Source organism: Nitrospiraceae bacterium (assembly GCA_019637075.1).
Lineage (GTDB): Bacteria > Nitrospirota > Nitrospiria > Nitrospirales > Nitrospiraceae > JAHBWI01.
In genome coordinates, this window is the sequence record JAHBWI010000001.1 from 692060 (window position 1) to 749730 (window position 57671).

Genomic DNA, 57671 nt, shown 5'->3' on the forward strand with positions numbered 1-57671 from the left:
CTTGAGCTGCTCCGTCAATTTGCGGGCTCGGCCCACGATATCGGCAGGCACGACCTTCAGAAGATCGGACAGTTCACGCACATCCGACTCCAGCCGTTTGAGAGATTCCAATGCGCCCCTTCCGGTAAGGCACTCGATCCGGCGCACGCCGGCAGCCACTCCGGACTCCGAGACGATGCGAAACACGCCGATCTCGCCGGTGCGCCGGCAATGCGTGCCGCCGCAGAGTTCCTTGCTGAAATCGTGGATCCGGACCACCCGAACCTTTTCCCCGTATTTGTCACCGAAAAATGCCAACGCGCCGCCGGCTACCGCGTCCTGCACCCCCATCACTTCGGTCTGCACGGACTCGTCGAGCCGAATCTGCTCGTTCACCATCCCTTCGATTTCATCGATATCCCGTGCGGTCAAGGGGCGAAAATGGGCGAAATCGAACCGCAAGCGATTGGGGCCGACCAGCGATCCATACTGTTTCACGTGCGGCCCCAACAGATCGCGCAATGCCGCATGGACGAGGTGAGTCGCCGTGTGGTTCCGGGCCGCATCCTGTCTGGATCCCTGGTTGACCGACAGTTGCAATCGGTCCCCTTCCCGAACCGAACCGGCGCGCACGACGCCCTTGTGCACGATCAAGGTCGGCACGGGCCGCGTCGTTTCCCGAATTTCGATGCGGCCGTCGGTGCCGATCAGTAGCCCTTGGTCTCCGACCTGGCCTCCGCCTTCGGCATAGAACGGCGTGACGTCCAGCACGATCTCGACATCATCACCTTCAACGGCTTGCTTGACGAGGCTGTCGCCTTTCAGCAGGGCCTGCACGACACCTTCGGTTTCCAACCGTTCGTACCCGACAAACTGCGTGGTGCCGACTCGGCCGGCCAGTTCGGCCAGGGCCGGGCGTGCCGCCTCCGTCTCAAATCCTCCGGTCTTGCGGGCTCGGTTCCGTTGTTCCTCGATGGCCGCGTCGAACCCGGCCTCGTCTACCTTCATCTGCTGTTCCCGGCAGGCCTCGGTAATCAGGTCCATCGGAAAGCCGTAGGTATCATAGAGCTTGAAGACGTCGGCGCCCGGCAGAACCGTTTGTCCCGCGGCACGCACGTTACCCAGCATGTCGTTCAAGATGGGCAAGCCCTGATCCAGCGTCGCGATGAACCGCTCTTCCTCTCCCCTCGTAGCTTCCGCCACGGTACCGGCCGCGGCGCGCAACTCGCTGTAGGCGCCCGACATCTCATTCACCACGGCAGCGGTCAACTCGTGCAGGAACGGCTCGGTGATTCCGAGGAGTCGTCCGTGCCGGGCCGCTCGGCGGAGAATGCGCCGAAGCACGTAGCCGCGGCCCTCGTTGGACGGCAAGACCCCGTCGGTCATCAAGAAGGTAATCGCCCGAAGGTGATCGGCGATGACGCGCATCGACCGGTCGCCCTCTTCCTTCTCACCGTACTGCACGCCGGCCCGCTTCCCGATGGCTGCGAGCAGCGGCGTAAACAGGTCGCTGTCGTAATTACTGAACCGGCCCTGCGCCACGGCCGCCAGCCGCTCCAACCCCATGCCCGTATCGATCGAGGGCTTGGGAAGAGGGTGCAACGTCCCGGCGCTGTCGCGATTGAACTGCATGAAGACAAGGTTCCAAATCTCGATGACCCGATCGCCCTCGCCGTTCGGCCGATCGTCCCCGGGAACCGACGGCCCTTGATCAAAGTGCAGCTCGGAGCAGGGCCCGCAGGGGCCGGTATCGGCCATCTGCCAGAAATTATCTTTTTCGCCGCAGCGCACGATACGATCCGGCGAGACGCCCATTTGTTTCCACAAGCGATCCGCCTCGTCGTCTTCCCGAAAAATCGTCACCCACATGCGGTCCTTGTTGAGTCCGACGACCGACGTGAGAAATTCCCAACCGAAGCGAATAGCGTCCTGCTTGAAGTAATCGCCGAAAGAGAAGTTGCCCAGCATTTCGAAAAACGTATGGTGGCGCCGGGTGTACCCGACGTTTTCCAGATCGTTGTGCTTCCCGCCCGCCCGCAAGCACTTCTGTACCGTCACCGCCCGATTGTAGGCGCGCGTCTCTTCACCCAAAAATACGCGTTTGAATTGATTCATCCCGGCGTTGGTGAACAGGAGGGTCGGATCCGCCTGCGGGATCAACGGAGAACTCGGCACGGCCCGATGCCCGTGCTGCTCGAAATACCGGATGAATGCCTGCCGTAGTTCCTTTGCGCTGTGGCTCATCATTCCTCTGATCCCGTGTCCAGGTTGATCTGCGTCACATCATGAATGGTGTCATCGTCGAATCCGCGCTGCCGAAGGAATCGGATCAACTGGTTCGGGGTTGACCGGACCCGCCCTTCCAAGGCGCGGCACGCCAATTCTTCTTCCGATCGCCCATGAAACGCTCGGCGGACGGCTCGATCTACGGTCGATTCATCGAAGCCTCGGTTGAGTAACTCCGCCGTCAGGCGCTGGGCCCCCATCGGTCGGCGTGAGAGCGCGCGCTCGGCCCAACGGACCGCGAAGGCCTCATCGTTCAGATACCCCCGCCGCTCCAACTCCCGCACGACCGCGCGGCATTGGGCTTCGGACGCGCCCTTTGCCTGCAACGCCCGCTCGATCTGCGCGACCGTCTTATCGCTTCGCGCTAGCGCCCGCACCGCAATGGCAAGATAGTCCCGGTCGGCTTCGCGTGAGTGCCCGGTCCTCCGAGGTCTCGCCATCCCCCGGCCTATGTCGTGGCTCTGGCACTATGCCCGCGCTTTTCGTCGTGCCGGCCTTCGGCCTTCCGCTCCACCTTTTCAGCCTTGGGCTCCGCCGCCTCGGCCTGCTTTTCCTGTTTGCGCCCGCCCAATCCCGCGGCTTCGCGGATCTTCCCTTCGATTTCCTTCGCGACCGCCGGATTCGTCTTCAAGAAATCGCGAACCGCTTCGCGTCCCTGTCCCAGCCGTTCTCCCTTATAGGAGTACCAGGCGCCGGCTTTTTCCATGATGCGCTTGTCGACACCCATGTCCACCAATTCCCCGGCCTTCGAGATCCCCTCCGCGAACATGATGTCGAACTCGGCCTGCTTGAAGGGCGGCGCCATCTTGTTCTTCACGACCTTGACCCGAACCCGGCTGCCGGTAACGTCCTGGCCTTCCTTGATGGACTCGATGCGGCGAATGTCCAACCGAACCGACGAGTAAAATTTCAGCGCATTGCCACCGGTGGTGGTTTCGGGATTCCCGAACATCACGCCCAGCTTCATGCGGATTTGATTGATGAAAATCACCGTCGTCAGGGACTTGGAGATCGCAGCCGTCAGCTTTCGCAAAGCCTGGGACATCAAGCGCGCCTGCAGCCCCATATGGGCGTCGCCCATTTCCCCTTCGATTTCAGCCCGCGGGACCAACGCCGCCACGGAGTCGACCACGATCAAATCGATCGCGCCGCTGCGAACGAGCGTCTCCGCGATCTCGAGCGCCTGCTCACCGGTATCCGGTTGCGACACCAGCAGATCGTCCGTCTGCACACCCAATTTTTTTGCGTATCCCAGGTCCAACGCATGCTCGGCATCGATGAACGCCGCCACCCCGCCGGCCTTTTGGGCCTCGGCAATTGCATGCAACGTCAACGTCGTCTTTCCAGACGATTCCGGACCGAAGATCTCGATCACCCGGCCTCGGGGAATCCCGCCCACACCCAGCGCAATGTCCAACCCCAACGACCCGGTAGAAATGGCAGGCACGTCCGCCGGACGGTCTTCGGTGCCCAACTTCATGACGGCACCCTTGCCGTACTGCTTTTCAATCTGGGCCAGCGCCAGGTCCAACGCGCGCTTTTTCTCGTCTTTCTCAGCCATTGAGTACTCCTTCCAGTATCGTAACTCGTGGTGTGCAGCGTGCCCTGTCCAACGCAGGCGTCAACGCACCGACGGGCGTCCAGTTGACCGAGCAGGCACCGGGTAGGGCCCACAGCGACCGGGACCGGGTAGGCGAATGGCGGATTATACCGGAGTCCTGATGGAGAAACCTAGTCTCGAACCCCGCAGAAACCCCGTAAGCCACCGAGGAATCGACCACGTAACTCCGCTGAACCCTTGAACGCTCGGCAGGCAGTCTTGACGGGACCGACCTCGCTGCTATCTTTGAATTCACGGAACCTTCTGAACAAGCCCTACCATGCACCAGCCGTTGCCCCTTCGCCCCCTTGAACCTCACGCCTTGGACACCGCGGCTTGGCGTTCCCTCCTGCGGGACGCATTTCTGCTCTATCTCCTGACGTTTGGAGGCGGCGTCGCACTTGGCTTGTTCGGCTTCGCCCCAACCTCATATAACCTCCTGCTTTTCATGTTCGTCTCGAACATACTGCTGGTGGTTGGCTTTACCGTCGCGGGCCTCGTCACACCCTACCCCCGCTGGCAGTACCTGCCAGCAGTCGGCATGCTGCTCTGGCTCATCTGTCTCATGAATATCCCGCTCGGATTCGAGAGCGTGGGGAGTTGGTTCGTAAGCTCGATCTCCTACCTGCTCACGGTGGCAATCGGGAGCGGGCTTTCCCAGTTGATCGCTAAAATCACGAAAATGGTGCCTGCGCAGCCGGACCATCGCCCAGCCTAAACCTCGCCGGCCTGTGAATCATCTCCTGCACCGGTAGTCGGTAACCGCACATCCCATAATCTCGTATAGACGGGCCCGCCGGGACGAAGGTCGCTCTTCATCAGCACGACCCCGTCGACAGGCAGGATGCCGAGGGACAACGGATGATCCAACACACCGGATCGCAGCAACGCTTGCCCGATCGACCGCTCACCTTCTTTCACGCGGGCTAACGTGAGGTGCGGCGCAAACGGCCTGGTCTCCCACTCGAAACCCAGCGCCTCGCAACGGGCCTCCACGAGTCGATGCAGCGACGCCAACTCAGCGGCCTCTGCCCCCTGCTCCCAGGATTCGGCCGGCCCGATCCAAAGTACTCGCGGTTGCATCGCGCGAGGAAACACACCGAGCCTGGTCAACGGAAGCGCAACCCTTCGCTGCCCCAGCAGCGACTCATCCAAATCGGCCTTCAGCTGATCAACGACCTGTTCGTCCGTCTCGCCGAGAAACTTCAGGGTCAGGTGCATCAAATCCGGCTGTACCCATCCCACACGACTTCCGCGCTCCGCGTTCCGTTCGAGTCGTCGCTTCAGCTCCTGTTGAAACGCTCCCACAGCCGCCTTGAGCTGAGCCGGCAACTCTATGGCGAGAAACAGTCGCATTATGAAGTGGTCCGGCCCTGCAGCCATCGACGCAATAAATCCAGGGCTGCTTGTGACGAACGTTGCTTGATCGTGTGGCGATCGCCATGAAACCGATATTCCCTGGTCATGACACTTCCCTCGCCCCCGTCCAAACCGATATAGACCAATCCCACGGGCTTAGTCGGAGTCGCCCCACCCGGTCCGGCGATACCCGTGACGCTCAAGCCGATGGATACGTGTCCACGTTCTCTGATCCCTCTGGCCATGGCCGCCGCAACTTCCTGGCTCACCGCGCCATGCTCGGCAATCAAGCTGGCCGGAACTCCCAGCATGTCCGTCTTGGCTCGGTTGCTGTAACAGACTACTCCTCGGTCCATATAGATCGAAGCTCCAGGCACTTGCGTCAGCCGATGCGCGATCAGGCCTCCCGTGCACGACTCTGCAAGTCCCAGCGTAAGACGACGATCCGCCAACAGACGCCCCACCACCTCTTCCATCGATTCGCCGCCTTCGGCATACAGCCATTCGCGAAGGCGCCCTCGCACCGCGTCGCTCAACTCCTCGATCCTGCTCCGGCCGGCCGCATGGCCGGGCTTGGTCGTGAGCGACACCAAGACTCCCAACGGAGAAGCGAGCATCCCCAGGTCAATCGGCACTCCGGCCGGCACGACTCCTTTTAGGGCTGCGTCGACGTCGGCTTCCGGCACCCCCACAGTATGGAAGACGCGGCGAACGAGCGGTGAGAGTCCGACCACTTTATGTCCAGCCAGCCATGCACCGACTTCAGGGAGAACGGTCTGCTTCACCATGGCCTCCATTTCGCGGGGTACCCCAGGCAAGGACGCGATGAAGGCCCCCTTCCACACCAACGAAAAGCCCGGCGCCGATCCCACTGGATTCGGCAACACTAACGCTTTCGCCGGAATGAGGGCCTGCCGCAATTGCGCTGTGCTCGGACTCCTCCCCCACTGTGCCAGCCGCGCCGTCATGCCCTCCAGGGCTTCCTTGCGGCGACCCAATCGGCAACCGGTCGCCTTCGCCACCGCATCTCTGGTGAGATCGTCCACCGTCGGTCCCAGACCTCCCGTCATCACCACGACCCTGGCCCGTCGCACCGCTGTCTGCAACACGGCCATGATGTCGGAGAGATCGTCTCCCACAACGGTTTTGTAGCGGAGCTCGATCCCGATGGAAGCCAATTGTTCGCCCAGGAACAGGCTGTTGGTATCCACTCGCCCGCCTTGCAAGAGCTCCGACCCAATCGCAATCGTCTCTCCATACCAAGCCACCGCCTTGCTCATCGCCACCTCGTTCGGACACACCTCGACCTATCCAACATCCAACACCTCGTCGGGATTTATTCGATTTGGGAAAAGTCGAGGTCAAAACTGACCTCACCGCCGGCGGAGGGAAACACCATCAACCGTGTTTTCGCCAGCGGATCCAATTCAGCATAGGAAAACTGCGCGATTACCTTGGCTCGATAGGCCGGCTGCTGGGGCCAAACCGAGGTGCGGTCGCCGCGGGCATCGAAACGCACGTTGACTGGTTTGATGCTCCGCCCTGCCTGTTCCAGCACGACATAACTGTCCAGAGCAAAGTTCATCCGCTCGCCGAAAATGACCACGTTGATCAGCAGATTCGGATTGGCCAGCACCTGTTCGATGTCTTGCTCCGTCGGCTCCAGGGCGCGCAGGGAGAGATGGCTGGCCATGACCAGCAGACTGCCGAGCTTGGTCATGATGAATCCGCGCGGCTTCAGATCCTCGGCAGCCCCGAACGTACTGTGCAGTTGATCCGGCGAGACCCGCTGCTCCGCGGCGGCCTTGCCGCGATCGATGACCGCATGAATCTGCTCGGGCGTCGGCGACAATTCGATTGCGCCGACCGGCGAAGCGAAACTCAGCAGACTGCCGCCCAACAACAGCAGGCTCCTCGCCGAAGCATGGACCCGTCGTGGGATCAACTTGTCCATCCGACCTCCGTTCTCCGCAGTAACAGATCGGTTTTCACGTGTCAATCTGCGGCGACGGTGCGTGGCGATGTGTTGACAGGCCTCAAGTTGAAATGCTAAACAGGACAGCTCATATTCTTTTACTTTTTCAAGAAGTTGCCTGGAGGACCGCCATGTCCAGCCCCGAACAAACACCCCGTCGCCAATTCGTGAATTTTGCCTTCTACAGAATCGATCCCGCCTGGCGCCGCCTCTCGGAAGACGAGCGCACGCGCGGCAAGCAGGAATTTCTCCGGGCCGTCGAGGAGTACGCCGGTAAAGTCTTGGTCATCGCTTACACCACGGTCGGTATCCGGGGTGATTGCGATTTGATGCTCTGGCGCATCAGCTACGAGTTGGAACTTTTCCAAGAAATGACGACCAAGATCCTGACATCCGGGCTCGGCAAGTATTTGACCACGCCCTATTCGTACCTTGCCATGACCAAGCGCTCGATCTATGTGGACAACCACACGCATGAGAATCAGGAAAGCAAGCGGCTGACCGTGGTTCCGGGCAAGGCCAAGTACATCTTCGTCTATCCGTTCGTGAAGACCCGCGAATGGTTCCTGCTGACGAAGGCCGCTCGCCAGGGCATGATGGACGAGCACATTGAAGTCGGTCACCGGTTCCCGTCGGTGAAGCTGAACACCACCTACTCGTTCGGTTTGGACGACCAGGAATGGGTAGTCGCGTTCGAGAGCGACAAGCCGGAAGACTTCTTGGACCTCGTGATGGCCTTGCGCGAAACGGAAGGGAGCCGCTACACGCTCCGTGACACGCCGATCTTCACCTGTATTCGGAAGAGCCTGAAGGAATCATTGGACACGCTGGGGGGCTGAACCTCGCATCCATAGAACCTGACACGGCCTTCGGTCCCTGACCGAAGGCCGTGTCGTTTCGGGCCCACGCGCCAAACCGACCGACAGAACGATCCCGACCTCATCCCATGTCCCATCCTTCTCCTCCCGCAACAGACCGACGCGCGGCTCTGCTCTCAGCCCTCATTCCTGGGCTCGGACAACTGATGCAAGGACGGATACGGTGGGGCCTCGTCTGCTGTGTCGCCACGATCGTGCTGATTCTTATCAGTGGCGCACTGGGCCGAATCTCGGGACGCGCAGCGGAGGTCTTCTTCTTCATGCTGCTGGCACTCCCATGGTGGGCCTTTCAAAGTTATGATGCGGCACTGGGACCGTCCGAAACCGGGCTCGGTGCCGCCAGGAGCTGGCACAGGGTATGGAGCGAGGGGCACGACCTGCGCTTTCTGGGCCTGTTGTTCCTGATCAGCGCCGTCAACGACACCATCATCATCGCCAAGAACCCGGATTACCTCCTTCCATTTTTTTGCACCAAACTGGATGGCCTCGCAGGCACGGTGACGAAAGCCATCTCTCCAATTTTGCACACCTTGGTCGGCTACGGATTCCTCTATCTTTATCGCTGGTCCCTGCTGGTCTATTTGATCTATGCCGCCTATGGCACGACCAATTCGCTCGTCAACCTCACCTGTTTCGGCCCTGGCCGAGTCCGCAATACCATGCTGGCGAGTCTCATCCTTTTTACCGCTTATATCCTGTGGCGGCGTAAGGTGTTCCGTCGATAACGATGGCATCGGCGGCTGCTTTGACACCCGCTTGAACGGTGTGTTACCTGTACATGTTGCACGCCCCGACTCTTCAAATGGAGCATTGAGTATGGCTGATACCACTGCCCTCTATGCGATTCGCTTCCCGGACGGCTCGGTCAGCTTGTATATCGACGAGGAATACGCGACGGAACGCGGGGTCGACCCGGCGAAGCTGGTCCGCGTCGAGATTCCCCGCGAGTTGTTCATCAGCGGGACGATTGAGCAGGTCCGCGAGTATGTCGCGGTCTACCTCGAAAACAGTCCCCAAGGCACAGCCTAGCGCCGGTTCTGGCACGTTACAGGAAAGGTCTTCACGATGCCGTCCCTCCTGACAGAATCACACATCAACTCGGTCCTCGACAGCTTTCCAATTCAAGGCCGTATCATGCTGAAGCTGTTGCTGCTGCAGCATTATGACTTGACCGAGGAAGACATCAATTACATCGCGCTTGATCGACCGGACCCGCGCTGCGTCTCCGGGACCAAACCGACCAATCTGGTGATCACGCAGGATACGCTCAATGGTGTCCACAGCCGCCGCGATGAATATCGCCGCCGCGTTCGCCTGCGACGGGAGCGACTGTGGCTTCAGATGGAGTGCCTGAAGCGGATGTCGGCCTTGGCCGACGGTATGGTGGCAGCCGCTATCCACTTGCTGCAGACTAAGTTCCAAGCCACGCCGGAATCAATCGCGGCCCTCAAGCAGCAGGCCCGGACTGCCGTGCCCAAACCTATGATCCGTATGCTGGAGCGCCGCTGGGAAGAGAATGACATCACGGCGGAGGCCTATCAGGAAGCCAGGCTCGGCATTGAACTCCAGACGCAACTCCGCCTGGTCGAGAAGTATCGGAAGCGCTTCGAGCTCTCGGAACGCGAATGGAAGACCGTGAACGCCTCTCCCTTGCAGGACCACGAGATCGGCCACATTTGGGGTATTCCGGCCGGCAGTTTGGCCGCAAGGAAGGTAAAGTATCTTCACCAATACATGCAGGCCCTACAAAAGGCACTGCAGGCGACCGCTCCGGCCGCTACTCCCGGGAGCGCTCCGCTCGATTTGTGGAAAGAAACGCTGGCCGTGCTCGGCGAACGCCCGGTGGAACGTTCGATCGCATCGTATGACGGATTGGAGCGCACTGAAGAAGCGCTGCTCGAGAAGCTGCAGGCTTTTGCGTGGGGGACGCTGACGGAAGACCTCGAAGCCAAATTCTGGCTCTCGCTGGTCCATGGTGCGAGTTCGAACGCCGTCCACTCGGAACCGACCCGATCCGTATTCGGACTCCAACGGTTGTTGGCTGTCCTCTCCGACATTGATACCAGCCAAGAGGCGATTCAACAGGAAATGCTCGTCAGGACGACTCCGGCCTCGAAGGACGATCCTGCACTACTCGAAGGGCAGGCGCAGGCGGCACCGGTCATCTCCGAACTCCAACAGCATATCCTCAACAGCTTCCACGGCGAAGACCGCGGCGATCGCTAGCCAAGTCCCTGCAGTCTCGAACAAAAATGTTCGAGACCGCAACATTGGCGGCTGGTTTTTTTCCCGCTGCGACTTCTCACAGTCATGTCGATTCGGTATAATTTCACCATCCTGTTTCCTCCACGCTCAAGGAGGCTGCCCATGGGAACCAGACCGGCATTGTCCCTACTCGTGCTCGCCACCGTCGCCATCTTATGCGGATCGCCGCTGGTCCTTTCAGCTGCGTCCATGGTGGAAGTGACGGAGTTGCTCGCCCACCCCGACCACTATGACCACCAAGTCGTTACGGTCAGCGGCAAGGTCAGCAATTTTCAACTGGCGACGAATCGGGATGGTCGACCGGCCTTCGGATTCCTTCTGCAGGATCCCGCCGGTACGGTGAAAGTCGTGGGGCTCGGCAAGGCGGAAGTTCGCGAGGGCGATTACGTGGTCGTCGAAGGGATCTTCAGCCGACTCCGGCAAGCAGGCCGGGCAATCGTCTATAACGAAATCAAGGCGAGTTCGGTCCAGTCCATGACGCAGGTGAACCCGGACTTGGTCGGCTAAACCGCCGCACCCCGGGCCGCCTCCTCTGCGCTTCGGATATCCACGACCGTCACCTCGAAGTAGAGGGTTTTTCCTGCCAATGGATGGTTGAGATCCAGCACGATCGTATCGGATTTGATCTCAGCCACGTAGGGAAACACAGCTCGACCGTCCGGTGCTTTGGCCTCAAGCTTCGCTCCCACGCGGCGGGCGTCCTCAGGCACTCGTGCCTTCTGGACTTCGAAGAATCCTTCCGGATGACTCTCACCGTATCCTTCCGATGGTGATACGACGATGACGCGCGTGGCCCCCTTCGCCATGCCGTCCAATCCCGCCTCAAGCCCGCGCAGAATTTCGTCCTGCCCATGCGTATACATCAGTGGGGTCTCACCGACCGTGCTGTCGACGACCCGTTCGTCCTCCAACCGCAACGTATAGTCGACTGACACGACGGCACCTTTCGAGACAATCATCTGCGACCTCCTTGAAGCTCAGGCGTGCTGGCAGACCGTGCCGCGGAATCGCTACGAAGCATGATCCGCCGGGAGCTGCGCACCTCCGTCACCGTACCATAGGGTCTCCATGTGGTCATGGAAATAGCAACAACCCGCGACGCATCGCACGGAAATACGAAACACAGCTTGCGAAGCATGATGGGCTGAGAGACCAGAGGAGGCGAGCGTGGCGAAGACGCTCGCCTTCACCAGTAGCGGAAGGGACCGGAGTCAAGATGCACGAATCGACCGCGCGGATAATAACCGACGCCCCCGCAGCCGAGGCGCATCGCCGCATCGCGAACCATCCGCAGCGGCACTCCGGGAATTTGCAGATCCACGGCCTGTCCAAGAACATGGTAACTGTTCCGCACCGCCTTGGTGCCCCTGCGAATCAGTTCTTCGTTATACGCGGGCGACCGATAGCCTGAGACGATCAGCAGCTCGCGTGAACGGCCCACGCGTTTCTGCACCAGGTTCATGAACTCGATCACCTGCACGTCCATCATCATGGATTCATTCGTGTGATGACAACGCAACAGGTAGTTGAGATCATTGAGGGCCTCCTGATCATACGTCCCTGTATCGGTTCGATAGGTCACCGACAGCCGCTCGTCGGTGTGCAGGTTGTAGAGATTCAGCCGTCCTTCCGGCAACGCGCGCGCGGAAGCGATGGAGGGAAACACCAAGCGGCTCAGCCATAAAGCAAAACCGGCTCCGGCCGTCTGCAACACACGGCGTCTGGTCCATGCGGACTGTTCGTCGAATACCACCGTTGCTCCTGTGGGGAATTCGTTGGGACGTATGCGGTTGGACTCTGCAGTTCTTAGCAAATGCCGAGCACGCGGTCAATCCTTTCCGGGAATTTTCTTCTTGTCCTCCGATTCTTGCTTCTCTCACCCCGTGTCGGCATGAGAGCCGAAGCAGATGACAACGAAGCCCTGCGAGTTTCCTCGCAGGGCTTCAATCCGATAGAAACCGGGGCGCTACGTATGTCAGTGATCCGACATCACGGCCTGCTCGGGCCCGGCAGGCATCCGCAAAGAGTCCGGTGTACGATCCATGCCGTATTGCCGCAAGCGTCGGTAGAGTGTGGATCGGCTGATGCCCAACTCTTGCGCCGCGCGGCTCAAATTTCCATGCGACAGCGTAAACGCCTTCACGATCAGTTCGGTTTCAATGCGTTGTTGATTGACCTTGAGCGAGATCGACTCGTAATCCGACGACGGCGACTCGACCGGTAACGCCAAGTCCGCCGGTGTCAGTTGCGAACCTTCCGCCATCAGCACGCCACGCCAGACGCTGTTCGAGAGTTCCCGCACATTGCCGGGCCAGCTGTACGCGCGCAAGGCCTCCACGGCTTCCTGGGTGAACCCCAGCACGCGCTTCTGGTGGTGCGCGGCCGCTTGCCGGAGAAATACCGTCGCCAGCAACATGATATCGCCCCCACGCTCACGCAAGGGCGGCAGATTGATGTGTACGACGGCAAGACTGTAATAGAGATCCTCGCGAAACGCCCCCTGCTCGATCGACTCCTTCAGATCACCTTTCGTCGCGGCAATGATCCGCACATCGAGCTCGATACGGCGATGTCCCGCCGCACGTTCAAAAGCGCGCTCCTGCAAAAAGCGCAGCAGCTTGATCTGCAAAGCCACAGGCAGCTCTCCGACTTCATCCAGGAACAGCGTGCCTCCCTGAGCCTGATCGAACTTCCCCGCCTGTTCGATCGACAGGCCCCCCGGCACCCCACGTTCGATGCCGAACAGTTCCGCTTCGAGCAGGTTTTCGGGAATGGCGCTGCAGTCGATGGCGACGAAGGGGCCTGCCGCCCGGCGGCTACGGGCATGAATCGCACGAGCCGTGAGTTCCTTCCCTGTTCCGTTCTCTCCACTGATCAGCAGGGGAACATCGGACGAAGAAACCTTCCGGATCGCGTCAAAAATCTTGTTGATGTTCTGGCTAGCCCCGACCATGCCTGGGATATCCTCACACATGGGAGCGACGGCGGCCTGGGCGGATTCCTGCTCCAGCCCCGACATCCAGAGCGCACGCCTCAATACGGCCCGAAGCAATTCCGGGTCGAACGGCTTCATGATGACATCGAACGCCCCGGTGCGGGCGGCACTGGCCGCCACCTGCCGGTCGGATGGACCGACGCACACCACGGTCTTCACGGTCTCATCGAGTTGCCGAATTTCCTGCAGGAGCCGAAGCGCTTCATCCTGGTCCGCCTGGGTCGTGCGATCGAGGTTGAGCACGACAACCGAGGGCGCGTGGGCTTGCAGAGACTCCGGTACCGCAGTGCTCCGATCGGCCGTCATGACCTCACACGACTCTCCGACCGCCGTACGAATGATCTGCGCAATAGGCGCGCGGTCTTCAATGAGCAAGAGTTTCGTTTTCGGCACGATGAGCCTCCCTTCGGCTTCAGGTGAGAATCAGATCCATTCGCGCGGCACGCGAGTCACGAACGCGCGAAGCTTCGGGTCGCCTGGTTCGCCGCTACGAAGGTGCGGCGTCCGGTTCGAGGGACCGGCACATGAACACGTCGGCCCCGAAGGCGCGGGCGAGCACGGAAAGGTCGGGCTCTATCGCATACCCCGTCGTGGCGCTGACCATCGCGATGATGGGGACCTCGGGGCAGACGAGACGAAGATGTGGGAGCGCAGGGGGAACGGTCGGTGTCTCGGGCGGCAGACCAAGCACGATCACATCGGGGCGAAGTTCCCGCAGTTCCTCCTCTACCAACCGATCGGCTGACGTCACCGCTGCCTGGTACCCGCGCAACGCAAACCAATCGGCGCATCGATATCCCTCGGTCAAATCATCATGGACCACCGCCACCGTTTGGCGGCGGCTGAACGTGATCGGTGGGCGAATTGACCGTGGCTGCATCAGAGACTCTGTTTAGGAACCGGATCGTGGATCGGACTGCTCCACCGTCAGGCGCTTCAATTGCTCTTCCATATGCGCACCCCACCAGCCAAAGTCTTGCAGCATGGCCGCCTCGAACACTGTCAGGCGGGCTACCGCAATGGGCCAGCGGCGAGAATACGCCATCGACCGTGATGGCGGCATCGTGGAATCGGTGACAGCGCGACCATGGGAGACTTGGAAGACCTCGAGCAACGACGAGGCGCTCGAAGGCCAAAGCATATGCTGCATATTGGAAACGTACTGACTATGAGGGGGGATAGCTATCGGAAGAGGTTGGATTCTACTGTCGCAATTTACTACAGCCGGTTGTCATCGTTTTAGCGACGACAACCGGCTGAGACGCCGGCATCTACACAACTAACCCATGCTGCATGGCATAGCGGGTCAGTTCGGCATTGTTCTTGAGATTCATCTTGTCGAGGATTCTCGCCCGATAGGTGCTGATCGTCGTCACGCTCAGATGGACCTCCTCCGCAATATCGCTCACGGTCTTCCCGGAGGCGATCAAACACAGCACCTCGTACTCGCGGTCAGAGAGCCGCTCGTGCGGCATCTTATCGACGCCGGTCCGCACGGTCATGGCCAGCGCCTCGCCGACCGACGCGCTGACATACTGCCCCCCTGCCATCACTTTCTTCGCAGCCTGCACCAATTCTTCCGGTGCACTGGCTTTGGTCAAGTACCCCGCCGCCCCGGCCTTGAACATTCGAATCGCATATTGATCCTCCGGATGCATGCTGAGAATCAGGACCGGCAACGCCGGCGCCAACTGCTTCAACTCCTTCAGCACCTCAGGCCCGCTGCGCCCCGGCATGCTGATATCCATCACGACCAAGTCGTACTTCGCCTCGCGGACATGGTCGAGCATTTCCTGCGCATTGCCGCATTCCGCCATCCTCGCGCCTTCGAAGCCTTCTTCAAGAATATCTTTCACCCCGCGACGAAACGAGGGATGATCATCTACCACCAAAATCCGGACTGCGGCGGTCGATCCCATTGTTGCGGACATATGTTCGCCTCCCTTCTCTACCGTGGTAATCGGAGCGCGATCGTCGTCCCCTCGCCTTCGCGGGAATCGATGTGGACGTCGCCTCCGAGGAGACTCGCCCGTTCGCGCATCCCCAACAGCCCGAACGATTTGGTATCCACGAGCCGGTCAGGCGGAATCCCGCGTCCGTTGTCCTGCACCTGCAGCAGAACCGACGTGCCGAGATCTTCCAGACGCACGTCAACCGCCGTAGCCTGCGCATGCCGGGCGACGTTGGTCATTGCTTCCTGACAAATCCTAAATACCGCCGTCGCGTGTTCCGGGTCAACCCGCAAGTCCTCATGGCTCACCATACATCGGCACGTGATGCCGGTCCTCCGTTGGAAATCTCGGCACTGCCACTCAATCGCCGCCACAAGCCCCAGATCGTCCAACACGCCTGGACGCAGCTCGGCGACGATTCGCTGGACCGACGCAATCGTGGCATCCACTTGCTCCTTCATGCCTTTGATTCGCTCATCCACTTTGCCCCGTTCGGCCGCTCCGAGACGTTCCCCCAGCAGACCGCCAAGGCGAGAAATATCGATTTTCAGACAAGTCAGGCCGACGCCCAATTCATCATGCAATTCACGTGCGATCCGCCCTCGCTCCTCCTCGCGAATCCCTTCCAAGCGCCGCGAGAGCTTTCGCAGCCGACGAAGCGAATCTTGGAGCTGGGCTTCCGCACGTTTTCGTTCAGTCGTGTCCTTGAACACCACCACCGCTCCAACGATCTCGCCGCGTTCCCGGATGGGAGCGCTCACATATTCAACCGGGAAATTTGTGCCGTCCTTGCGCCAGAACACGTCGTCTTCGTTGTACCGAGTCTGCCCTGTCTCGGTTGTTTCACGGATGAGACACAAAGCCTGCGGAACCGGCATCCCGGCCTGGTCCGTGTGGTGCACCAGCGCATGCATGGGCTTGCCGATGAGTTCGTCCGGCTCGAAACCGAACATTTTGGCGGCGGCAGGGTTGACGAACGTCGTGCGTCCTTCGCGATCCACGCCGTAAATTCCTTCGCCGGCTGAATTCAGCACGACTTGATGATGACGGTGCAGACGATCCAACTCCTCTTCCGCCAAACGCCGTTCGGTGATATCGCGGATGATCACCGTGAAAAACAGATCGGCTTTGCCCTTCCATGCGGCCAGGCTCAACTCCAGCGGAAATTCGATTCCGTCTTTCCGTCGTCCGACCAATTCCAAAGTGCTGCTCGTCATAATGAGCCGCTCGACCAGCCTCGCGCGCTGCACGTTCCACTCGAGCACCTCGTGGTAGCGCTCCGGGATGATCGTCATGACCGGTTGACCGATCATCTCCTCGGCGGAATACCCGAAGGTCGCCTCGGCGCCCTTGTTCCAGAACGCCACCTTCATGAGGGCATTGACGAGGACGATCGCATCCTTGGTGGACTGCACGATCGATCGCAGTCGCTCCTCACTGTCACGCAGCGCATCCTCGATGCGACGCCGCTCGGTCACGTCTCGAAGAATCCCCAACACCCCGACGACCCGCCCCTGCTGCACCTGCGGGGACCCGACGAATTCTCCGGTGACGTAGCCGCCCTGTTTCATGCTGACCTGCATCGAACAGGTGAGCGGGACGCCACGTTCGAGAATCGCCTGCAGAACGTCCTGACAAAAGCCGACGTCGTCGGGATGCAGCAGCGAGGCCAGCGGTTCCCCGACCCACTGCGAACGGGACCAGTTCGTCACGGTTTCAAAAGCCGGATTGAGCGAGGTCAGCACCCCGTCAGACGAGACAGTGAAAATGATGTCTCTGGCGCCCTCGACGAGGCTGCGGAATCGATGCTCGGATTCATATAGGGCGTCTTGTGCACGCTTGAGCCAGGTGATGTCATGGAAGACCGCCACGTTGCCGCGGAGGACGCCGTCGTCACCTTTGATCGGCCTGGTGGTCACGCTGACCCAGCGGCCGCGGGGGTCATCCGTCCGCCGGAGATAAATCTCCGCCCAGTCGACCTTGTCGCCCCGCATGGGGCGCGAGAGCGGCCACGTCTGCGGAGATAGAGGGGTGACCGTGTCGGCTTGAAGAAACCCATAGCGTTCCGGCCACTCCGACGGAGGTACCGCGCCGGGCGGTCCGCCGAGGATACTTTCGAGCGCCGGGTTGGCCAACACGAATCGGCCTTCTTCATCCGTCACAACCACGCCGTCGCCCATACTCCGCAGAATCGAATTGACGATGCGCGTCTGCTCACGCAATGCCCCTTCCGCTCGTTCGAGCGCGTGGGCCCGGTCTCGTAAGGCTTCCTGCGCCTGCGCCATCCCGACCGACTGCATGCGCACTGCATCTTCGTAAACCGTCAGCAGTTGCTCCGCCACAACCGTTCGCGACTGATGCCGCGCCGCGTCGCGGAGCAGCCCGGTCGCGCCTTCTCCGACACCCCGAGCTAATTCCGAGTCCGGCGGACCGGTCTCATCGAAGGCGAGAAAGGATGACTTGGCGCTCAGCGCCAGCGAACGGAAGAGTTTGGCCGTTTCGCGAGGAATCGGGATTCGCGAAAACAAGATCACGGCGAACAGGTCACGCGAGGGGAGCAGCCCTCCGAAGCATAGGACTGACTTGACTCCATACTTATGAACAAACCCCTCTTGCACGGGCACATAGGGACTGCCCACCGCATCGGGAACATAAAATACGTTGTAGGACTTTTCCGCAAGATCGACCAGCCACCCGCCCTGTGCATCGACGGAGGAATCGAGCGACACCCCGAATTGCTGCAGCAGCTGCGAAAACATCGGAAACTGCTTCACGAACTCAGCGCTCACCATCGGAATGGCCCGATAGCGAGACGAGGCCTCGACGCGATTCCAATCCGGCTCCTGGCCGGCCGTGGCCAAGAGGGTAAAGCACTTCAGTTCGGGGAACGGCGCGATTCCGCCAAGGCGCTCGCGCGCAATGCGTTGGGTATCCGGATCGAGATGCTTGAACGACGTCGACTTGAAGCAGCGAACCAGCACACAGTCGCGCATGCCGGTTTGACTGTCACCGAGCGTGGCCTGCAGGTACTGCACGACGCGGGCGGCGGCGTCTTGGAGTGAAGCGGCCTGCGAGCCGATCTGGCGGATGACCGCGGAACACTCCGTCATGTCCGAAAGGGAAAAAGAGGCCAGACTGTACACGACAGGCCCTCGGGTGGATGGAAGGATCGGCGGAGTATGGAGGTCGAGGGGGACCACCATCGCGCCCACCGGACCGTGGTCGACAGGAATGCAGGCGTGAACGGAGTCTAGTGAAGGGGTCCCGCCTTGTCAAGGCGAGGGAGTCGGAGAAGGGGCATGATCGGCCCGATAGCGCATCACTCGCTGTCGAATATCTTCCAGCGCCTGCGCTCGCCCATCCAGTCGATAAAAGGCCGTCAGATGGCGAAGCGTACGTTGGCTGGCAACATGGTCCAGTCCCAATGCCTGCTCCTGAATCGAGAGTGCCCGCAGCAGGAGTTGCTCGGCTTCTTGGTCTTCACCGAGATCGTGGGCCAGTACACCCACGTGGTCGAGATACAACGCAATCGTGGGATGCTCGCCGCCGAGAGCTTCTTCCGCCAGGGCGATGACACGATGCCCTAGTTCCAAGGCCCGCCGCTTGTCTCCACGCTCCTCGACATCGATCATTTGCTTGGTCAGGTCCAATACGTCCGGTTCTGCGCTGGATTCCTGCGCCCGCACCATCCCTCCATAGCCGTTCAACAGGGTGAGGAGGAGAACGGCCGGCATCCAGCTCATGCCTTTGTGTTTCCAAGACAACGACATCATTGTGGGGCAGCTCCACCGCCGATCGCCTGCTCCAAGAGCCCGAGATCGGATGGATACGTGAGTTTGGATCGGGCTTCGTCGAGCGGCAGCCAGAGCACCTCTTCGACCTCTCCGTCAGGTGTACGGGAATGCTCGATGGGCGACATGCCGAACCACACGACCGTCTTGCGGAATCGGCGACCTTCTCGCTGAAACCAATATTCCGTACAGGCGAGCTGCTTGTCGATTCGGCAACGCCACCCCGTTTCCTCCTCAACCTCTCGCACGGCAGCCTCGGCGGCGGTCTCCCCGTTATCGAGCCGCCCTTTCGGAAAACACCACACCGGACGTCCTTTCGCGTCGGAGACGCGGACAAGCAGAACCTGGGCTTCCCGAAGCACAACACCCCCAGCCGAGACGATCATGTTTCCGCCGGACACAACTCCTCCTCTTCGAGCAGCCTGCCTGCGGCAACTACGAGGCAGTCCGCGATAGACCAAGGTACCACGCCAGCAGACGATCCTGAAGACGATCCGGCAAAATCCGTTTGAGCAGCGCCCGAAACTTCGCATCCTTGCCGACCAGGTATCGAGCCCGGGGATTCTCGACGGTCATAACATGCCTCACGACGCGTGCCACTTCGTCGGAGGGAATTGCGCGCTGAGCGGCTCGACCCAAGACTTCCTGCAAGCGGCGCAGCTGCGGCTCATACAATGCCAACCTGTCTGCAGACACCCCCGCCAAGGCCCTCGTCGCTGACAACGTCGATCGCGCCCAAATATTCGATTGAATCGCTCCCGGCTCGATCAGCGTGACCCGGATACCCCAGGGCGCCAGTTCCAAACGCAAGGCGTCCGTCATGGCCTCCAATGCGAACTTTGAACCGCAGTATGCGCCGAGAAACGGCGTCGCAGCCCGGCCGGCGATAGAACTCATATTGATAATGCGGCCGCCGCTTTTCCGGACCAACGGGAGAAACGCCTGCGTGACGGCCAACACCCCGAGCACATTAATCTCCAGTTGCGTACGCATGTCCTCCAGCGGCAGAAGTTCAAGCGGGCCGGCCACCGCGATGCCGGCATTGTTCACCAAACCGGCCAGCCCCGCAGTCTCGACCTTTTCTGCGACACAGGCACGGGCTGCCTCGATGGATACGAGATCCGTGACATCCAGCAGAAGCGGTGTAAGGCGATCCGAGGCAAGGCGTCGCAGCGCTTCACCGTCCTCCACACGACGCACGCCGGCAAACACGGAAAAACCCTGCGCATCGAGATACCGGGCGCAAGCGGCCCCGATACCAGAAGACGCTCCCGTCACGAGCACCGCGTTCCGCCATGAATTCGTCATGCCATACCCTTCACCCCGGCACACTCCATCACATCGATCACATGAGCGGCGCAGAGTAACACGCTGAGGGAAAAAGAGAAATCCTGCCGCGACGGGCGCGTTCGCGGGGTGAGTTGCGTGAACACGCTGCCGGTTCAGCCTCTCTATTGAGAAGAAATGACCGCAGAGTTTCCAGTACGGAAGCCGCAACGAGATGAGACCCATTCGAGTGCGTTTGACAGATTTCAATCATCATCTAGACTTAATCCATGTCGGCACACGACACCAAAGTAGATTCAGTCCCGCGCAAGACCGCTCGATACGCGTTGGCATGTTGTGCGAGCCTCGCGTTGTTGATGACTCTCACATCCCCGGCCTCGGCTGGCCGTTCGCTTTCCGTGCCGATTTCCACGGCAACCCCGGCCGACGAGTCGCAGGGGTTTCCGATGTTCACTATGAAATGGGACGAGGGTTCGCAGCCCGACCCTCTCAGCCTGCGGTGGGGCCGAAGCCAAGTGCCCGTTCGCGGCGCAGGCATGGCGGCGATCCCGGAGGCGTTTCGCTTTGCCTTAGACCGGCTCGCTCCAACGATCCGACCGACCGGCATCCTGTCGCTCTACGCCAACTTTACGGGACCATCACGCGGGGAAGAGTCCGACGCCAGCGTCGCCTTGGCGGTCGGCTTTCTGGCGATATTGAAGGGAGACCGTCTCCTGCAGGATGTCACTGTGACCGGCACACTGACTCCGTCCGGAGAAATCGGCCCAGTCACGCAGGTCGCTGAAAAGGCCAAAGCCGCGGCCCGGGCCGGATACCGCATGCTGCTGGTTCCTCGCGGTCAATTCTATGCCCCGCGAGTGAACTTGGCCTATCTGAGGAGCGAATCCAAATTGCTCGTCTACGAAGTTGGAACCATCGACGAAGCGTATGAACTCATGACGGGCAAGAAACTCTGACCGCCCGCTCCGCCTCTCCCCTCCTTACATCCAATTGCTGATCAGAATGAAGGGCGCCCAATAACTCGGGTGCTCGCGCCCGAGTTCCACCATCATCTTTTGTTGCGCCCGTTGAAGGGCTGCGGCCTTGGTGATGCTGGGATCCCGCATCTGCCGATAAAACTCCGCGACGAGTTCGGACATCGCCGGATCATCCCGATACCAGAGACTGGCTAAAGCGCTCCGCGCGCCGGCCTTCACCGCAAGCCCCGTGAGTCCGAGCGCCGCCCGATCGTCGGCAACGGGAGTCTCCGTTGCACTGAGGGTAAGCAACTCGACCGGTGTCTGCCTGTGGCGGAGCAGTCCGACCGACTGCGACAATCGATCCATCGACATCTTCTCGTCATGGGCCACGACATAGGAGCTTGCAGCCTCTCCCTCGATCACGCCCCGCGATGCGATGTGGATGATCCCCACATTCTGCTCTTTGAGTTCCCGTTCCACCGCAGGCAACACGAACTGGGTATCCATGAGGAGCCGACCTCCATAGAGCGCCCTGATAGCCTGAACCTCCGTCGCGACATGCGGTAATCCGGAAAATCCCTGCACCGGTTCCGTCAATCCCATCGACAGCAGCTGGCTCCTCGCACGATCCGCGGGGCGCGCATCGGTCAATTCCATGCTCGGTGTCACCGCCACGGCGAACGTATCGACAAGGAAATGGCGACCATCATGGAGCGCGGCAAACGGAATCGTTCGCAGCGGTCCATCGGGCACGACGATCAGGGTCGTCACCCCCATCGCAAGAAAGTCGCGCTGCAACGGCGCAACGAGCCATTTATACAGCGACTGAGCCGACCCCAGGTATCCCTGCGAACGCCGATCCTGCACGAGTTTCCGGAACGTCCTGGCTTCCTGAGTCAACCGCTCGGCCTCGACCGGCACGCCGTAGCGTCTGAGTCCACCCGATGTCTGTACCACCAACTCTAGTCGATCTTGCAGCATGATCGGATACAGCACGGCCGTATTGACGGGCAATGCCTGACCACGCTGCGCCACCCGCACCTTGGAGACGCAATCATCGCGGAAGTAGTCCTGCAGTTCCGCGACGTGCGAGGCTTCCACCGCATCGCGCACTTGGACCAACCACTCCTGGGTCTGTTCCGTCGATTGAGCAGTGGCTGCGCGACGAAGCAAGGTATCCTCGACTTCCGTGAAGAACGGAGCCACCGTCTGACGGAACGAATGATGCCGCCCTTGGTAACCGACAGAATACTCGTAACGGATGGGCTTGAGTGCTCCCATCGCCCGTTGATAGGCGGCAATAGCCTCATCGTCCTTCCCGCCGGCCTTTAGCAGCCGTGCGGTCTGCCACTGCCAGAGGTAGAGCGATTCCGGGGCATTGACTTTCTGCGCCGCCAAACTGGCTTTCCGCGTAAAATCCAGCGCCTCACCATACCGGCGCTCCCGTTCCAACAAGGAGCCCATGTAGCCCCAGGCAAAGGACTGGGCCCGTGCGTCGCCGAGTTTCGTTGCCACCTGCGCCGCTGCGACAAAGGAGTCCGAGGCATGCCGGAGCAATGTGGCCGTGGCGGGCTTATAGGCCGCCGCTGCCGCCGCCTTCGCGGAGGTCTTCTTGGCATCTTCCGACGAGGCGGCCTTGCGGAACGAACCGCCGGAACGGAGATCGTCGTACCCGAGGCCGATGTTTAAGAGCCCATACGATTTCGCGTAACTGTCCTCAAGGCCCCGCACCTCTTTTGCCGCCGCATCCAACGCCCGCTCCGACTCCGCAAATTGCTGGTCGTCAAGCAGCGCCATCGCGAGATTGACTTGGGCCGTCGCAGCCAAGGTGGCTTGTCGGGTTTGGCCAGCGAGTGCCTTGCTCTCCGAGTACACGTCGATCGCCTCGGCCATCTGATCCTGAGCCACCAGCACATTGCCGAGGTCGTTCAGCAACGTCGCCTGCAAAGCCGGTTTCTTTTCCTCGCGCGCCAGCGACAGCGCTTTGGTCAGTTGATCGGCTGCCTGCGCACCCTGACCGAGCGAATGGAACGAGACGCCGAGACGGCCGAGAATCGTGGCTGTGAGCGTCCGGTCACCGACCCGTTCAGAGATCTGCAAGGCGTGCTGTAACGTCTCTTGCACGCGCTTGACCTGCCCTTCCTGTTGAAGAGCGTGGGCCAAATTGATCAGGGCCTGGGCTTGCTCACGCGCCTTCCCTTCGGCTTCATACAGCCGCGCGGCCTGGGTCCAGTGCACGGCGGCTTCGCCAAACGCACCGTCGGCAAACCGGCGCTTGCCCTGCTGCATTTCTTGAACGGCACCAGCCGGTTCCGGCAAGCCACTCGCGTCTGCGAACACTTCTGCAGAGGCCAATAGAACCAGCGCGCAGCAGCCAGTCATGACCAATGTGCGAACAGGCCTGTCGGCAACGTTTCCAGCACTCGCCCCCGACATGCTCCGCCGTCCCTGCATCATGGATACATTGGAGTCCATCGTCCCCTCCCTCATGATCGGCACGCTCCCGTCAGGTCGTGCTGGTTCAGTGCGGGCGGCAACGCCGGTTGAGCCGGCGCCCCCGCCACCTCGAGGGCACGATCCAGGCTGCTCGACTGAGCCCCGGCCTCTTCCAGCACGGCAGGACTCGACAAGGCGGAGCCTGGCTGCGGCGGGGCCACCTCCCGCGACGACTGGACGAAACTGCTCGCCTGCCCGAACCGATTCGCCGCGCAAGGGTCGGAGTTTTTTGCCAAGGACTGCGGTCCAAACACCGTGGCAGCCGTCTGAACGTTCTGTTGCAGAAGCTGCGCGGACTCCTGATTGAATTGGAGCACCTGAGCAGCGGCAAAGGGATTGATTTCGAACACACTGCTTGGAGCCCCGAATACGTCGGTCGGAAAAGTACCACCACCGCTGACCGAGACACGGATCAATCCGCCGCTCTGGTTCGTGGTGTTTGAAACCGACGCGCCTTGAGGAATGGTCAGGGTCGAGGGAAAGAGCTGGATCGCTGTGATCCCTGACTGGGCCAAGGCCGGCGTTACTTCGATGACCGTACCGGTCGTAGCCTGAATGCTTCCTGGAGTCCCGGAAACGCCGGCTCCGCTCGACGGCAGCGCCGCTTCCCCGATCGAGCCGAGGCTCCGCAAAACCGGCGTGGCAGCCGTGAGGTGCGCAGCTTCGAGTCTGATCGGTCCGCCGGCGATCATGAGCACACCGTTCGGCGCCGAGATCGTTGAGCCTTGAATCGCAACCGGAGCAGGTGCGCCGCCTCCGCTGAATCCGAAAGCCGTGGGGGCGGCGGAACTGAAGGAAAACACGCTGGAAGGCGAGGTCGAGAATACCGCGTTGTCTGAGAAACGCAGGGACGTGGCAGTGGTAATGTAGATGGAGGCGCTCGTGTTGATGCTGCCGGATGGACCGATCAGCACACCCGCTGGATTCATCAGGAACAGACTCATTCCGTTCATGACCACGGTGCCGTTGATGTTCGAAATATTTCCACCCGTGACGCGGGCGATCGCGTTCAGCACTCCTCCGGGATTGACAAACGAGACGCTTTGGCCGGCTCCGACGTCGAAGGATTGAAAACTGTGGAAGAGGTTGGCGCCGCTGTTCGGGCGAAACCCGCCGGTGATGAGGCTTTGCGAACCATTGTGCGTGACAGTGGTGCCCAGAGAGCCGTCGGCGACGGGCGCCGTGAGTGCTTGAGCAGAGACCATCGAAGCCATACTGCACAGCATCGCAAGCGAGAGGCCCAGGCACTTCGTCAGGTGGCCCCCTCCAGGGTGTCCGATATTCATACCCCTCCTCCTTTCCGTCGATCCCGGCAAGCGTCCAGTCTCTTTACTCCTTTCCGCACGGAGGAGCAAGAGCATCGATGTGCCACAAAGCCGCTCCAGTCGGCGCTTCGCGGGAAATCCTCCGAGAGCCATTCGAACGGAATTCTATGCGGCGTCATCAAAACGCCTCGACGACCAACTGCAGATGCACCCCATGGTCTTGGAGGTTGCCGCGGTGCGTGTCGAAATTGTTGAGTTGCTTGCCCCAGTAGAGCTCGAACCGACTGTTTTTCCAAAAGTTCCACACGGTGCCGAGCCCGAGACTTGACAGCGTCTTCGGGGGACTCGTGGGTGTGGGCACCGTGGTATCCCAACCCCGCCCGATGTCGAAAAACGGCACCAGAAAGAGTGTGTCGACACCGGCTTTGCTCGTATAGACCGGTACCCTCCACTCGATGGAACCGATCGCGGCGTTGTCGCGAATCAAGGTGTATTCCCGATAACCGCGAACACTGTAGCGTCCTCCGACCGCCATCTGTTCCAGGGGAAAGAGGTGGTCGTTGGAAAGTTGCACCAGCCCGCGAGCAAACAATTGCGATCGCCACAAGGGCAACTGACGGAGATACTGGGCTTCACCCAACCAGGAAAAGAACCGCGCATCCGGTCTGTTGGGATCGCCGTTCGCTGTGGCATCCAGAATCCCTACGCCGACGGAGAATCTGGACAGCAGCGAGAGCACTTGCTCGGAAGACCGTTGCGTATATTCCTGGCCGAACCGCAGGGCCGTGACCTTGAACTTGCCGTTTGGCGAACCGAGCACCAATTCCTGCGGTTGCCCGCCGAGAAAGCTTTCGTTCTGCTCATGCTCCGCGGTCAAGCTCATGGCGAACTCGCGATCAACGCGGCGATACATCGGCTGGCGGACGGAGATCCCGAAAATTTGGGCCTTGTTTTCGATATCGAGCACGTCGAAGGGGCTCTCCTTCACGGCGAAATTGAACCGGCGATACTGCACCGCCACCGTCGTGTCGTACCGATTCACGGGCACTGCGTAGCGAAAGTTCAAGATCGGGTTGACGCCGGCGGATCGTCCATACTGCAGACTTAACTGATCGCCGAAACCGAAGAGATTCTGGTGGGCCAACGTGATGAAGCCCTGTTCCGCCCCGACCACAGGAGATTGAAAGTTGTTGAACTCCAGCCAGACCTTGAGCGGATTGGCCTCGGTCACCCGCACATTCAACAGACTATCGCCTCGCCCCAATCCAGGCTGCAATTCGGCATTCAACCGCTGAACGCGAGGGTCAGCCTGCAACAACTGCAAACGTTCCTGGAGAGTGTTCACATTGAGAGGAGGCCCCACCGCCGTTTCGATCCGGCTTCGGAAATAGGACGGCCGAAACCAATTCGTGCCTTCAATGTTGATGTCTGTCAGCTTCCCTTCGATGATGTGGACGGTCAACACGCCGTCGGACACCGATTGGTCAGGGATGATCGCACCGGACGTGACATACCCGTGATTCGTGTAGTAGTAGGTCAAGGCCAGTCGCAGCGCTTCCAGATCTTCCGCAGTCAGTTCCCGATCTACAAACGGAGCAGTGACACCAGCCAATTGTGACGAGGTAAATGCCGTGTTGCCGGTGACCTGAATACCTTTGACGAGAATTTTCGGAGCTGTGATGGGCACGCCGGATGAAATCGGAGGACGAGGCGCCGGCGTTTCGAGCGGGGCCGGTTGCACCGGCGGCGGCGCATCAGGCACCTGCGGTGGCTTCGGAGGCAGCGGCACGAACTGCGCAAGTGCCGGGGATACCAGGCCGCCGAACAGCAGCACGCCCGCGGCCATGCACAGCAACCGACCGAACGAGCTTCCACGTAACGGCACTGAGCGGCTCATGTCGTGCGAACTCTTCCCCATGCGCGCCGCACCTGCTGCCCTGCTCTCACCCATCTCAAATGTTACCCACTCACTCACGCGCATGCCTCCTTCCCGCTCCGAACGGCCGCTATGATTCGAATGCGTTTGTCACGCCGACAGCCATCCGAGCTCCGAGACAGGCAATCCGAGGTGGGATGTATCCCGACAGTGGACCGTCCGGATGTGTGAAACGACGGCGGCGAAAAAGTTGCTTATAACATGTCAGGATTCAAAATACTGCTATTGATTTTGGTCTGGGACAGGCCGACGCATCGAAAAGATGGGCTAAGAAAAACAGAGTGCTGCAGTCTTGAGGAATGTTTGGGGCGACGCCAGAGAAAGGGGTGCGCCGTTGATACCGTCCTCAAGCCATCACGATTCAAAAGCCCGAGGACGGTTCATCAGCGAGCTCGGCTGCCTTGCGCAGCCGTGGGATCAACGCCAGTCGTTGATCAACAACAACGGTGCCCAAAAGCCTGGGTGCTCATGGCCTGGTTGGGACAATATTTTCTGCTGTGCCCGTTGCAACGCAACGGCCTTGCCGACGCCGGCTGTTTGCAACTGACGGTAAAACTCCCCCACGAGTTCCGTCGTCGATTGGGGATCTCCCGGCCACAGGCTCGCCACTGCGCTCCGGGATCCGGTCTTGACTGCCACGCCCGACAAGCCCAAGGCCGCACGGTCATCCTCGATCGCGGTCTCGCAGGCGCTGAGGGTCAACAACTCCAGCGGCTCCCGGCGATACTGCATCATCCCAACCATCTGCGCCAACCGATCCATGGAAATCTTTTCATCATAGGCCAACACGAACGACGAAGCGGCGTCATGACCGATTTCGCTGTGGGAGGCCACGTGCACGATGCCGATCCGTTCATCCTTGATGTTTTGTTCGAACGACGGCGCTGAGAACTGCGTATCCATCAACATCGTCCCCCCGTACAGGGTACGGACAGCTTGCGCCTCGGACGCGGCGGTCGGGGTTGCAGGGAACCCCTGCACCGATTCGCTGATCCCTGTGGTCAGCACCCCTCCCTTGCCTCGCGCCATTGTGCTGAGGTCCGTCAGCTCCATTCCCGGCACCATCGCCACCGCATACTTGTCGATGACAAACTGCCGCCCATCGTGGAGGGCCGCCATGGGGATCGTCCGTAGCGCGCCATCCGGAACCATCACGAGCGTCGTAATACCGCCGGCCAGCAAATCCTGGTGGATTGGGGCAACCAGCCATCCGTACAAATTCTGGGCCGAGGCAAGGTAGGCCTTGGAACCGGGATTTTGCACCAACCGCCGGAAGGTCCTGGCTTCCTTGGTCACGGCTTCGGCTCCGACCGGCACACGAATTTGCTTCAAGCCGGCGGCCGTCTCAACGAGCAGCTCCAAGCGATCAGGCAATGCGATTGGGTACACCACCGCAGCGTTGGCGGGAATTCTCCCACTTTTACGCAGGGCTCGAGCCGCCGTCACGCAATCGTCCTGGAAATAATCCTGTAACTCAGCGGCGTGGGAAGCTTCCACGGTGTCCCGAACTTGGGCAAGAAGCTGCTGCGCTTGATCGGAAGATCCAGCGACCGAGGCGCGTTGCAGCAAGGAGTCCTCGATCTCGAGGAACAAGGGCGCCACCGAGGTGTAGAACGAGTGATGTCGCCCCTGTGCGCCCACCGAGTACTCATACCGTATCGGTTTCAACACCGACAGGGCGCGCTGGTAGGCAGCCGCCGCTTCGTCCTCTTTCCCACTCGCCTTCAACAGTCTGGCCGTCTGCCACTGCCATCGGTACAACGCCTCCGGCGCCGACACTCTCTGTGCCGCCAAGACGGCTTTCCTGGTCTGATCGAGCGCCTCCGCCGTTTGTTTCTGTCGTTCGAGCAACCCACCCATCAGCCCGTAGGCATAGGACTGCCCCCGTGCATCTCCCACCTTCGCTGCCGCCTCACCTGCGGCGGCATAGGCCTCCGACGCGCGCTGGAGCAATGAACTTCCCGCCGTGGTCCCGACGGCTGGTCCCGTTGGTGACGCGACCTTTGCCGCATTGCCCGAAGACTTACCGCGTGTCGCAGCCGCCACTGAGGCAGCCTGGAGTTCCTGATACCCCGTCCCGATCGCCAGCAACCCATTCACCTTCGTTCCACTGTTCGCCAACAGCTGCGCCGCGCCCCACGCTTCCTCCAAATGGCGCTGCGCCTGGGTGAGTTGCCCGTCCTGAATCAATACGGTGGCTTCATTGACCTGCGCGATGACGCCCAGCGGCGGATTCTTGACTTCTTTCGCCAATCCTCGGCTTTCTTCATACACGTCCACGGCTTCGGGGAACTGCTGCCTCGCGGCCAGCACGTTGCCCAAGTCGTTCAACAAGCTGGCCACCAACGAAGAATTGCGTTCTTCGCGTGCCAGGGCCAAAGCCTTCGTGAGGTGCTCTGCCGCCACAACTTCCTTGCCCATGGCATGAGATGCAGTGCCCAGTTGTCCGAGAATCGTGGCCGTCAACCCGCGATTGCCGATCTGCTCGGACAGCTTCAGCGCCTGCTGCAATGTCAGCTGTGCCCGACGAATCTGGCCCTCTTGGCGAAAGGCGTGCGCCAGGTTGATCAACGCCTGACACTGTTCCTTCGGCTGTCCTGCCTGCTCATACAGCTGTGCCGCATTCATCCAATGGACGCCCGCCTGCGCATAGGCCCCCTGCTGAAAGCGCGCCGTCCCTGCGGCACTCTGACCGGCCGCATCCCCGGCCGGTTCGTTCGCGGGTTGCGCCGTTGCGGGACCTTGCAAGAAAAGCAGCCCGAACAACAATCCCGCGCCGAAAATGCTCCACCGTGTGCGTCCCCACACCCGGCGGTTTCTCCCTTCAGGCAAGCCGGCCCACCCTCTGCCAATCCGAACTCCACGCTGTGCTCGTCGTCTCAGCATCATTCCCCTCCCGGCTTTCTAGCAGCCTTGCCAGATTTCAACAGCGTGACCGGCAGCGCGTTGCGGAACTTGCACAATCCGCGGATACGCGGGTGCCGCCTGTGCGGACGCGCCGATTTGCTCCAGCATGACCGGACTCGCCAAGGTCCCGCCCGGCTCGGCTGGTGTTGCATCCCTGCCGGACTGGACGAAGGTGCTGAACTCACCATCTTTTCTCGATGCACATCGACTGGTGACTAAAGCCACCGGTGCGTCCGGCGACTGGACCGGCATGACGATCGCCGCGCGATTGAGGAACTGGACCGGATCCACGGGATTCGAGAGCACCACCGTCGCCGACGTCGTAGCCGAAGCCACGGGCAGAGGAGGCAACCCTCCGGACTGGCCCACCACACTGATTTGAGTGATCTGTTGTGTCACCGGGTTTACCGTTGTATTCGTCTGTGCGCCGCTTGGAACCGTTAGGTTCCCGGGGAACAGATCGATCGACGCGGGAATCACTCCACCTCCGCCTGCTTGGAGGAATGTGCCGGAGGAAACCTGGACCTGACCGCCTTGGGAAATGCGTACAAAAGGATTCGACACCGTCGGCTCGACGCTGACATTGCCGCCGGCTGCCGCGTTACTCGCGAGCACGATGCGTTGAGCCGTAATCCGCCCCCCGTCGATTTGGACGGTCCCGCCGATCAAACCAATCACGGCATTACCTTGAAGCGAAGCACCGGGCGAGAGCGCGACGGGCCCGTACGGACCGGACCCCAAAAACCCGAAGGAAATCGGTGTGGCCGTTGAGAGCGTGTTGTCGAACCCGAAGGTGCTGGTCGTGAACACCCGCTGGTCACTGAACTGCACGATATGCGCAGAGCTGAAATAGGCCGATCCCGTAATGTTCAGATTCGCGTTGGGCCCAAAGATGACCCCCGAGGGATTGATGAAGAATAGGTTGGCGTTCAGCGCCTGGATTGTCCCATTGATGTTGGACGGAGACCCACCGATCACCCGGCTGATGATGTTCGACACACCGCCGGGATTGACGAACGCCGCCGTGTTCCCCGCGCCGACCGAAAACTGGTTGAAGCTATGAAACAGGTTCGGGCCGTTTCCTGGTCTGGTGCCGCCGGTGATACTCACCGTGCTACCGGACGAATTCACGGTGGTGCCGAGTCCGCCAGTCCCCAAGGCACCGGGCGTCGGCACAATGTTGGTAGCCTGCCCCCAACAGGGTCCTGCTTGTACGAGCCAGAGGGCGCACAGCGCGCCGAGGCTCCGCACCAGCGCCTGCTGCACGGTCGAGGTCCTGTTCATAATCTCACTCCTTGTCAGAAAGGGGTCGCGCGGCCCCTCTCTTACGCTTCTGCACAAGTAAGATCAAGGCACACGAAAGTATATTAGGAGTCTTGCTAGAGCCGATCCGGCTCAGAAGGCCTCCACGACCAGTTGCAGGTGGACGCCGTGGTCCTGCAGATTGCCCCGCTCTGTGTCGAATTTCTTAAGTTGTTTTCCCCAATACACCTCGAAATGACTTCCCCGCCAGAAATTCCAAATCGCTCCGATACCGACACTGGCTAAGGTCTTCGGAGGCGAATCGGGGGTTTGCACGGTCGTCTGCCAACCATGCCCCACGTCCACAAACGGAGCCAGGAACACAGAATCGACCCCAGCCTTGTTCGTATAGACCGGCACGCGCGCCTCGATGGACCCCATGGCGGCATTATCGCGAATCAACGTGAATTCCCGATATCCACGCACGCTATACCGTCCACCGACCGCCATCTGCTCCAACGGAAACAGGTGGTCGTTTGAAAGCTGCACGACCCCGCGGCTTACGAGCTGAGTACGCATGAACGGCAACAGGCGAATCCATTGCGCCTCGCCCAACCAGGAGAAGAATCTGGCATCCGGCACTTCGGCGCTGCCGTTGGCCGTGGCACCCAATGCACCGACTCCGACGGAAAACCGGGACAAAGCCGTAATGACCTGCTCCGCCGACCTCTGGGCATACTCCTGTCCGAATCGCAGCGCCGTCACCCGGAATTTCCCGCCGCTGGTTCCAGCGGACAGATCCGCCGGCGTCCCGGCGAGGGTCGTTTCATTCCGCTCATGCTCGCCGGTCAACGAGAGTGCGAACTCCCGGTCGACCGCGCGGTAGACAGGATGCCGGACGGTCAGCCCGAGGATTTGGGCCTTATTCTTGATATCCAACACGTCGAATGGGGACTCTTTCACCGCAAAATCAAACCGCCGGTATTGAATCGCCACAGTGGTATCCTGCGGCGTGACGGGAACCTCATACCGGAAATTCAGGATGGGGTTGACGCCGGACGACCGGCCATACTGTAAACTCAGCGTATCGCCGAATCCCAGCAGGTTTTGGTGAGCCAACGTCACAAATCCCTGTTCCGCGCCAACGACCGGCGATTGATAGTTATTGAATTCCAGCCAGGCCTTCAAAGGATTCGCTTCCTTGACCTTCACGTTCAATGTGCTTTCGCCCAGCGCCATTCCGGGAAGAAGTTCGGCATTGATACGCTCGATCCGGGGATTCGCCTGCATGAGCTGTAGCCGATCCTGCAAGCGAACGACATTGAGCGGCGGTCCCGCCGCTTGATTGATACGGCTCTGAAAATAAGCCGCCCGGAACCAGTTGGCTCCTTCGACATTCACTTCACCCAGTTTGCCCTCGACGACCTGGAGCTTCACCACCCCATCGACGACATCCTGCTCAGGAATCACCGCTCCGGAGGTCAGATAACCATGGTCGACGTAGAAGCGAGTGAGGCTCAGCCGTAACGACTCGAGATCGTCGGCAGTCAATTCCCGGTTGCGATAGGGATTCGTTACCTCGGCCAGTTCCCCGGCAGTGAACGCGGTGCTCCCGACCACCTGAATATCCCTGACGAGAATCTTCGCTCCGGTCAGGGGCACACCAGACGGAGCCGGGGGTTGGGGGGCGGGAGGTTCGAGGGCCGGAGGCTGAACCGGAGGCGGAGCCTCAGGAAACTGCGGCGGCTTGGGCGGAAGCGGCGCGAACTGAGCCAAGGCCGTTCCGTATGACACGCCGAAGGCCAGTAGCCCGCCCATCAGGCAGACATAGGCACTCGTCATGTTCCTGCGACCGAGCAACCGGGGTTTGCAATCGCCTTTCCGTTCCTGCAGACTTCCGCACTGCAGATTCGAACTCCTCTCGGAACGGATGTCTCGAATTCTCATCTCCTGCCACGCCATCAAGTCCCCTCCCTCTCACTCATTGGCGGTCACCGAATCTTCGGCGAACCATGTCCGTTTCACATGCACCGTGAAGTCCCGCCGCGGCAAGATATCGCTCCGGCGCATTGGGAAAGACGGCACGCGTCCGCGGCCCTCTTGAAACAGAACCATCGAACCGGCTCATCAGGTGCGCAGGTTCGTCACTACGTATCTCTTATTGGAGAGCAAGCAAAGCGAGGGGACTGCTTATAGCATGTCTAGAGAAAAAATACTCCAGGCTGAGTGGATTTTTCTCCCTTCTCGGAACGCACCAAGTTGAGACATGACCGAACGCCATCATATGTCCCATGACTTCTATGGGCGATCACAGAGAGAAGGGATTCGCATGCGCAGGGAATATTCTGCGAGACAACAAACGTCAGCACATGCAGGGGGGCATAGGCGCGCACAGCCGGCCCCTTGAACCAGCAGAGGGGAATTGTCAGCCGAACAGGCGGGATGCTATAGTGCGGATTCCTATCGGCTCAGCCGAGTCGGCGCAGTCAAACCCTGCGGCGGCATTTACATCAGTGGCGGTGTAGCTCAGTTGGTAGAGCAGCGGACTCATAAGCCGCGGGTCACCCGTTCAATCCGGGTCACCGCCACCATACTTCCCGTTACCACCTCACAGCTGATCCGACACTAGTACCGGAAGATCTCACAGGGAGAATCTCACGCGCGAACACTCTCATCCGAGCGCTTGGCGGAAGCACGTAGTGGTACCTCGCCGACACGCCTGTCGGATCTCCAACACTAATAGTCGATGACTTCTTGGGGTGGACTGCTTCGCTGAAGCAGAAGACCGTCCCGGCTCGACAACTACCCTATCTCTCCTCGGCCCACTCGGTGTTCTCAGGCAAGACGTCAAGCCAAACCAGGCGCAGGAATTTCAGCAGGAACATCGGTTGGGACAGTAGCGGGGAACAGAAACAAGGCACACCAGATGAGCAGAAGCGCCCGCTCATCTGGTCAGAATCCCGGAGGACCTTCGCTCAGCTTACCCGCAACAGCCGGCTTCAAATTGGCGCCGTTGGTAGGCCAGAACGAGGCAGCGTATACAGATCTCCCGAATGGCCTGGCGCCCTTCGTCGTGATAGGCAGTTCGGCGTGTCACAATGTGGCCGCAATCGGCACAACAGCCGGCTGTGGTGTCTTGGATGTCAGGACAGACAGTGCTCATGGCGTTGAACCCTCCTATTTTCCCGAATGGGGGGACGCGAGGTACCGGCCGATCGCACAGCACCGAACAGGGTGCGAAGGCAAGACCCGCCCTGCCGACGCTCTGGAAATGCGGCGGACTGCCGGAGTTCCCGTTGTAACTCCCCGATCCGTCCGGTCAGCTGCTCCACCACACGCTCAAGCTCACTCAATCGCTCAACCATGTACTGTTGATTGTGAGTCATGAAGACACCTCCCTGCTTAGACATTGGCACAATGACGAATCACTCCGATGAGCACGCCCTCAATGGCAAACTCATCCGCCGGGGTGACAACAAACGGGATCATCGCGGCATTGGCGGGATGAAGTTCGATATGGTGGGCTTTGCGAAAATAGGTCTTGATCGTCGCCTCGCGATTAATCAATGCCACGACGATTTGGCCGTTCTGCGCAGTCGCCTGTTTGCGGACCACGACGAGATCGCCCGGAAGGATCCCTTCATCGATCATCGATTCGCCCTTTACGCGCAGAGCGAAGGTCTCTCCTGCGCGCAACATGGTTCGAGGCACTTCGATGAACTCGGATTGTGCAATAGGCTCGATGGGATTGCCGGCGGCGACAATGCCGACCAGAGGAATCTGCGCGGTTCGGGCAAGTTGTGTGATGGCGACTTGAACGGCGCCGCCGATCCGCCGCATCCCGCTTTCGTAGCGGGCGACGGAAACGCGGGTGGTGTGAAGGGCCTCGGCTAACTGTTCCTGGGTCAGCCCGAGTTCTTCTCGAAGACGGCGAAATTGAGCTCCAGTCATCATGTAACCAATGGTTACACATCAACTACGGCCCTGTCAACGCTCTTTTTTCAATTTTCTGGCAATCAGAATCTCCTCCCGCCATGCAGATAGAAACGACAAACATGACACAGGTCATCCCCAGGTAACCGCTGTCTGCCTTTCCTCTTGGCTGAGCTCAAAAACACAGGCACGAGGCACCAATCGGTAATCCATGCTCTGGGGCTGATCGGCCCTAGGACGGTGAAAACCATCGTATGCTAATCCATACGACACTGATCCATGCCACTACATATTGCGTCACAACGAGACAGCCTGGACAATGCACAAAAATTAGGCAAATCGGTCGACGGAATCACTAATACGAGGCAATCTCTGTCTCTTCTTACTCTATCAACAGGGATATCCACAGAACTTGGGGAGAGGATGTTTTCATGCCAGACACCGGCATGAGCGTCGAGAAATGTTGTCTGCCAAAACCATTCTCTTCTGTGCACCGGCTGCCCCTGATTGATTTGATGGTGCTCGCCGGGCCTCAGCGCGTGAACAGACGGCGCGTGGCCACCGAGCCTGAGGATCAGGGCTTTGACTCCCTGCTTCCATCCCGTGGTACCAGATGCAGGGCGCCGGCCTTCATCGCCGCCACCACGACTCCGCCAACCCCAAGCCGGCATTCCATGACCGCAGAACGTGTAACGGTCGCACTCAAGGCGAATCCGCAGTTGATGGTCACTCTTGCCAAGGCACCAAGCGGACTGATTCCCGTGATGATCCCCTTCAGATGATTGCGTGCGCTGCTTGCGGAAGGGCCTCCTTGTTCAAGCACCACATCTTCGGCCCGGATGCAGACGAAGACTTCCGGTCCCAGTTCGTCAGGGTTCAATGCCGTGAGGCGCACCGCCCCGACCTGCACCGTTGCAAGGCCATCACGTGTCTCAACAATGGTCCCCCGCACCACCGTCTCTATACCGACCACCCGCGCGACATCCGCATTGGCCGGCCGGCTGAACACCGCCATCGGCTCACCAGTTTGCAGGACGCTGCCCTTGTCGATGACGGCAATCAAATCCCCCAATGCCAGCGCTTCGGACCAATCGTGCGTCACGATCACCGACGGGAGCGCCTGTTGATGCAACAACGTCCGCAGTTCTCCTCGTAAGTGGACCCGAGTGGGCGCATCGAGTGCCGAGAGCGGCTCATCCAGCAGAAGCAGCTGCGGTTTGGGCGCGAGGGCCCTGGCCAAAGCCACACGTTGCTGCTGCCCTCCGGAAAGTTGAGCGGGCTTCTGGTCTTCCAAGCCTTGCAAACGCAGCAGCGCCACAACCTCTTGAACGCGACGTTCTCGATCCATCGCATTCAAGCCATGAAGACCGTATGAGATGTTGCCGGCGACCGTATACGGAGGGAACAGCGCATAGTCCTGAGACATGAAACCCAGGTGACGCGCCTGCGGAGGCACACGAATTCCCTTTTCCGTGTCCAGCCATGTATGGGAGTTGAATCGGATCGTGCCCCGGTCGGGCCATTCGAGCCCGGCCAGACAACGGAGAATCGTCGTTTTCCCCGAACCGGAAGCACCGAAGAGAATCAGTACTGTGGCAGGCCCCAAGGGATATTGCAGCCGACAGTCCACGGTGAACCCGCTAGGAAAGGCCTTCAAGATGTTGAGCGTCACCTCGTTGCCCATCCCGATCACCCTATGCACCTGCATTTCTGGAATCGAAGCCCACAGCGATCAGAGGCTTGCGCAGCGATGAAATATTGAGCCGCCGAGAGCGGAGGCTGAGCGACGCGTGGCAAATGGTGCGGGCCAGTGAGCCGGCGGGGATGGGTTGCCATTCGTAAGGCAGAATCGCCCGATGGCAACAGTGTCACGGCTGCCGCCACCGAGCTATTGGCTCTATGCGCTCGGTGCCGCAAGAGAGCGAACAGAGTGTCTCGACCGTGAGAAACGGGAGCCGCAATGCTTTCTGCGCCTCCACGGTCATGCCGATTGCCTGCCCAGATCACCAGCTTCACGCCGGCATCGTAGGCAGGCTGTCGGACAGAAATCAACGAGTGTTACTTACCGATCATGACCTCGGTCGCCTTTACAGCAACCGTCACCGAATCGTTCACCTTCAACCCCATATTCTTCACCGACCCTTCGGTGATGGCGGCGACGAACTCCAGGTTCCCCACTTTCACCACGACTTCGGCCATGGCGGCCCCTTCCGTAATCTTCGACACCGTGCCTTGAAATTGATTGCGCGCGCTCAGTTTCATCATGTCCCCCTTAGTGTTTGACGACCATGACCTCGGTCGCCTTGACGAGAGCCACGACCGAGCTGCCGATCCCGATTCCCAGCTCATCGAGGGCATCCCGAGTGATCACGGCCGTGATTTTGTGTGCGCCGATATCAATGTCCACTTGCGCCATGATGGCATCCCGCTTGATCGCTGTCACCCGCCCGGTGAGCTTGTTCCGCCCACTGACGTCCTCGGTGCCCGAACTGTGCTTGCCGAGCCAACGATCCAGCAGTACCCGTTTGAATCGGTATCGGCCTCCGATTTTGGGCGCCTCGATCTTTCCTTCCCAGATGTACCGATAGAACGTCGGCAGCGTCAGGCGAACATATTTTGCCGCCTCCTTCGCTGTCAGGACATCCGAGGGGTGCTGCCGTTTTTTCAATCCCATGGCGCGCCTACGATTCACCTCCCTTCGTTCGGTACGCATGAGCCGCCCGACAGCACGGCATACCCCGAACTATAGATCTGTACCGTGAGAATTGGAGGTGAGATCAGTGAGAATTTAAGGATAGAGGCGGATTGCCGACTCAATTGTCTTTCTGGCGCGAAACCACATGCACGGCCCCCGCCTTTACCGCCGCGACGATCGCAGCACCCGTCGCGAGTTCCATCTCGTCCACGGCCGACCGGGTGACGAGCGCGGTCAGTCCGAACCCACAATCGACGCCCACATGCGCCATGGCCCCCAACATCGTGACACCGGTCACAATCCCGGACAAACTGTTCCTGGCGCTCGTCGCCTCCGGCCGCCCACGCTCGATCGTCACGTCTTCCGCCCGGATGCAGACGAAGACCTTCGCATCCAATGGGTCAGGCGCCATCGCAGTCACAACAACCCCATTGATATCGATACGAACGAGGCCTCCACCCGCCCAAACCACCGTCCCCTTAAGCACGCTTTCCACGCCGACCACCCGCGCCACTTCGGCATTGACGGGCCGACTAAACACGTCCATCGGCGCGCCGATCTGCAACACCTCGCCCCCGCTGACCACCGCCATCACGTCGCCGAGCACCAACGCTTCAGCCCAGTCATGCGTCACGATGATCGAGGGGAGCGCCAATTGGGTCAAGAGAGCCCGCAATTCGTGCCGAAGGTGGAAGCGCGCAGGAATGTCCAACGCCGAAAGGGGCTCATCCAACAGAAGCAGCAACGGACAGGGCGCCACGGCGCGCGCCAGCGCGACCCGTTGCTGCTGTCCACCGGACAATTGCCCCGGCTTCGACCGCTCCAATCCACGCAACTGAAAACTCTCCACGACCTCATCCACCCGCCGCGCACGCGCATGGGCGGGAAGATGCGCCAACCCATAGGCAATGTTGCCCTCTACGGTCAGCGTAGGAAACAGCGCATAGTCTTGTGCCATGTAACCGATCTGGCGATCTTGCGGCGGTACCCGAATACCGTTCGCCGTATCCAGCCACGTTCTGGAAATGAACCTGATGCTCCCCTCCTCCGGCCACTCCAGTCCGGCGAGGGAACGAAGGATCGTCGTTTTTCCGGCCCCCGAAGGACCGAACAGGATCAAAACTGTGGAGGATTCGACAGGGTAGGTCATCTGCGCCCGTATGGGCCGTTGACCGCGGAAGCGCTTGACGAAGTCGACGGCTATTTCTGTGGCCATACCGCCCAGACGTTTCGGTTGAGGGCATAGATCGCCAGCAACACGAGGTAAGAGACCGCCAGGAGAAACAGGGCGGTTTGGGAAGCGGCCTCGTAATTCAACGCCTGGACTTCATCATAGATGTCGATGGAGACCGTCCGCGTCACCCCTTCAAGATTTCCACCGACCATCAGGACCACGCCGAACTCCCCCATCGTGTGGGCAAAGCTCAAGACCGTCCCGGTCACCAGGCCGGCACCGGACAGCGGCACAATCAATCTGAAGAATGTTCTGGCTCTCGACACGCCCAGCGTCCAAGACGCCTCAATCAACCGGCGGTCAACCTGCTCAAATGCCGCAGCAAAGGGTTGAACCGCAAACGGAAGGCTGTAGAGAACGGAGGCGAACAGCAGACCTTCAAACGTAAAAGGAAGCGGGTGCCCAACGAGATCGGCATAGAGCCGGCCGAATGGACTATGTGGTCCGATCGCAACCAGGATGTAGAAGCCGAGTACCGTCGGCGGCAGCACCAATGGTAAGGCCACGACGGACTCAATGATGAACTTCCAGCGCCAACGGGAGAAACTGACCCAGTAGGCGATCGGCAAGCCCACCACCAAGAGGATGAGGGCCGTAAGGCTGGCAAGCTTCACCGTAACCCAGATAGCTAGCCAATTCACGAACGCATCCTGGAATAATTCAGACGCGACCCCATTGTGAAGCCCCCCTCACTTGCAGCGAAATTCCATGCCCCAGCGGTGCCAGGAGGATTCCCCTTCTTGTCCCTCGATGCTGGACACACTGCTGTAGGCCTTTACCTCGCCATCCCGGACGACGCTGTAGCCGTTGGGGCACTTTCGTTCCATCACCTGCACCGCACCGCGGCGATTTGCCGTGCCCAAGGGGCCACCACGATCCTCTCGATACAGGTAGGTCACGATCCCGCCTTGTGAAGACTCCTGGGTCAACATCACCGCCTCGGAGCAACCGCTGCAGACCAAGAAGGCCAGGCTTGCCATCGCTGGCACCGAGGGACTACTCAGGAATCGTAAATCCATATCGGCTCATGATCTCCCGCCCCTGGGGGCCCTGCATAAACTGTATGAACTGCCGGGCTGCCTCCTGCCTCGTGGATTGACGTAAGATGACAGCTCCTTGTTCCAACGGCGGGTGGGCGGTCACCGGAACCTCCCAGTACTGCCCCTTCGCCTTCATGGCCGGGGCCATGGCCAACGAGAGTGCGATGATTCCGGCATCACAGGCGCCTGATTCCACGAACTGGGCGGCCTGCGAGATATTCTCGCCGAGCACCAGCTTATCCTTCACAGCACCAGAAAGCCCTGACTGCTCGAGTGCCGCCATCGCGGCCCGGCCGTAGGGGGCATGTTTAGGATTGGCAATCGCCACCTTCTTTACGCCTGGATCCTTCAGCGCATCAAGCCCCTTGCTGAGATCAAGAGGTGAACTGCCGGGGGTCCACAACACGATTCGACCGACTGCATAGCGATAGAGCGAATCGGGGACGGCCAACCCCGCTTCTTGAAGCTTCTTGGGATAGGCGATGTCCGCCGAAAAGTACAGGTCGAACGGCGCGCCGTTTTGAATCTGGGCAAAGAAGTTTCCCGATGAACCCAGCGACACCTTGACCTTCTGGTCCGTCGATTCCTCGTACACTGACACCAGATCCTTCATGGCAAAATTGAGATCCGACGCGGCAGCGACAAGCAGTTCCGCCGCGCCTGCCACGACGGGACACAGTGCGAGGAGGAGAGCGAAAACCTGCGCAACGAGCTTCATGATGCGACCTCCTCAGAAAAAGATCTGGTATTGGATACGAAACGCATTTTCGATCAGAGTACCCGCATTCCGATCGAGCGGAATATTCCCGGAAGGGAATACGCCTCCCACCGCAGGGAGCGGCGCGCTCCTGCCGATGGCAAAGCCACCCATGCCCATCGCGACGTTGCTGTACGTCAGCATAATTTGGTGATCGTACGTGCCGCTGAGAAACCAATTCAAGGATACGTCGACTTCCTTGATAAGGTCGCCGCCGGAGTTGGTGTCCGGATCCCACCACGCATACCGAGCCGCCACTTCCACTTTTCGCGGAATCAGATAGTAGCCAGATTGCACGTACCAACCGGTGGAGTTGCCGAATTGGTTCGGCGCGAATACCGTACAGGGGCCTCCGGTGGTGGCGGTCTGCATACAGGGCAATCCTTTGTTATGCCGGGTAATGGTCCGGAACCAATACTCAGCTTGTAGTGAAAACCCACGATACTTGAATGCCGAATCGAGCGTCCACGTCGAGAAGTCGACTACGCCCTGCCCCAGCATGCGGCCATTGCCCAAAGCAGCCAACGAGCGCCTGACGCTGAGATTTGCCAAATCAATCCCGACGAAGCCGTTGTTTGTGCTGGTGTCGATCGCCGGATTGTAGGCGTACCCACCGCCCACGGCCCATTGTGGGGTTTCGGAATAGGCGAGATCACCTTCTCCATAGCCGACTCGGCCGAGGATGTTAGCCTGCAGGCGAGCGGTGTACATCAGTTGGTTCACGTTCGTTCGCAGGTTAGCATTCAGGCTCCGCTGGTTCACCTGACAGCCGGCCGGAGACGGGAAAGGATTTCCCCCCGTCTGCCCGCCAGGACAGCCGACAGTCGGCTCCTCGCTGGAAAACTGCGCGAAGCGGTTGATCAACGGACCCGACCCATTGAACACGCCAAAGTAATAATTGACGGGGTAGACCTCCTCGTCGTTCATAATGGTGATACCCACATCCCGACGATTCAGACCGTTGGCCGTGAAGGCATCCATCGCAAGAGCACGACCGGCGAACTGCATGGAAGCCGTCGAGTTGATCTGTGAGCGGTTGAAGTAGGTCTTGAACTGTCCAATTTGGACATTCAACCAAGGGAGGTGCGTACTCGTCACATTCATGTCGAACACCGAAATTGCACCGGGAGCCTGCGCATTCTCCGCCGTCTCACCCGCGAGCTGAATGTAATATTTCAAGTCAGGGCTGAAGAGATGCCCCATGAAATAGAGGCGCGCCGTGCGAAGATTGAACGACGACGCTTCACCAATGCTGCGATTGGACCGATAGTCGCCGAAGACACCGAGCAGCTCAGGGAAATTTTTGGAATCACCGGAATCGCGATAGGCATCGTTCCGCCAACGCTGCGTATACCTGGTCGCAAAACGTGCGCGGATCTTCAGGAAAAAATCGTTGTCGTTCATGGAAAAGTTGAAGCCGCGGTCGTACCAGGCCTTGAAGCTGGGCTGGAGCAGATAGGAACGTTCCTGCGACTCTCGTATGACGTTGTCGAACTCTTCTTGCGAAATCGTCCCTTGCTTGACCGCGCGCTCCAACAGCAACCTTGTCGCCGGATCCATAGTTTCGACGAAAACATATCGACCATCTTTTTCTACAAGCTTGCCGGTGTCGGCAGTCCATGAGGGTGCCGCGCTCAGGCCCAGCCAGAGCATGACAAGGAGGAATACGCCGCACCGCGTACGCAAAGCTCTGCCATCCGTATTGTCATTTTGCATGCATATCTCCAAGAAATATGAGGTCTGTGAAGAGACGGGCTATGACCGCCCGCTCGCGGGAGGGCTCTTAGGAGCCTTCAAGAATTCACGATACTGCAGCGCCTGCCGCCCCTGCTCATCCACGCCCCAGAAACGACCAGGTTCGAAGTAGAGGAGGTACTCGACCGGCGGCGGCGCCGGGGTCGGATAGTTGTAGTCGTAGGGGTCCTCTTTATGCGTCGGAATCTGGACATGGTCGTATTCAAGGGTGAAGTAGAGATAGCCGTCACGCACAGCCACCCAGCCGGCGACGACGTCTTTTCGGATCTCCGGATTCATTCCCGGCGCACGCAGTTCGAAATGAACCCGCTCCTGGGAACCTGCCAGTCGCAACGCCTCGGCCAATTGCCCGCTGAGCACCTCAAGCTCATCCTGCCGAAAGACAGCCCGTGGCGGAATCTCCTCGGCAAACCAGCGTAGCGGCAGACGCTGCTTGGGCCTGAACGAAAATCCCTCCAAAATGGAAGTCAAATCCGACTTGCTCAAATCAGCCGGATGAGCGTACGTGGTAGAACCCACCTCGTGTTGAAGATTGACCAAGACGCGGGCATCCTCGTGCACGACCTTGGTCGTATAGGGCAGACGCGCGCAGGAAACGGACTGTCCGAGCAGACAGCCCGTCAAGAATCCGATAACGACGATGAAACGCAGGCGCATAATTAATTCTCCACGAAACACGAATATCGGTTATTGACCCAATAGGTGCACGGTGATTTCTGCGGGCTTGCCCGGCCCATAGCCGAGACGTTGCAACGCCGCCTGCCCTTCCTGACTCGTGACGAATCGAAGGAACTCGGCGCAGAGTGCCCGATCCGGGCAGTAGCGCTCCATCGAAATGGAGTGTGGAATGGGCTTGTACATAGCGGCCGGCGCAACAGCCAAGACTCGCACCCGATCCTGCGCCCTAACCGCATCTTGGCCGAACATGATGCCCACATCGGCCTGCCCACTGAGCATATGGTCAAGAATGCCGGCACGGTCGCTGGCACGATCGATCCGTTTGTCTTTTAGGCCCAGGGCCGACAGGAGCCGATCCGTCTCAACGCCGAGTTTCGTCGTCGTATCCGCCACCGCGATACGCACCGACTCGTGCTTCGCCAGGGACTCGAATGAGCTCGGCGCCTCACTCAGAGATTCAGGGGCAACCAGCACTAAGCGCTCCGTCGCATACAGCGCTTTGGACTCTGGAAGCAGGTAATACTTCTGCTCCATACGAGTGATGACTTCGTCTCCGCCAGGCGCGATGAAGTGAATCGGCCCGGATCCGATGAACGACTTGCCGCGATTTTCCATCCCAGCGATCGTTCGTCTGAGGTCGAGGGAGGAATCAACTGACAGCCTGACCCGGACGTCCGGATGGGTCTTCTCGAAGGCGAGGCCCAATTGAGCCATAGCGTCTTGAACGCCTGGCGACGTGGCGACAATCAGGTCCCGAGTGGCACTGGTCGGCTGCGTCATGCTCAATCCCCACCCACAGCCACCCATGGCGAGTACGACCGCACTCAACAGGGCCAGGCTAGGTATCCACCGGCCAGCGACTCGACAGACATTGCCTACTCGCGCATCATGCTGGAATTCGTCGGTCCACATACTCATCTCCGCATCCATACTGCTCCGACAATTTCATCTTTTGGCACTCAACTCCCGCACCGTTCCCATCTCGCTGGTGTCATATCCACCCAGCGCACCAACCTCGGTTCGGAATGGTCTACTCGTAAGGATGTCCAGAAACGATTCGATTGCAGGATGGTCTTGCAGATACGCCTTCGGTAGCACGAGGTCATACCGCGCATGCTGCAGGGGAAGGAAGTCGAGATCAAACAGTTGTGCAGCTGCTCTAACGCCCACCCCAACATCCGCACGACCCTCTGCAATGAGACGAGCAACATGCACATGAGACCGGGCAACAGACTGATATCCACGAATGGCGGCCGCTGCGATCCCGGATGCAGCCAAGCGCTGATCCAACAACAACCGCGCCCCAGAACCCTCCTCCCGGTTGATGAGCGCGACATCCGGCCGTACAAGATCGGCAACTCCGCTGATGCCACGGGGATTTCTCGCAGCAACCAACAGCCCTTCCTCCCACACCGCAAAAGTCATGACCAAGTAATTGGTGCCCTTTAGGTGACGGCGAAGATATGGCAGATTCGATTCTCCTGACTGGTCGACAACATGCACACCGGCTACATGCACTTCCCCTCGTTTCAGGGCGTCCAGCGCCGCCGTGCTGCCCAGCGTCCATCCCACGACTGAACAGGCGTCTTTATAGCGACGCAAGTGTTCGCCGAGGAGAAATATGGAAGGATCACATCCAGCAACAGAAATTTCCTGTTCGATGGCTCGACGATCTCGCAACAGTCGCACGCGCGCCGAGTGTGCACCAGCCTTGCCCCGATGGGGCAAAGGATCGACCAGTAACCCGTCGGCCGCAACGGTGTAATTCAGCACTTCCCCCAGATCGACTACCGGTCGGACGACGAAACGGGAGCCGACTCGCGCGACCTTCACCCGTCGACGACTCTGTCCCACGGCCGAGTCCGGCGAGTCGCGCGCGATCACGCCTTCGATAATTTCTTCCGCATCCGTCAACGAGAACAAATCTTCGACATGACAGGCGAGCACCCGCGCGAGCTGCAGCGAGACAGCGGTGGTCGGCAGATACTGGCCTGTCTCGATGGCATGGATGGCTTGGCGGGTGACGCCAGATTGGGCCGCTAACTGGGCGCGCGTGAGGCCTTTGGCCTCGCGTAGTCGGCTGAGGTGGTTATCAATCCTGGGCGTCACTGGAGAGTTGGCTTCAGCAGTCATCGAGGCCGGAGAATGCCTTAATACTTTACTAATTGTCAATTATTATTTACGCCTCAAAAGAAGATCGATCTTGAATCGTATATTGTTGACAAAGTTATTAAAGATAATATATTTATACCTCATCGGATTACAGATAATTCATTTCGATCCACGCATTAAATAGTTAGAGAGCAGCCTCCAAAGGCTTCGTGGTCACCCGTAGATGAGGAGAGATGTCATGCAGCGAGGAACGTTAGGGATTGCCGGCATACTAGCCGGCCTGCTGGTCGGCCTGCCTTCCCCATCCGCCTTCGCGGTCGAGGAAGGACAGCTGGTGAAGAAGGAGGGCAAATGGGAATACTACTCGGGCGAAGACCCCGGCCTTAAATACCTCCTCTTAAGAGGCATCATCACGCAGGAGGAATATGACAAGGGTCTGAAGGTGATTGAAAAGCGCGAGCAGATCGCGAAGCCGAACTACACGATCGACGTCAACAACGGCCTGAACTTCCGCGTCGGCGACAAGTTCTTCCTCAAGCTTCGGTTGTTGACTCAGGTTCGCTACACCCACAGCACCTACAACCAAGCCTGGGGAACCGTAGGTGACTCCCGCAATCCGGAAATCCTGGGCGGGCAGGTCGAATACCGGGCCGTCCGTAGGCAAAGCGACTCCAACCAGTTCAGTGTGCCCCGTGCCAGACTCCAGTTTCTGGGCTACGCCTTCGACCCGGATTTTCGCTACAACATTTCGTGGGCCTTCGATCAAACGACTTGGAACCAAGAAGGCGGCAGCGGGCGTGCTGGGCTCCTCGACGCCTACATCTCGTCCTGGCACATTCCATGGCTGACCATCCAAGCCGGTCAACAGCGCGTGTGGTTCAATCGCGCCACGATCAGCTCAATGGCGACGTCCACATTTGCGGACAACCTGATCGTCCAGAACGCCTTCGCCGCCAATCAACAGAACAGCCGCGACATCGGCGTCAGCATTTCAAGTGATGAAGATCAGTATAGGTTCAACTATGCCATCGGCATTTGGGGAGGCGTGGGAGCCAATCTGGCGAGGGAAGGCGTATCAGTCAGCCAGAACGTGCTGCCTCAAAGCGGGACGCCCGGCGCGCCGAACGCCACGACGACCAGAACCTATAATTACGATACCCGCTTCATGACCGGTGAGATGATGTACACGGTACGGTTGCTCTACAAGATTGCCGGCAATCCCGGCTATGGCCAGGGCGACATCCTCAACTCCCGGACGCTCCAGTCGGCCATCGCCTTCGGTTACGCCTACAACCCAGCGCAAAATTATCTGAGCTCCATCCGCTCCGACATTGTCGACCGTGCGTATCGGCAGGCCATTACGAAAGCCTACAACGGGCGGCTCCTGGCCGGTGGCATCTATGACTTCCAAACCTATGAAGCGGACTTCATCGCCAAGTATCAAGGGTGGTCGTTCCAGGCGGAAGGGTACTATCGGCACCAGCGGGTGCGGAACGCCGACAGCGGAACCAGCCCGTTCGACCTGAACACGATTCCCCAGGCGCAGTTTCTAGGCACGCCGGTGAATCTCGGCCAGGCCTATGGCTGGTACGTGCAGGTGGGAAAATATGTGATTCCCAGAAAGCTCGAGCTCGCCGTCCGCTATGGGTTCATGGATCCGTCGACTCGACAAGTGAACGATCTGGTCAAGGAGTTCGGCGCCGCGATCAACTATAGTTTCGACGGCACCTATAACAACCGGCTCGTGATCGACTATTCGAACATTACGTTGGGCAGCGGCGGACGAGCCCCCGACCGTTTCCCGTTCGAAACCCAGCCAGGGTTCGGGCGGGATCTGATCGAAAACCGCATCAATGTCCAATACCAATTCTACTTCTAAGCGAACACATATTGAGTGACAGACAGGAGGACATCGTGAGGTTACGAACTCATGCCATCGCACTCGCATTCATCTGGGTCCTTGTCGTCGCGATCGGCTGGAGCCCGAAACCAGCCGCCGCACAAACCGAGACCTTGACCATCGCGGCCGCGAACAGCCTGAAGGACGCCCTGCGAAAGGTGCTTCCGTTGTTCGAGGCACAACATCGGGAAGTCGCGGTCCGCATTGTGTATGGCCCATCGCAGACTCTGCGCAAGCAGATCGAGGAAGGGGCGCCGATCGACGTGTACCTGCCGTCCCTATTCGAAGAGCTCGACCAGCTCGACGGCAAAGGCCTCGTCATCCAAGGCACGAAACGAGCCTATGCCGCCACGTCGCTGGTGTTGATCACCGGAACGGCACTCCCCGCCCCCATCCGTTCCATCTCGGAATTGGAATCCGTGCCGGTCAGACGAATTGCGGTCGGAGACCCCAAAACCTCATCGGTAGGAAAAGTGGCCGCCCAGTTTCTAAAGAGCAGCAAGCTGGAACCCAAACTCAAATCGCAATACGTCTTCGGCGAACACTCCAGAGCCGTGCTCGACCTGGTGGCTAAGGGCGAAGCGGAGATCGGCATCGTCTATCGAACCGATGTCGGGACCAACGGGAAGGTCCGTATCCTCGATACGGTACCATCTGCCTCCCACACGCCGGTTCGGTACGGAGTCGCCGCAGTCTGGACGGCACAGAACATCGCGGCAGCCGGGGACTTCACGCAATTTCTTTTGAGTCCGGAGGTGCAATCCATCTTGCAGGAATACGGCTTCGATCGCGTGGCTCCCGAAGCGCAACCGGCGCAGCCCCAAGAGGTGAAACCATGAACGAAAGAAAAGGACAGACAACCGTGACGACATCGTTCGCAACCCCTGTGCTCAGCCTGCTGCTCGGGCTCACGCTCCTCGCTGGTTGCGCCGGCCGGCCCTCCGTCCCTCCGAAGTCGGTCTATCAATCGGGGCTGAACATCGTGCGCGTGGAACAGGACCCGGACTCGACGACGAACTCACATCCCGCGACGCTCACGGCGACGGAGGTGGGAACATTGCTGCGGGGCGTGCGCGTCTGGGAACGGCGCAATTGGCTCCACCAACTCTTCGTCGGCAAGGCCGACAAGACCCGCGCCTTTCGGGACCAGGAGATCGCGATTCTGGCGCCAGCATTGGCCAAGGCTCTGTCGCAGGCGTCTGCCGCCGAACGCGTGTACTTTCACTTGAGTCACGCGACCGAGCACGGCGAAGAGGAAACCACGACCGGCTGGATTTCCGTTCAGGATCCGGTCCTCCATGTCGCCCTGGCAGAGGTGCATGACCGCCATGGTCCGGGACCTGATATCAGTAAGTACGATCGGCAGATGCCGAACGTACCAGAACGCTCCCCGGCCTTCGATGCCACCTTCGAGCCGGAAGAGCATTTAGTCACCGTGAAATCAGGCGGCCGGCTGTTCGCCCCCGACCAGCGGGAAGAGCTGGCGATTCGCTACCGGGACGCGCTGACCGCGATGCCCGTGCAACCGGGACTCGATCGTGAGAGCCGGCCCGTGCCGGACAATCGCTAGAATCCGAAGGCAGAAGGGACCTCCCCTGTCGATTTTCATCGTCGGTGGCGACTCGGTCGAAGCCATCAAGCACCAGGTCGGGATCCGCGGTCATGCCGGGATCGCGCATTGGAGCGGACCGAGGACGAGGGACGTAGGGAGGCCGATTCCCAAAGGCACGGAGGCTGCGGGAGTCCGGTCTTCTTCCAAAAACGAAGCCGGCAGCTCGCCGAACCGACGCAATCGTCGCGCGAGCTGCCGGATTGGTTGTCCCGCATGGACCGTGTCGCAGTGTAGACAAGACTCGCCATGCCATCATCTAGACGCACAAGGAGCCACAACGCCATGGTCGATCGGGTGCATGCACAGCCGTCCAGTCGGCGCAGGCGCTCGCTGTCCGGTCGTAGAACGACCGTACGGATGAAGCCCATCTGGTAGGGCCTCACCGGCTATGGTACCTTACGCCATGCGTCGCGCATCCGAGGGTCGGTTTCGGCACCTGTCGATCGGCAAGAAGCTGCTCTTGTCATTCAGCTTGATCGTCGGCCTCCTCCTCTTCACCCTCGGCGCCACGCTCTTTTACCTTTCCCGGGTCAACAGCTACGTCGATCGCCACCAACGCATCACGGTCCCGGCCGTCGTGACGGCCGCCGCCATGCAACAGTCGGTCGCGCACATGCTCCGGCAAGTGCATCACCTGCTTGAACACCAGCCAGCAGGAGAACAGACGGCGACGCTGGCCAGAATCGAGCTCATGCACGGCCAGACCGTCTCGGCTCTCGAGACCTACCGCGCGAGCCACGCCGCGCGAACCCATCCGATCATGCTCGGCATGCTCATTCAGCACGGACGGGGTGATCTGGCCGATCGTGAGGACCAGGCGATGGCCGAGGTCGCCGACGGATTGAACAACTTGGCGCAGCTTCACCGCACGATGAGCGCCCGTGGAACCGGACCCCGAAGCGGCCAAGAAACCCAAGACGGGATCGAGCGCCAGTACGAACACACGGTCGAGCGCCTGGAAGGTTCGATCGGCATCCTGATCGACGTCCATCGCCTGATCGACGTTGAAATGAAACATGAAGGGGACCGATTGGTCGCGGAGGCTCGACTCCTTGTGCTTGGATTCGTCGCCCTGCTCGGACTCGTGATCGTGGTCACCTACGGCGTGATGCGTCATTCCATTGCCTCCCCCCTGCGCCGCTTGGCCACCACCGCGGACCGAGTGGCCCACCACGACCTCACGGCGCAATTCGAAGCCTGGCCGAATCGAGACGAGGTGGGTGGCTTGGCGGCGGCCCTCTCCTCCATGCTGATCAGCCTGCGCGAACAGACCGCCGCGATCGCGAGGAAGACAAAAGAACTCGAAGCCTTCACCTATTCCGTGGCACACGACCTGAAGGGGCCGTTGAGAGAAATCGAAGGGTTTTCGTCCCTCCTCGAAAAGGAGTTTGCGGAGCAGGGTGATCCCCAAGTCCGCCACCACATCGGCGTGATCCGGACGTCCGCCTTGCGGCTGACCCACATGATCGATGCATTGCTCAAGTATTCTCGGCTCGAACGGCAAGATCTTCCCCGGCAGCACTTCAACGTGCTGGAAATGATCGGCAACCTGGTCAACGATCGCCTCAGCAGCAGTCAGGGACCGAGGCCGAAAATTCACCTGAACCTCCCCTTTGCCGACCTCTACGGCGAACCGGTGAGCGTCCGCCAGGCGATCGTCAATCTCCTGGACAACGCGCTGAAGTTTTCACGGCAAGCCTCCGCTCCGGATATTCACATCGGAGGACGCCAAACAGGCAGCGAGCGCATCATCTGGGTGAAGGATAACGGCATCGGGTTCGACCCGGAGCAGAAAGAGAAAATCTTCGGACTCTTCGAGCGGCTCCACGCCCCTCAAGACTACGAGGGAACCGGGGTGGGATTGGCCATCGTGAAGCTGGTCATGGAGAAGCATGGCGGACGGGCCTGGGCAGAGACGACGCCCGGCGAAGGCAGCACCTTCTTTCTGGCCTTTCCGCTGCACTGAGATGTGCCCCATCGGCTTCCCGCCAATCACGAACGACGAGCGACGGTTCACGAATGAACATTCTAGTCATCGACGATGAAGAGTTTGTACGCCTGACGCTCGAGCGACTGCTCCGCGAAGAAGGTTGCGAGGTGCAGACGGCTGTCGGCGGGCAATCGGGGATCGATCGCCTGGGCGAACAGCGGTTCGATTGCGTCATTACGGATCTCCGCATGCCGGGCGTGGACGGCCGCGCGGTTCTGCGTTGGGTCCGCGAGCGGCAACCAGACGTCGACGTCCTCGTGCTGACCGGGCATGGCGATGTGACCGATGCCGTGTCCGCGATCAAGGACGGAGCCTGGGATTTCTTGGTGAAGGACATCCCCTTCGACGGCGCCGCCGTCACGGCCGCGCTGGCCAAGCTGCGGACCCTACGAGACTTGCGCCGGGAGAACTTTGCGGCGCGGCAGGGCGGTTACCATCATGACGTACTCGTCGAAGGAATCAGCCAATCCTGGCAAGCGCTCAAGGGACAAATCGCCCAAGTGGCCCCCTCCAACGCCCCGGTACTGATTCAAGGGGAAACCGGATCGGGGAAGGAAGTGGTGGCTCGCCTCCTCCATGCTCAAAGCCGCAGATCCACCGGCCCCTTCATTGCCGTCAATTGCGGCGCCGTCAGCCGGGAACTCTTGGAGAGCGAGCTGTTCGGCCACGAGAAGGGAGCCTTTACGGGAGCGGCGGCCGCCAAACCCGGGCTCATTGTTGCCGCGGATGGTGGCACTCTGTTTCTGGATGAGCTGGGCGAGATGCCGGGGCCCATGCAGGTGAGCCTTTTGCGCTTCTTGGACCGCGGAGAATACCGACCGGTCGGGAGCACACGGTCCCTCCATGCCGACGTACGCGTAGTTGGGGCAACCAACCAAGACATTCAAGAACTCGTGCTGCAAGGGCGCTTTCGCGATGACCTTCTCTACCGGATCAACACCGTCACACTTCGGGTTCCACCCCTCCGTGAACGGAAGCAGGATATTCCCCGCCTCGTCGAACACTTGTTGAAGATCCTCAGAATTCCCGGCACAACCGCACGTCCGTGCACGACAGAAGCCATGGAGGAGCTGATCGCCTATCGCTGGCCCGGAAATGTCCGGGAATTGCGCAACGTCCTGGAGCGGTTGTTGTTGCTGAGTCCCGGCGGCAATCCCTTTACCGCTGCGGATGTGAGACGGCTGCTTCCTGACTCGACGCCTCCCCTGCATACGGATGCCGCCCAGTTGACGCTCGACACTGTCGAACGTCTGCATATCGAGCGAGTACTCGAAGCCCACGCTGGGAACAAAACCAAAGCCGCGCAGACCCTCGACATCGACTACAAGACCCTGCTCGCCAAGCTCAGACGCTATAGCCTCGACAACTAGACGAACCTCACCGCTGGGGGTCACACTCACGCGACGGCCCGACTGACTCTTTTCACGGGAGCAGGGATACGCTCAGGCTTCGTGCTGATGCGGGCGTCGCCTGGCGTAGACCATGACGACTTCCGCCCGCCTCGGAGCAAGGAGGAGAAACAATCGGAGGATCGGCCCCCACAGGCACTTGGCCAAGAGCCGGATCGGGCGGTTGTTGATCACGCCCCGGTCGGCATGGCCGCCGAGCCGCTCGTTCACCCAGTTGTTGAGACTCCACACCCAACAGACCGGCATGGGGATATAGCGAAACCATTGCACGGTGAACCCGGCCTCCGTGACCAAGGTCTCAAGAGATCGTGAGGAGTATTGAAACAGATGGAACGGCAGTCCCAGCAAGCCCCAACAACGACCGAACAGAGCATAGGACGCCGCCTCAGCATTGGGTACCCCAATGATGAGAAATCCGCCGGGTTTGACCACACGGGAGGCCTCCCGGAGGAAGCCACGCGGATCGTGGAGATGCTCGAACACTTGATCCAGGCGGAGCACGTCGAACGACCCCGACGGGTAGCGGCCGCTCTCGAGTGTCCCCTGGTCGACCGCAAGCCCAAGAGCCCTGGAGGCATCGACCCCGCTGCGGCTGAGCTCGCAGCCGGCCACACGCCAGCCGAGTTGTTGCATGGACTGCAGAAAGGCGCCGTTTCCCGCGCCGACCTCGAACAGGGTGCGCCCCGTCGGTTCAAGCGGCAGCAACCGCTTCCGTAGCAGTCTCGCCATCGGGCCGGCGAGCAGGCGGGCCACGCCATACCTCGGGCCGTAGAGTGCGCCGACCAGGTGCCGCCCCAGCAGGGCCTTCAGCCGTGACAATCGACCGAGTCTGGCAAGGCCGTACGGATATAAATCCAGGCGGGAATAGTATGCGTCGATCTCTTCGGCAGACGGCATCGGATCCAGCCGGTCGAGACCGCACCCGACACAACGACTTACCTGGAAGCGGCCGGAGATCTTGAATTGAAAATCGCGGGAGACAAACAGGCGGGCTGCGTCGGCCCCGCCGCACACCGGGCAGACTAGGCGATTCGTGACACGCGTCTGCTCCTCCACGGCGATGGGCTGCGCGACTTTCACGGTGGCTACCCCAGAACCAAGGATCCCGACTTGCTCCTCTTGTTCCAAGACGGCGCCGACTTGATCGGTCGCCGCCCGGGACTGCTCACGCGGATGCTCACCGCAAGACCGTTTTTTGAGACGGCACCAGAACGACATCCCCTGGAGCCAGCTCGATGTTCTGCTTTTCGTCGTCCCGCACCACGATGTCGTCGTAATTCAGCTTGAGCCTTTCGCGGTTCTTGCCGAATCGATAGATCGTCAAGCGGTCGCGCGCGGCTGTATTCGTGAAGCCTCCCGCCAGCGCGATGCCTTGCAGCAGATTCGTTTTGATCTTGAGGGGATACTTGCCCGGTCGCAGCACCTCGCCGAGCACGAACACGTTGTAGCTGTTCACGTCCTTGACGACGATGCTCACCGAGGGATTCTCGACATACTCACGCAACCGGACGCTTAATTCCTTCGTCAATCGCGCCGGCGTCTTGCCCGCCGCCATCACGTCATTGATCAGCGGCAGCGAAATCTTTCCATCCGGCCTGACGGTTACGATCTTCGACAGGTCTTGATTCTGCCAGACCGTGATTTCCAGCACGTCCTCAGGCCCGATCATGTAGTCGGGGGCGACCAGGGAGTAAGGCTCCTCCCCCTGCTCGCCCTGTGCATCGGCGTTCAAAGCCGCCGCCCCACAAGATGAGCCCACACATTTGGACCCGCCACCGCGACTCTGCGTACTTCCGCCCTCCGCCGCAAACGCGATCCCTACGACGGCGAGGGTCATGACCCCGCCAGCGAGCATGCTCCAGATTCTCCCGATCATGTGCCATTCCTTCCTGAAGGATCCCTGCCAATTGCTCCGTTCGACATTGACCTAGATGACAAATTCCACCAGCAGAATGAATACCGCGCTGACCGCAAGAGCGACTCCAGCCACCAAGACCAGATCAGCCAGCAAGGCACGATCCGTACGGGCGAGATTCTGCCTTTTTGCCCGAATGTCCGCTTCCGTCAGCCAGGCGCCATTGAACGGATACAGCCCGGTGGACAATCCTGCGACGCGCCGCTCCGCTAACGTCGGTTCCCAGAACCGGCGGACCCGCAGACGCACAGCCTCGTACGGATGGGGTTTCTCACCCCCCTGCTTCTTGAACCACAACATGGACGCACCTATCTCCAAAATTCGAACTGGTAGTGCAGCATGCGGACGAACAACAAATAATTGAAGAAGACGGTGAACGACGCGAGCAACACCGCCATCAGAATGCGCCCCCCCCACTCGAAGACTCCGTGGTAGCGGCGCACGACTCCCGGAGGCGTGAGAAACTCATGTTCCCGCGCCTCCGCAGACTGCAGCGCATCCATGATGGCACGCCGCTCTTCCAATGCAATGCGCCGGACCAACTGGCGACTGAGGACTCTCATAGCAACTCCACCTCTTTCTCACTGCCTTGCGGGATACCGCCGTTCCGGCGCTCCTTCGCCAGTTCCGCCTCGAGTTCCTTCATGTCCTCATCGACGCCAAGAGCCATGCGCTCCGTATAATCGATCAGGAAAGCATAGAAAATCCCCCCGACCAATCCCAATCCGATCGCCACCAGCGTATTGATGACCGGATCCGGGAAAATCGGATTCTTGGGCGGGACCGCACGATCGACAATCACCAAGGACTTCATGTCGTGGCTGCGCTGCGCGGCGATTTCCTCGATCGTCGTCTGCAAATTGTCCGCCAACCGCTGGTATTGATCGACTCGCCGGCTCAGTTCCTGATAGTTGGCCTGCATAAAGGGCACCGACGCGATTTGGCGATCTACGTTCTCAAGCGCCTGGCCGAGTCCGTTGATGCGTGCGTGCAGGGTTTCCTTCTCCACCATGGACCGGACAAGGTCCTGCCGCAGCGTTTCCACGAAGGTATTGGGGGCCTTGGCGCCGCTCGCCACCACCTTCTTGATCTCCGATTCAAGGTCTCGGCGCTTCATGTTGTATTGCGCGCGCAGGCTCACGACCTCCGGATGCGACTCGGTATACCGCGACCTGGCTCGGGCGATTTGGCTCTCGATGTCGGAGATCTGCTTCTGCAGGTTCTCCACGATCGAATTGCTGCTGAGGGACACCTCGGACTCGCTGAACACCACCGATTCCTTCGCGAATTCCGTCTGCGAACTCGCAATCTTCTGCTCGGCCTGCTTCACCTTGACCTTCAGGTCTTCGATCTCCTTTTCCAATTCCTGGCGGTACTTGGCGAGGGACTCGCTCTTCTCCTCCACCTTCGCCAGCTTGTTGCTCTTCTGAAAGTTCGCCAGTTCGGTTCGAGCCGTGGTCAATTTGGTCCTGGTCTCGGCCAGCTGCTTTTCTACTTCCGCCCGCTTGCGCTCCGTGGCCTGCAGGGAATACCCGGCCAGTGTTTCATCGAACAACTGCACATACATGTTGGCGATGTCGGCGGCCACCTTCGGATCCTTGTCCCGAACGTGGATCTCCACGAGGAAATCGTCCCCGCTCTCAAAATCCACATCGCGCTTGATCTCCCGCAGGCTCTTCTGGGGAAACTTGGCGTGGACCCGCTCCCGCAAATCGCTCGACTCCAGCATGCCGAGATACACCTTCTGCTGCTCGCCCCTCGCCTCGGGCATCAGCGGCAAGCGCGCCACCTGCCCGGAAGAGTTTTCCGAGTAGAAGGTCATCGAGTCCGGTTTCGAGGGAACGAAGAAGACTGCCCGCGGCTGGTAGACCCCGGGGAGCAGCCAGCTGAGTCCTGCGGCGAAGATGATCGAAAACAGCACGATCAAATAGATCGTGACCCGCTTGCGATACAAAACGTACCAATAATCGTACAACGTATAAGCATCCATGTACTGTGTTACCTCACTGCGCCGTCCGGCGGACCACGACGTTGTTCATCACCAAAAGATCGACCTCGGTCCGTTGAAAACAAGCCACCGCATGCTCAGGGGTACAGACGATCGGCTCCTGCACGTTGAACGAGGTATTCAACAAGACCGGCACACCGGTCTTGGCTGCAAACGCCTTCAGCAGGCGCCAGAACCTCGGATTCGTGCGCTCGGAGACGGTCTGTGGCCGCGCCGTCAGATCGACATGCGTGGTCGCCGGCACCAGCGGAGCCTTCTCAGGATTGACCTTGAACGCGAAAGTCATGAACGGCGACGGATGCGGACTCGCCAGATACTCTGACGCCGACTCCGCCAGGAACGCGGGAGCAAATGGACGAAACTCCTCGCGCCGTTTTACCTTCACGTTGATGAGCTCGCGCATTTCCGCGCGGCGAGGGTCGGCCAACAGACTGCGATTGCCCAAGGCCCTCGGTCCCCACTCCATCCGTCCCTGGAACCAAAATACCAATTGCCCGTCTGCCAACGCCTGCGACACCTCGTCGAACAGCCGTTCGTCCGGCAACCGGTCGAACGGCAAGCCGGATGCAGCGGCGGCGGCCTCCGCCTCGTCGTTGGAAAACTGCGGCCCCCAATAGGCGTGGTCCATGGCATCCCGACTTTCCACGCGACCGACTTCATGCGCGAGATGCAGCGCCGCCCCCAGTGAAGTCCCGGCGTCCCCAGAAGCCGGCTGCACGTAAATTCGTTCGAAGGGCGTCGCCCCCAAAATCTTGCCGTTGGCCACGCAATTCAACCCAACCCCGCCCGCAATGCAGAGATCCTTGGCCTTGGTCTGCTCATACAGCCATCGAGCCGAGGCGATGATCTGTTGTTCAATCGCGGCCTGGGCGCTGGCGGCGATATCCATATGCCGCTGCTCAACTGATGCATCCGGCCGGCGAGGAGCCCCAAGCACTTCGAGCAACTCGGGCACGAACTGTCCGGACCTCGCTGCATGGTAGTCGAGCATCGAGGTATTCAGCACGAACTCCCCTTCAGGCTTCGACTGCAGCACTCGTTCCCTCAGGAACTCGGCGTAGCGCGGAGTTCCATAAGGGGCCATGCCCATCACCTTGTACTCATCCGATTGCACGCGGAATCCCAGAAACGCCGTGATGGAGGCGTAAAACTGCCCCAAGGAATGCGGAAGGTTGATGCGCTTGATTTCGTGAATTTTCGTGCCTTCGCCGAGGGAAAAGACCGTCGTGGCTTCTTCCCCGGCCCCGTCCATAGTCAAGATGGCCGCCCGTTCGAAGGAACTCGGAAAGAACGCGCTGACCTGATGGCAATGATGGTGGTCGAGGTGAAACAATTCGAACGACCCCTTACCGAAGTTCGACTCCAGTAGACGGCGCAACCGAAACAGTTGATACCACTCGTTCGTCATCTGCCCCGCGCCCCTGGAGGCTTTCGCCCGAAACTGCATCATCGATTCCGCCG

The 57671-nt window shown here is 60.0% G+C and carries 53 protein-coding genes and 1 tRNA gene (2 of these 54 running past the window's edge); 13 read left to right on the forward strand and 41 right to left on the reverse strand.

Annotation, left to right across the window (positions count from 1 at the left end; genetic code table 11):
• The 3 genes in view from alaS to recA are tightly spaced (at most 8 nt apart) and all read right to left on the reverse strand, a layout consistent with a single transcriptional unit that may run on beyond the window.
• Positions 1-2223 carry the 5' portion of an alanine--tRNA ligase gene (gene alaS / locus KF814_03295; protein ID MBX3235154.1) on the reverse strand. The gene continues 408 nt to the left of window position 1, outside the view, so 2223 of the gene's 2631 nt are visible here — the first part of the coding sequence; it begins with the start codon at positions 2221-2223; its stop codon lies beyond the left edge, outside the window.
• On the reverse strand, positions 2223-2705 hold the full coding sequence (locus KF814_03300; GenBank protein ID MBX3235155.1) for a regulatory protein RecX: 483 nt from the start codon (positions 2703-2705) through the stop codon (positions 2223-2225). Before KF814_03300 ends, alaS begins: the two co-directional genes overlap by 1 nt.
• Positions 2706-2713: 8 nt before the next feature.
• A complete protein-coding gene (recA, locus tag KF814_03305; GenBank protein MBX3235156.1) occupies positions 2714-3826 on the reverse strand; it encodes a recombinase RecA in 1113 nt (370 codons plus the stop codon).
• Positions 3827-4145: 319 nt separating this feature from the next.
• Here recA and KF814_03310 point away from each other — a divergent pair, with 319 nt between their 5' ends.
• Positions 4146-4583 carry a hypothetical protein gene (locus tag KF814_03310; protein ID MBX3235157.1) on the forward strand — a complete coding sequence of 146 codons (438 nt, stop codon included), beginning with the start codon at positions 4146-4148 and terminating at the stop codon, positions 4581-4583.
• Here the strand turns inward: KF814_03310 and thpR are convergent.
• Genes thpR through KF814_03325 form a run of 3 tightly spaced genes read right to left on the reverse strand, consistent with a single transcriptional unit; the run spans position 4580 to position 7178 of the window.
• Positions 4580-5221: an RNA 2',3'-cyclic phosphodiesterase gene (thpR, locus tag KF814_03315; protein MBX3235158.1), complete on the reverse strand. Its 642-nt coding sequence runs from the start codon at positions 5219-5221 to the stop codon at positions 4580-4582. The genes KF814_03310 and thpR overlap by 4 nt on opposite strands.
• On the reverse strand, positions 5221-6504 hold the full coding sequence (locus KF814_03320) for a competence/damage-inducible protein A (protein ID MBX3235159.1): 1284 nt from the start codon (positions 6502-6504) through the stop codon (positions 5221-5223). Before KF814_03320 ends, thpR begins: the two co-directional genes overlap by 1 nt.
• A gap of 56 nt (positions 6505-6560) precedes the next feature.
• The gene (locus KF814_03325) at positions 6561-7178 is read right to left on the reverse strand and encodes a hypothetical protein (GenBank protein MBX3235160.1); all 618 of its coding nucleotides are present in this window, start codon (positions 7176-7178) and stop codon (positions 6561-6563) included.
• Positions 7179-7330: 152 nt separating this feature from the next.
• On the opposite strand from KF814_03325, the gene KF814_03330 reads away from it, so the two are divergent.
• The 5 genes from KF814_03330 to KF814_03350 all read left to right on the forward strand — a co-directional run bounded on the left by KF814_03330 (position 7331) and on the right by KF814_03350 (position 10849).
• Entirely contained in the window at positions 7331-8038 is a 708-nt protein-coding gene (locus KF814_03330) for a chlorite dismutase family protein (protein MBX3235161.1), read from the forward strand.
• 185 nt (positions 8039-8223) lie between these two features.
• Positions 8224-8802 (forward strand): hypothetical protein, encoded by a 579-nt coding sequence (locus KF814_03335; protein ID MBX3235162.1) that lies wholly within the window; start codon positions 8224-8226, stop codon positions 8800-8802.
• 91 nt (positions 8803-8893) lie between these two features.
• Entirely contained in the window at positions 8894-9106 is a 213-nt protein-coding gene (locus KF814_03340; GenBank protein ID MBX3235163.1) for a hypothetical protein, read from the forward strand.
• Between the two features lie 105 nt (positions 9107-9211).
• The gene (locus tag KF814_03345; GenBank protein ID MBX3235164.1) at positions 9212-10303 is read left to right on the forward strand and encodes a hypothetical protein; all 1092 of its coding nucleotides are present in this window, start codon (positions 9212-9214) and stop codon (positions 10301-10303) included.
• A 141-nt stretch (positions 10304-10444) separates the two neighbouring features.
• The gene (locus KF814_03350) at positions 10445-10849 is read left to right on the forward strand and encodes a cytochrome c maturation protein CcmE (protein ID MBX3235165.1); all 405 of its coding nucleotides are present in this window, start codon (positions 10445-10447) and stop codon (positions 10847-10849) included.
• Here the strand turns inward: KF814_03350 and KF814_03355 are convergent.
• The 10 genes from KF814_03355 to KF814_03400 all read right to left on the reverse strand — a co-directional run bounded on the left by KF814_03355 (position 10846) and on the right by KF814_03400 (position 20388).
• A complete protein-coding gene (locus KF814_03355) occupies positions 10846-11301 on the reverse strand; it encodes an FKBP-type peptidyl-prolyl cis-trans isomerase (protein ID MBX3235166.1) in 456 nt (151 codons plus the stop codon). The two genes, KF814_03350 and KF814_03355, sit on opposite strands and share 4 nt — an antisense overlap.
• Before the next feature lie 227 nt (positions 11302-11528).
• Positions 11529-12128, reverse strand: coding sequence for a DUF882 domain-containing protein (locus tag KF814_03360; protein ID MBX3235167.1), 600 nt, complete (start codon positions 12126-12128; stop codon positions 11529-11531).
• Positions 12129-12317: 189 nt separating this feature from the next.
• The gene (locus tag KF814_03365; GenBank protein ID MBX3235168.1) at positions 12318-13730 is read right to left on the reverse strand and encodes a sigma-54-dependent Fis family transcriptional regulator; all 1413 of its coding nucleotides are present in this window, start codon (positions 13728-13730) and stop codon (positions 12318-12320) included.
• A 94-nt stretch (positions 13731-13824) separates the two neighbouring features.
• Positions 13825-14217 carry a hypothetical protein gene (locus KF814_03370; GenBank protein MBX3235169.1) on the reverse strand — a complete coding sequence of 131 codons (393 nt, stop codon included), beginning with the start codon at positions 14215-14217 and terminating at the stop codon, positions 13825-13827.
• Between the two features lie 12 nt (positions 14218-14229).
• Entirely contained in the window at positions 14230-14487 is a 258-nt protein-coding gene (locus tag KF814_03375) for a hypothetical protein (GenBank protein ID MBX3235170.1), read from the reverse strand.
• 121 nt (positions 14488-14608) lie between these two features.
• Positions 14609-15256, reverse strand: coding sequence for a response regulator transcription factor (locus KF814_03380; GenBank protein MBX3235171.1), 648 nt, complete (start codon positions 15254-15256; stop codon positions 14609-14611).
• 29 nt (positions 15257-15285) lie between these two features.
• Positions 15286-18492, reverse strand: a complete 3207-nt coding sequence (locus KF814_03385; protein ID MBX3235172.1) for a PAS domain S-box protein — start codon at positions 18490-18492, stop codon at positions 15286-15288.
• A gap of 69 nt (positions 18493-18561) precedes the next feature.
• A complete protein-coding gene (locus tag KF814_03390; GenBank protein MBX3235173.1) occupies positions 18562-19062 on the reverse strand; it encodes a tetratricopeptide repeat protein in 501 nt (166 codons plus the stop codon).
• Positions 19059-19481, reverse strand: coding sequence for an NUDIX domain-containing protein (locus tag KF814_03395; GenBank protein MBX3235174.1), 423 nt, complete (start codon positions 19479-19481; stop codon positions 19059-19061). Before KF814_03395 ends, KF814_03390 begins: the two co-directional genes overlap by 4 nt.
• 34 nt (positions 19482-19515) lie before the next feature.
• Entirely contained in the window at positions 19516-20388 is an 873-nt protein-coding gene (locus KF814_03400) for an SDR family oxidoreductase (protein ID MBX3235175.1), read from the reverse strand.
• Between the two features lie 335 nt (positions 20389-20723).
• On the opposite strand from KF814_03400, the gene KF814_03405 reads away from it, so the two are divergent.
• A complete protein-coding gene (locus KF814_03405; GenBank protein MBX3235176.1) occupies positions 20724-21323 on the forward strand; it encodes a hypothetical protein in 600 nt (199 codons plus the stop codon).
• A 24-nt stretch (positions 21324-21347) separates the two neighbouring features.
• Here KF814_03405 and KF814_03410 read toward each other — a convergent pair whose 3' ends face one another.
• From KF814_03410 to KF814_03435, 6 genes are all read right to left on the reverse strand, one after another.
• Positions 21348-23708, reverse strand: a complete 2361-nt coding sequence (locus KF814_03410; protein MBX3235177.1) for a CHAT domain-containing protein — start codon at positions 23706-23708, stop codon at positions 21348-21350.
• A 104-nt stretch (positions 23709-23812) separates the two neighbouring features.
• Positions 23813-25108: a filamentous hemagglutinin N-terminal domain-containing protein gene (locus KF814_03415; protein MBX3235178.1), complete on the reverse strand. Its 1296-nt coding sequence runs from the start codon at positions 25106-25108 to the stop codon at positions 23813-23815.
• Positions 25109-25265: 157 nt separating this feature from the next.
• On the reverse strand, positions 25266-26984 hold the full coding sequence (locus tag KF814_03420; protein ID MBX3235179.1) for a ShlB/FhaC/HecB family hemolysin secretion/activation protein: 1719 nt from the start codon (positions 26982-26984) through the stop codon (positions 25266-25268).
• A gap of 456 nt (positions 26985-27440) precedes the next feature.
• On the reverse strand, positions 27441-29912 hold the full coding sequence (locus KF814_03425) for a CHAT domain-containing protein (GenBank protein ID MBX3235180.1): 2472 nt from the start codon (positions 29910-29912) through the stop codon (positions 27441-27443).
• Positions 29913-29927: 15 nt separating this feature from the next.
• Positions 29928-31214, reverse strand: a complete 1287-nt coding sequence (locus KF814_03430) for a filamentous hemagglutinin N-terminal domain-containing protein (protein MBX3235181.1) — start codon at positions 31212-31214, stop codon at positions 29928-29930.
• 111 nt (positions 31215-31325) lie between these two features.
• Complete coding sequence (locus tag KF814_03435) at positions 31326-33014, reverse strand: ShlB/FhaC/HecB family hemolysin secretion/activation protein (GenBank protein MBX3235182.1); 1689 nt, start codon at positions 33012-33014, stop codon at positions 31326-31328.
• A 673-nt stretch (positions 33015-33687) separates the two neighbouring features.
• Between KF814_03435 and KF814_03440 the strand changes: the two genes are divergently transcribed.
• Positions 33688-33763, forward strand: a tRNA-Met gene (locus KF814_03440).
• A 552-nt stretch (positions 33764-34315) separates the two neighbouring features.
• Here the strand turns inward: KF814_03440 and KF814_03445 are convergent.
• The 13 genes from KF814_03445 to KF814_03505 all read right to left on the reverse strand — a co-directional run bounded on the left by KF814_03445 (position 34316) and on the right by KF814_03505 (position 45373).
• Positions 34316-34558 (reverse strand): hypothetical protein, encoded by a 243-nt coding sequence (locus KF814_03445; GenBank protein ID MBX3235183.1) that lies wholly within the window; start codon positions 34556-34558, stop codon positions 34316-34318.
• Positions 34559-34574: 16 nt separating this feature from the next.
• Positions 34575-35126, reverse strand: a complete 552-nt coding sequence (lexA, locus tag KF814_03450) for a transcriptional repressor LexA (protein ID MBX3235184.1) — start codon at positions 35124-35126, stop codon at positions 34575-34577.
• A 553-nt stretch (positions 35127-35679) separates the two neighbouring features.
• The gene (locus KF814_03455) at positions 35680-36807 is read right to left on the reverse strand and encodes an ABC transporter ATP-binding protein (GenBank protein ID MBX3235185.1); all 1128 of its coding nucleotides are present in this window, start codon (positions 36805-36807) and stop codon (positions 35680-35682) included.
• A gap of 356 nt (positions 36808-37163) precedes the next feature.
• Positions 37164-37367 (reverse strand): TOBE domain-containing protein, encoded by a 204-nt coding sequence (locus tag KF814_03460; GenBank protein ID MBX3235186.1) that lies wholly within the window; start codon positions 37365-37367, stop codon positions 37164-37166.
• Positions 37368-37377: 10 nt separating this feature from the next.
• Positions 37378-37779 carry a TOBE domain-containing protein gene (locus tag KF814_03465; protein ID MBX3235187.1) on the reverse strand — a complete coding sequence of 134 codons (402 nt, stop codon included), beginning with the start codon at positions 37777-37779 and terminating at the stop codon, positions 37378-37380.
• A gap of 139 nt (positions 37780-37918) precedes the next feature.
• The gene (locus tag KF814_03470) at positions 37919-39016 is read right to left on the reverse strand and encodes an ABC transporter ATP-binding protein (GenBank protein MBX3235188.1); all 1098 of its coding nucleotides are present in this window, start codon (positions 39014-39016) and stop codon (positions 37919-37921) included.
• Positions 39001-39675 carry a molybdate ABC transporter permease subunit gene (modB, locus tag KF814_03475; protein ID MBX3235189.1) on the reverse strand — a complete coding sequence of 225 codons (675 nt, stop codon included), beginning with the start codon at positions 39673-39675 and terminating at the stop codon, positions 39001-39003. The genes KF814_03470 and modB overlap by 16 nt, the downstream gene beginning before the upstream one ends.
• A 48-nt stretch (positions 39676-39723) precedes the next feature.
• Positions 39724-40053, reverse strand: a complete 330-nt coding sequence (locus KF814_03480; GenBank protein ID MBX3235190.1) for a hypothetical protein — start codon at positions 40051-40053, stop codon at positions 39724-39726.
• Entirely contained in the window at positions 40031-40792 is a 762-nt protein-coding gene (modA, locus tag KF814_03485) for a molybdate ABC transporter substrate-binding protein (GenBank protein ID MBX3235191.1), read from the reverse strand. Before modA (KF814_03485) ends, KF814_03480 begins: the two co-directional genes overlap by 23 nt.
• A gap of 12 nt (positions 40793-40804) precedes the next feature.
• Positions 40805-42547, reverse strand: coding sequence for a hypothetical protein (locus tag KF814_03490; protein ID MBX3235192.1), 1743 nt, complete (start codon positions 42545-42547; stop codon positions 40805-40807).
• A gap of 39 nt (positions 42548-42586) precedes the next feature.
• Positions 42587-43243 carry a hypothetical protein gene (locus tag KF814_03495; GenBank protein ID MBX3235193.1) on the reverse strand — a complete coding sequence of 219 codons (657 nt, stop codon included), beginning with the start codon at positions 43241-43243 and terminating at the stop codon, positions 42587-42589.
• Positions 43244-43273: 30 nt separating this feature from the next.
• Positions 43274-44182, reverse strand: coding sequence for a substrate-binding domain-containing protein (locus KF814_03500; protein ID MBX3235194.1), 909 nt, complete (start codon positions 44180-44182; stop codon positions 43274-43276).
• 27 nt (positions 44183-44209) lie between these two features.
• Positions 44210-45373: a helix-turn-helix domain-containing protein gene (locus KF814_03505; protein MBX3235195.1), complete on the reverse strand. Its 1164-nt coding sequence runs from the start codon at positions 45371-45373 to the stop codon at positions 44210-44212.
• Between the two features lie 241 nt (positions 45374-45614).
• On the opposite strand from KF814_03505, the gene KF814_03510 reads away from it, so the two are divergent.
• From KF814_03510 to KF814_03530, 5 genes are all read left to right on the forward strand, one after another.
• Complete coding sequence (locus KF814_03510; protein MBX3235196.1) at positions 45615-47255, forward strand: hypothetical protein; 1641 nt, start codon at positions 45615-45617, stop codon at positions 47253-47255.
• Between the two features lie 35 nt (positions 47256-47290).
• Positions 47291-48115 carry a molybdate ABC transporter substrate-binding protein gene (modA, locus tag KF814_03515; GenBank protein MBX3235197.1) on the forward strand — a complete coding sequence of 275 codons (825 nt, stop codon included), beginning with the start codon at positions 47291-47293 and terminating at the stop codon, positions 48113-48115.
• Complete coding sequence (locus KF814_03520) at positions 48112-48846, forward strand: hypothetical protein (GenBank protein MBX3235198.1); 735 nt, start codon at positions 48112-48114, stop codon at positions 48844-48846. The genes modA (KF814_03515) and KF814_03520 overlap by 4 nt, the downstream gene beginning before the upstream one ends.
• Positions 48847-49291: 445 nt before the next feature.
• Positions 49292-50854: a HAMP domain-containing protein gene (locus KF814_03525; protein MBX3235199.1), complete on the forward strand. Its 1563-nt coding sequence runs from the start codon at positions 49292-49294 to the stop codon at positions 50852-50854.
• 53 nt (positions 50855-50907) lie between these two features.
• A complete protein-coding gene (locus KF814_03530) occupies positions 50908-52248 on the forward strand; it encodes a sigma-54-dependent Fis family transcriptional regulator (GenBank protein ID MBX3235200.1) in 1341 nt (446 codons plus the stop codon).
• A gap of 72 nt (positions 52249-52320) precedes the next feature.
• Here the strand turns inward: KF814_03530 and KF814_03535 are convergent, their stop codons facing one another.
• The 6 genes in view from KF814_03535 to KF814_03560 are tightly spaced (at most 51 nt apart) and all read right to left on the reverse strand, a layout consistent with a single transcriptional unit that may run on beyond the window.
• Positions 52321-53505, reverse strand: coding sequence for a class I SAM-dependent methyltransferase (locus KF814_03535; protein ID MBX3235201.1), 1185 nt, complete (start codon positions 53503-53505; stop codon positions 52321-52323).
• Positions 53465-54163: a polysaccharide biosynthesis/export family protein gene (locus KF814_03540; protein ID MBX3235202.1), complete on the reverse strand. Its 699-nt coding sequence runs from the start codon at positions 54161-54163 to the stop codon at positions 53465-53467. The genes KF814_03535 and KF814_03540 overlap by 41 nt, the downstream gene beginning before the upstream one ends.
• Before the next feature lie 51 nt (positions 54164-54214).
• Complete coding sequence (locus KF814_03545; protein MBX3235203.1) at positions 54215-54502, reverse strand: hypothetical protein; 288 nt, start codon at positions 54500-54502, stop codon at positions 54215-54217.
• Between the two features lie 8 nt (positions 54503-54510).
• On the reverse strand, positions 54511-54765 hold the full coding sequence (locus KF814_03550; GenBank protein ID MBX3235204.1) for a hypothetical protein: 255 nt from the start codon (positions 54763-54765) through the stop codon (positions 54511-54513).
• Positions 54762-56192 (reverse strand): hypothetical protein, encoded by a 1431-nt coding sequence (locus tag KF814_03555; GenBank protein MBX3235205.1) that lies wholly within the window; start codon positions 56190-56192, stop codon positions 54762-54764. The genes KF814_03550 and KF814_03555 overlap by 4 nt, the downstream gene beginning before the upstream one ends.
• A gap of 13 nt (positions 56193-56205) precedes the next feature.
• Positions 56206-57671, reverse strand: partial view of a hypothetical protein gene (locus KF814_03560; protein MBX3235206.1) — the 3' portion only. The gene runs 244 nt beyond the window's last position; the window shows 1466 of its 1710 coding nt (coding positions 245-1710); the start codon falls outside the window, past its right edge; its stop codon occupies positions 56206-56208.

Excerpts from the sequence above, each read along its gene's own strand:
- KF814_03300 (MBX3235155.1), bottom strand. The coding sequence starts at position 2,705 with ATGGCGAGACCTCGGAGGACCGGGCACTCACGCGAAGCCGACCGGGAC.
- recA (MBX3235156.1), bottom strand. The coding sequence starts at position 3,826 with ATGGCTGAGAAAGACGAGAAAAAGCGCGCGTTGGACCTGGCGCTGGCC.
- KF814_03310 (MBX3235157.1), top strand. The coding sequence starts at position 4,146 with ATGCACCAGCCGTTGCCCCTTCGCCCCCTTGAACCTCACGCCTTGGAC.
- thpR (MBX3235158.1), bottom strand. The coding sequence starts at position 5,221 with ATGCGACTGTTTCTCGCCATAGAGTTGCCGGCTCAGCTCAAGGCGGCT.
- KF814_03320 (MBX3235159.1), bottom strand. The coding sequence starts at position 6,504 with ATGAGCAAGGCGGTGGCTTGGTATGGAGAGACGATTGCGATTGGGTCG.
- KF814_03325 (MBX3235160.1), bottom strand. The coding sequence starts at position 7,178 with ATGGACAAGTTGATCCCACGACGGGTCCATGCTTCGGCGAGGAGCCTG.
- KF814_03330 (MBX3235161.1), top strand. The coding sequence starts at position 7,331 with ATGTCCAGCCCCGAACAAACACCCCGTCGCCAATTCGTGAATTTTGCC.
- KF814_03335 (MBX3235162.1), top strand. The coding sequence starts at position 8,224 with ATGCAAGGACGGATACGGTGGGGCCTCGTCTGCTGTGTCGCCACGATC.
- KF814_03340 (MBX3235163.1), top strand. The coding sequence starts at position 8,894 with ATGGCTGATACCACTGCCCTCTATGCGATTCGCTTCCCGGACGGCTCG.
- KF814_03345 (MBX3235164.1), top strand. The coding sequence starts at position 9,212 with ATGCTGAAGCTGTTGCTGCTGCAGCATTATGACTTGACCGAGGAAGAC.
- KF814_03350 (MBX3235165.1), top strand. The coding sequence starts at position 10,445 with ATGGGAACCAGACCGGCATTGTCCCTACTCGTGCTCGCCACCGTCGCC.
- KF814_03355 (MBX3235166.1), bottom strand. The coding sequence starts at position 11,301 with ATGATTGTCTCGAAAGGTGCCGTCGTGTCAGTCGACTATACGTTGCGG.
- KF814_03370 (MBX3235169.1), bottom strand. The coding sequence starts at position 14,217 with ATGCAGCCACGGTCAATTCGCCCACCGATCACGTTCAGCCGCCGCCAA.
- KF814_03375 (MBX3235170.1), bottom strand. The coding sequence starts at position 14,487 with ATGCAGCATATGCTTTGGCCTTCGAGCGCCTCGTCGTTGCTCGAGGTC.
- KF814_03380 (MBX3235171.1), bottom strand. The coding sequence starts at position 15,256 with ATGGGATCGACCGCCGCAGTCCGGATTTTGGTGGTAGATGATCATCCC.
- KF814_03385 (MBX3235172.1), bottom strand. The coding sequence starts at position 18,492 with ATGGTGGTCCCCCTCGACCTCCATACTCCGCCGATCCTTCCATCCACC.
- KF814_03390 (MBX3235173.1), bottom strand. The coding sequence starts at position 19,062 with ATGATGTCGTTGTCTTGGAAACACAAAGGCATGAGCTGGATGCCGGCC.
- KF814_03400 (MBX3235175.1), bottom strand. The coding sequence starts at position 20,388 with ATGACGAATTCATGGCGGAACGCGGTGCTCGTGACGGGAGCGTCTTCT.
- KF814_03405 (MBX3235176.1), top strand. The coding sequence starts at position 20,724 with ATGACTCTCACATCCCCGGCCTCGGCTGGCCGTTCGCTTTCCGTGCCG.
- KF814_03410 (MBX3235177.1), bottom strand. The coding sequence starts at position 23,708 with ATGACTGGCTGCTGCGCGCTGGTTCTATTGGCCTCTGCAGAAGTGTTC.
- KF814_03415 (MBX3235178.1), bottom strand. The coding sequence starts at position 25,108 with ATGAATATCGGACACCCTGGAGGGGGCCACCTGACGAAGTGCCTGGGC.
- KF814_03420 (MBX3235179.1), bottom strand. The coding sequence starts at position 26,984 with ATGAGCCGCTCAGTGCCGTTACGTGGAAGCTCGTTCGGTCGGTTGCTG.
- KF814_03425 (MBX3235180.1), bottom strand. The coding sequence starts at position 29,912 with ATGATGCTGAGACGACGAGCACAGCGTGGAGTTCGGATTGGCAGAGGG.
- KF814_03430 (MBX3235181.1), bottom strand. The coding sequence starts at position 31,214 with ATGAACAGGACCTCGACCGTGCAGCAGGCGCTGGTGCGGAGCCTCGGC.
- KF814_03435 (MBX3235182.1), bottom strand. The coding sequence starts at position 33,014 with ATGACGAGTGCCTATGTCTGCCTGATGGGCGGGCTACTGGCCTTCGGC.
- KF814_03445 (MBX3235183.1), bottom strand. The coding sequence starts at position 34,558 with ATGACTCACAATCAACAGTACATGGTTGAGCGATTGAGTGAGCTTGAG.
- lexA (MBX3235184.1), bottom strand. The coding sequence starts at position 35,126 with ATGATGACTGGAGCTCAATTTCGCCGTCTTCGAGAAGAACTCGGGCTG.
- KF814_03460 (MBX3235186.1), bottom strand. The coding sequence starts at position 37,367 with ATGAAACTGAGCGCGCGCAATCAATTTCAAGGCACGGTGTCGAAGATT.
- KF814_03465 (MBX3235187.1), bottom strand. The coding sequence starts at position 37,779 with ATGGGATTGAAAAAACGGCAGCACCCCTCGGATGTCCTGACAGCGAAG.
- KF814_03470 (MBX3235188.1), bottom strand. The coding sequence starts at position 39,016 with ATGGCCACAGAAATAGCCGTCGACTTCGTCAAGCGCTTCCGCGGTCAA.
- KF814_03480 (MBX3235190.1), bottom strand. The coding sequence starts at position 40,053 with ATGGATTTACGATTCCTGAGTAGTCCCTCGGTGCCAGCGATGGCAAGC.
- modA (MBX3235191.1), bottom strand. The coding sequence starts at position 40,792 with ATGAAGCTCGTTGCGCAGGTTTTCGCTCTCCTCCTCGCACTGTGTCCC.
- KF814_03490 (MBX3235192.1), bottom strand. The coding sequence starts at position 42,547 with ATGCAAAATGACAATACGGATGGCAGAGCTTTGCGTACGCGGTGCGGC.
- KF814_03495 (MBX3235193.1), bottom strand. The coding sequence starts at position 43,243 with ATGCGCCTGCGTTTCATCGTCGTTATCGGATTCTTGACGGGCTGTCTG.
- KF814_03500 (MBX3235194.1), bottom strand. The coding sequence starts at position 44,182 with ATGAGTATGTGGACCGACGAATTCCAGCATGATGCGCGAGTAGGCAAT.
- KF814_03510 (MBX3235196.1), top strand. The coding sequence starts at position 45,615 with ATGCAGCGAGGAACGTTAGGGATTGCCGGCATACTAGCCGGCCTGCTG.
- KF814_03520 (MBX3235198.1), top strand. The coding sequence starts at position 48,112 with ATGAACGAAAGAAAAGGACAGACAACCGTGACGACATCGTTCGCAACC.
- KF814_03525 (MBX3235199.1), top strand. The coding sequence starts at position 49,292 with ATGCGTCGCGCATCCGAGGGTCGGTTTCGGCACCTGTCGATCGGCAAG.
- KF814_03530 (MBX3235200.1), top strand. The coding sequence starts at position 50,908 with ATGAACATTCTAGTCATCGACGATGAAGAGTTTGTACGCCTGACGCTC.
- KF814_03535 (MBX3235201.1), bottom strand. The coding sequence starts at position 53,505 with ATGTCGTTCTGGTGCCGTCTCAAAAAACGGTCTTGCGGTGAGCATCCG.
- KF814_03540 (MBX3235202.1), bottom strand. The coding sequence starts at position 54,163 with ATGATCGGGAGAATCTGGAGCATGCTCGCTGGCGGGGTCATGACCCTC.
- KF814_03545 (MBX3235203.1), bottom strand. The coding sequence starts at position 54,502 with ATGTTGTGGTTCAAGAAGCAGGGGGGTGAGAAACCCCATCCGTACGAG.
- KF814_03550 (MBX3235204.1), bottom strand. The coding sequence starts at position 54,765 with ATGAGAGTCCTCAGTCGCCAGTTGGTCCGGCGCATTGCATTGGAAGAG.
- KF814_03555 (MBX3235205.1), bottom strand. The coding sequence starts at position 56,192 with ATGGATGCTTATACGTTGTACGATTATTGGTACGTTTTGTATCGCAAG.